49 protein-coding genes and 1 pseudogene (1 of these 50 running past the window's edge) are annotated in these 57,671 nt (G+C 35.5%); 10 read left to right on the plus strand and 40 right to left on the minus strand.

Features of this window, described 5'->3' with window-relative positions:
* The 8 genes from moeA to fdhF form a co-directional block, all read right to left on the minus strand.
* Positions 1–896, minus strand: the 5' portion of a protein-coding gene (moeA, locus tag BGI23_RS16990) for a molybdopterin molybdotransferase MoeA (RefSeq protein ID WP_048550204.1). It extends 412 nt beyond the left edge of the window; 896 of the gene's 1,308 nt are visible here — the first part of the coding sequence; it begins with the start codon at positions 894–896; the stop codon falls past the left edge of the window.
* Positions 897–914: 18 nt separating this feature from the next.
* Complete coding sequence (locus tag BGI23_RS16995; RefSeq protein WP_000840942.1) at positions 915–1,931, minus strand: molybdopterin-synthase adenylyltransferase MoeB; 1,017 nt, start codon at positions 1,929–1,931, stop codon at positions 915–917.
* Positions 1,932–1,955: 24 nt separating this feature from the next.
* Complete coding sequence (locus BGI23_RS17000) at positions 1,956–2,735, minus strand: formate channel (RefSeq protein WP_000864003.1); 780 nt, start codon at positions 2,733–2,735, stop codon at positions 1,956–1,958.
* A gap of 189 nt (positions 2,736–2,924) precedes the next feature.
* A complete protein-coding gene (gene moaA, locus BGI23_RS17005; protein WP_070806652.1) occupies positions 2,925–3,941 on the minus strand; it encodes a GTP 3',8-cyclase MoaA in 1,017 nt (338 codons plus the stop codon).
* A 20-nt stretch (positions 3,942–3,961) separates the two neighbouring features.
* Complete coding sequence (fdhD, locus tag BGI23_RS17010; RefSeq protein ID WP_070806653.1) at positions 3,962–4,759, minus strand: formate dehydrogenase accessory sulfurtransferase FdhD; 798 nt, start codon at positions 4,757–4,759, stop codon at positions 3,962–3,964.
* Between the two features lie 16 nt (positions 4,760–4,775).
* Positions 4,776–5,120, minus strand: coding sequence for a Na-translocating system protein MpsC family protein (locus BGI23_RS17015; protein ID WP_000039582.1), 345 nt, complete (start codon positions 5,118–5,120; stop codon positions 4,776–4,778).
* A 116-nt stretch (positions 5,121–5,236) separates the two neighbouring features.
* The gene (locus tag BGI23_RS17020) at positions 5,237–5,719 is read right to left on the minus strand and encodes a helical membrane plugin domain-containing protein (protein ID WP_070806654.1); all 483 of its coding nucleotides are present in this window, start codon (positions 5,717–5,719) and stop codon (positions 5,237–5,239) included.
* A gap of 12 nt (positions 5,720–5,731) precedes the next feature.
* Positions 5,732–8,671, minus strand: a complete 2,940-nt coding sequence (gene fdhF / locus BGI23_RS17025) for a formate dehydrogenase subunit alpha (protein WP_070806655.1) — start codon at positions 8,669–8,671, stop codon at positions 5,732–5,734.
* 332 nt (positions 8,672–9,003) lie between these two features.
* Here fdhF and BGI23_RS17035 point away from each other — a divergent pair, with 332 nt between their 5' ends.
* The 3 genes from BGI23_RS17035 to gerSC are packed head-to-tail and all read left to right on the plus strand — an operon-like array spanning position 9,004 to position 12,773.
* Entirely contained in the window at positions 9,004–10,542 is a 1,539-nt protein-coding gene (locus BGI23_RS17035; protein ID WP_070806656.1) for a spore germination protein, read from the plus strand.
* Complete coding sequence (locus BGI23_RS17040) at positions 10,539–11,636, plus strand: endospore germination permease (RefSeq protein WP_070806657.1); 1,098 nt, start codon at positions 10,539–10,541, stop codon at positions 11,634–11,636. Before BGI23_RS17035 ends, BGI23_RS17040 begins: the two co-directional genes overlap by 4 nt.
* A complete protein-coding gene (gerSC, locus tag BGI23_RS17045) occupies positions 11,637–12,773 on the plus strand; it encodes a spore germination protein GerSC (RefSeq protein WP_070806658.1) in 1,137 nt (378 codons plus the stop codon).
* A 78-nt stretch (positions 12,774–12,851) separates the two neighbouring features.
* Here the strand turns inward: gerSC and BGI23_RS17050 are convergent, their stop codons facing one another.
* The 5 genes from BGI23_RS17050 to BGI23_RS17070 form a co-directional block, all read right to left on the minus strand.
* A complete protein-coding gene (locus BGI23_RS17050) occupies positions 12,852–12,986 on the minus strand; it encodes a hypothetical protein (protein ID WP_001116175.1) in 135 nt (44 codons plus the stop codon).
* Positions 12,987–13,043: 57 nt separating this feature from the next.
* Positions 13,044–16,406 (minus strand): tubulin-like doman-containing protein, encoded by a 3,363-nt coding sequence (locus BGI23_RS17055; RefSeq protein ID WP_048550190.1) that lies wholly within the window; start codon positions 16,404–16,406, stop codon positions 13,044–13,046.
* Between the two features lie 73 nt (positions 16,407–16,479).
* Complete coding sequence (locus tag BGI23_RS17060) at positions 16,480–18,579, minus strand: vWA domain-containing protein (protein ID WP_070806659.1); 2,100 nt, start codon at positions 18,577–18,579, stop codon at positions 16,480–16,482.
* Positions 18,580–18,836: 257 nt separating this feature from the next.
* Complete coding sequence (locus BGI23_RS17065; protein WP_070806660.1) at positions 18,837–19,175, minus strand: VOC family protein; 339 nt, start codon at positions 19,173–19,175, stop codon at positions 18,837–18,839.
* 70 nt (positions 19,176–19,245) lie between these two features.
* Positions 19,246–19,581: a hypothetical protein gene (locus tag BGI23_RS17070; RefSeq protein ID WP_000842903.1), complete on the minus strand. Its 336-nt coding sequence runs from the start codon at positions 19,579–19,581 to the stop codon at positions 19,246–19,248.
* 134 nt (positions 19,582–19,715) lie between these two features.
* Here BGI23_RS17070 and BGI23_RS17075 point away from each other — a divergent pair, with 134 nt between their 5' ends.
* The gene (locus tag BGI23_RS17075) at positions 19,716–20,102 is read left to right on the plus strand and encodes a hypothetical protein (protein WP_070806661.1); all 387 of its coding nucleotides are present in this window, start codon (positions 19,716–19,718) and stop codon (positions 20,100–20,102) included.
* 41 nt (positions 20,103–20,143) lie between these two features.
* Here the strand turns inward: BGI23_RS17075 and BGI23_RS17080 are convergent, their stop codons facing one another.
* From BGI23_RS17080 to BGI23_RS17130, 10 genes are all read right to left on the minus strand, one after another.
* Entirely contained in the window at positions 20,144–20,863 is a 720-nt protein-coding gene (locus BGI23_RS17080) for a class I SAM-dependent methyltransferase (protein ID WP_070806662.1), read from the minus strand.
* A gap of 112 nt (positions 20,864–20,975) precedes the next feature.
* Entirely contained in the window at positions 20,976–22,682 is a 1,707-nt protein-coding gene (locus BGI23_RS17085; RefSeq protein WP_070806663.1) for a peptide ABC transporter substrate-binding protein, read from the minus strand.
* Between the two features lie 303 nt (positions 22,683–22,985).
* Positions 22,986–24,692 (minus strand): peptide ABC transporter substrate-binding protein, encoded by a 1,707-nt coding sequence (locus BGI23_RS17090; protein WP_070806664.1) that lies wholly within the window; start codon positions 24,690–24,692, stop codon positions 22,986–22,988.
* A gap of 307 nt (positions 24,693–24,999) precedes the next feature.
* Entirely contained in the window at positions 25,000–26,703 is a 1,704-nt protein-coding gene (locus BGI23_RS17095; RefSeq protein WP_000727510.1) for a peptide ABC transporter substrate-binding protein, read from the minus strand.
* Between the two features lie 347 nt (positions 26,704–27,050).
* Positions 27,051–28,313: a dicarboxylate/amino acid:cation symporter gene (locus tag BGI23_RS17100; protein ID WP_070806665.1), complete on the minus strand. Its 1,263-nt coding sequence runs from the start codon at positions 28,311–28,313 to the stop codon at positions 27,051–27,053.
* Positions 28,314–28,518: 205 nt separating this feature from the next.
* Positions 28,519–29,556, minus strand: coding sequence for an LCP family protein (locus tag BGI23_RS17105; protein WP_070806666.1), 1,038 nt, complete (start codon positions 29,554–29,556; stop codon positions 28,519–28,521).
* Between the two features lie 17 nt (positions 29,557–29,573).
* Positions 29,574–30,572 carry an anti-sigma factor gene (locus tag BGI23_RS17110; protein WP_070806667.1) on the minus strand — a complete coding sequence of 333 codons (999 nt, stop codon included), beginning with the start codon at positions 30,570–30,572 and terminating at the stop codon, positions 29,574–29,576.
* A 12-nt stretch (positions 30,573–30,584) separates the two neighbouring features.
* Positions 30,585–31,118: a sigma-70 family RNA polymerase sigma factor gene (locus BGI23_RS17115; protein WP_044793395.1), complete on the minus strand. Its 534-nt coding sequence runs from the start codon at positions 31,116–31,118 to the stop codon at positions 30,585–30,587.
* A gap of 292 nt (positions 31,119–31,410) precedes the next feature.
* Positions 31,411–32,217 carry an ABC transporter permease subunit gene (locus BGI23_RS17125; protein WP_070806668.1) on the minus strand — a complete coding sequence of 269 codons (807 nt, stop codon included), beginning with the start codon at positions 32,215–32,217 and terminating at the stop codon, positions 31,411–31,413.
* Positions 32,210–33,103: an ABC transporter ATP-binding protein gene (locus tag BGI23_RS17130; RefSeq protein ID WP_070806669.1), complete on the minus strand. Its 894-nt coding sequence runs from the start codon at positions 33,101–33,103 to the stop codon at positions 32,210–32,212. Before BGI23_RS17130 ends, BGI23_RS17125 begins: the two co-directional genes overlap by 8 nt.
* 155 nt (positions 33,104–33,258) lie before the next feature.
* Between BGI23_RS17130 and BGI23_RS17135 the strand changes: the two genes are divergently transcribed.
* Positions 33,259–33,861 carry a TetR/AcrR family transcriptional regulator gene (locus BGI23_RS17135; RefSeq protein ID WP_157441041.1) on the plus strand — a complete coding sequence of 201 codons (603 nt, stop codon included), beginning with the start codon at positions 33,259–33,261 and terminating at the stop codon, positions 33,859–33,861.
* A gap of 25 nt (positions 33,862–33,886) precedes the next feature.
* On the opposite strand, the gene BGI23_RS17140 is transcribed toward BGI23_RS17135, so the two are convergent.
* The 9 genes from BGI23_RS17140 to BGI23_RS17185 form a co-directional block, all read right to left on the minus strand.
* Complete coding sequence (locus BGI23_RS17140) at positions 33,887–34,918, minus strand: oxidoreductase (RefSeq protein WP_070806671.1); 1,032 nt, start codon at positions 34,916–34,918, stop codon at positions 33,887–33,889.
* A 244-nt stretch (positions 34,919–35,162) separates the two neighbouring features.
* Positions 35,163–36,710 carry an IS200/IS605 family accessory protein TnpB-related protein gene (locus tag BGI23_RS17145; protein ID WP_070806672.1) on the minus strand — a complete coding sequence of 516 codons (1,548 nt, stop codon included), beginning with the start codon at positions 36,708–36,710 and terminating at the stop codon, positions 35,163–35,165.
* Between the two features lie 264 nt (positions 36,711–36,974).
* A complete protein-coding gene (parC, locus tag BGI23_RS17150) occupies positions 36,975–39,398 on the minus strand; it encodes a DNA topoisomerase IV subunit A (RefSeq protein ID WP_001147475.1) in 2,424 nt (807 codons plus the stop codon).
* Position 39,399: 1 nt separating this feature from the next.
* Positions 39,400–41,364, minus strand: a complete 1,965-nt coding sequence (parE, locus tag BGI23_RS17155) for a DNA topoisomerase IV subunit B (protein WP_001062205.1) — start codon at positions 41,362–41,364, stop codon at positions 39,400–39,402.
* A 375-nt stretch (positions 41,365–41,739) separates the two neighbouring features.
* Entirely contained in the window at positions 41,740–42,153 is a 414-nt protein-coding gene (locus BGI23_RS17165) for a CoA-binding protein (RefSeq protein WP_000151390.1), read from the minus strand.
* A gap of 79 nt (positions 42,154–42,232) precedes the next feature.
* Positions 42,233–43,474 carry a S1C family serine protease gene (locus tag BGI23_RS17170; RefSeq protein WP_070806673.1) on the minus strand — a complete coding sequence of 414 codons (1,242 nt, stop codon included), beginning with the start codon at positions 43,472–43,474 and terminating at the stop codon, positions 42,233–42,235.
* Between the two features lie 202 nt (positions 43,475–43,676).
* Complete coding sequence (locus BGI23_RS17175) at positions 43,677–44,354, minus strand: response regulator transcription factor (RefSeq protein WP_001044683.1); 678 nt, start codon at positions 44,352–44,354, stop codon at positions 43,677–43,679.
* 19 nt (positions 44,355–44,373) lie between these two features.
* The gene (gene nrdG, locus BGI23_RS17180) at positions 44,374–44,826 is read right to left on the minus strand and encodes an anaerobic ribonucleoside-triphosphate reductase activating protein (protein ID WP_070806674.1); all 453 of its coding nucleotides are present in this window, start codon (positions 44,824–44,826) and stop codon (positions 44,374–44,376) included.
* The gene (locus BGI23_RS17185) at positions 44,823–46,679 is read right to left on the minus strand and encodes an anaerobic ribonucleoside triphosphate reductase (RefSeq protein WP_070806675.1); all 1,857 of its coding nucleotides are present in this window, start codon (positions 46,677–46,679) and stop codon (positions 44,823–44,825) included. Before BGI23_RS17185 ends, nrdG begins: the two co-directional genes overlap by 4 nt.
* 225 nt (positions 46,680–46,904) lie before the next feature.
* Here BGI23_RS17185 and plsY point away from each other — a divergent pair, with 225 nt between their 5' ends.
* Both plsY and BGI23_RS17195 read left to right on the plus strand, forming a co-directional pair.
* A complete protein-coding gene (gene plsY, locus BGI23_RS17190; RefSeq protein WP_070806676.1) occupies positions 46,905–47,501 on the plus strand; it encodes a glycerol-3-phosphate 1-O-acyltransferase PlsY in 597 nt (198 codons plus the stop codon).
* Positions 47,502–47,609: 108 nt separating this feature from the next.
* Positions 47,610–47,900: a HesB/YadR/YfhF family protein gene (locus tag BGI23_RS17195; RefSeq protein WP_070806677.1), complete on the plus strand. Its 291-nt coding sequence runs from the start codon at positions 47,610–47,612 to the stop codon at positions 47,898–47,900.
* A gap of 26 nt (positions 47,901–47,926) precedes the next feature.
* Here BGI23_RS17195 and BGI23_RS17200 read toward each other — a convergent pair whose 3' ends face one another.
* Positions 47,927–48,346, minus strand: coding sequence for an acyl-CoA thioesterase (locus tag BGI23_RS17200; RefSeq protein WP_000495810.1), 420 nt, complete (start codon positions 48,344–48,346; stop codon positions 47,927–47,929).
* 108 nt (positions 48,347–48,454) lie between these two features.
* On the opposite strand from BGI23_RS17200, the gene BGI23_RS17205 reads away from it, so the two are divergent.
* Positions 48,455–49,747 (plus strand): glycoside hydrolase family 18 protein, encoded by a 1,293-nt coding sequence (locus BGI23_RS17205; protein WP_070806678.1) that lies wholly within the window; start codon positions 48,455–48,457, stop codon positions 49,745–49,747.
* A gap of 28 nt (positions 49,748–49,775) precedes the next feature.
* On the opposite strand, the gene tlp is transcribed toward BGI23_RS17205, so the two are convergent.
* From tlp to BGI23_RS17230, 5 genes are all read right to left on the minus strand, one after another.
* A complete protein-coding gene (tlp, locus tag BGI23_RS17210) occupies positions 49,776–49,973 on the minus strand; it encodes a small acid-soluble spore protein Tlp (RefSeq protein ID WP_001133509.1) in 198 nt (65 codons plus the stop codon).
* Between the two features lie 99 nt (positions 49,974–50,072).
* A complete protein-coding gene (gene sspN, locus BGI23_RS17215; RefSeq protein ID WP_000070190.1) occupies positions 50,073–50,207 on the minus strand; it encodes an acid-soluble spore protein SspN in 135 nt (44 codons plus the stop codon).
* 43 nt (positions 50,208–50,250) lie between these two features.
* Entirely contained in the window at positions 50,251–50,394 is a 144-nt protein-coding gene (locus BGI23_RS17220) for an FbpB family small basic protein (RefSeq protein ID WP_001254697.1), read from the minus strand.
* A 141-nt stretch (positions 50,395–50,535) separates the two neighbouring features.
* A complete protein-coding gene (locus tag BGI23_RS17225; protein WP_070806679.1) occupies positions 50,536–51,483 on the minus strand; it encodes a 3'-5' exonuclease in 948 nt (315 codons plus the stop codon).
* A gap of 117 nt (positions 51,484–51,600) precedes the next feature.
* Positions 51,601–52,176, minus strand: coding sequence for a TlpA family protein disulfide reductase (locus BGI23_RS17230; protein ID WP_070806680.1), 576 nt, complete (start codon positions 52,174–52,176; stop codon positions 51,601–51,603).
* Between the two features lie 248 nt (positions 52,177–52,424).
* Here BGI23_RS17230 and BGI23_RS17235 point away from each other — a divergent pair, with 248 nt between their 5' ends.
* Positions 52,425–52,682: a hypothetical protein gene (locus BGI23_RS17235; RefSeq protein WP_001083869.1), complete on the plus strand. Its 258-nt coding sequence runs from the start codon at positions 52,425–52,427 to the stop codon at positions 52,680–52,682.
* 23 nt (positions 52,683–52,705) lie between these two features.
* Here the strand turns inward: BGI23_RS17235 and BGI23_RS17240 are convergent.
* Positions 52,706–54,354: pseudogene (locus BGI23_RS17240) on the minus strand (ABC transporter ATP-binding protein).
* Positions 54,355–54,470: 116 nt separating this feature from the next.
* On the minus strand, positions 54,471–57,194 hold the full coding sequence (acnA, locus tag BGI23_RS17245) for an aconitate hydratase AcnA (protein ID WP_000238570.1): 2,724 nt from the start codon (positions 57,192–57,194) through the stop codon (positions 54,471–54,473).
* A 291-nt stretch (positions 57,195–57,485) separates the two neighbouring features.
* On the opposite strand from acnA, the gene sspO reads away from it, so the two are divergent.
* A complete protein-coding gene (gene sspO / locus BGI23_RS17250) occupies positions 57,486–57,635 on the plus strand; it encodes an acid-soluble spore protein SspO (RefSeq protein ID WP_000518052.1) in 150 nt (49 codons plus the stop codon).
* The last annotated feature ends 36 nt before the right edge of the window (positions 57,636–57,671 follow it).

The raw sequence follows: 57,671 nt of genomic DNA on the forward strand, positions 1-57,671 counted from the left end.
CCATTTAATTGCGCTACAGTCGTAACACTTCCTGGCCTCATTGCAACTTTATTGAAAAGAACTGATGCACCTAATTTTTCATATATAGCTGGCAAATAATCGTAATCCCCTACTGATACACCACCTGTTGTAATGAGCATATCCACTTGGCTTAATGCTTCTTTTACAGCCGTAAAACACGTATAAAAATCATCGCTAAACTTCCCAAAATATTTTACTCTTCCGCCTGCTCTTCGGATTTGAGACAATATCATATACGTATTACTATTTCGGATTTTCCCTGGCTGTAATGAATCGTTTACATCCAGTAATTCACTGCCAGTCGCTAATAGTCCAACTACAGGCTTTCTCGCAACTGGCACCTCGCTATACCCGAACGTAGCAAGAAGAGCTGAAATACCTGGATTAATGTATGTTCCTTTCTTTGCAAGAACCGTTCCTTTACGAGCATCTTCACCTTGAAAAGAAATATTATCGCCCGTTTTGAATGACCGTTTCAATTCCATATACTTACTGCCAGCCTCCTCATATTGACGAGTCAGCTCTAGCATAACAACTGCATCACATCCACTCGGAATCTGTGCTCCCGTCATAATTCGAACTGCTTGAAACGGACCTACTTTCTCATCGAATAGCGATCCTGCACCAATTTCACCCACTACTTCAAATACAATTGGCGTTTCATAACTTGCTAAATTCGTATCTTCTGCTCTAATAGCAAACCCGTCATACGGTGAACGATTAAATGACGGCACATCATGGTCAGCTACTAAATCCTCTGCTAATATACGTCCGTAAGCTAATTCAATAGGTAGTAGCTCCTTTAAGCCGTTATGAGCAAATCCCATCACTTTACGAACAGCCTCTTCAACTGTGATTGGTACTCTTCTTTCCATTGTTGACAACCCTTTCTATTAGCCGAATACGCGATAATATAGTTGTTTCGCTTTCGAAATATCATTTGTGCCATGAATAAAAACACGACCATCCCGAAAAACAACGATGCGGTACTCATCTAATTGGCAAGATAGTAAATACGGATTCCGATCTACTTCCCCCACTTTTTTTAATACTTTTTCTATATCATCAAAATTGTATTTTCTATTGTCTACTGGTCTAATTTGAACTGTATTTCTTCCGCATAAAGCAGCTACCTTCGTTTGATTTTCGTATAATAAATAAGGATAAATGCGATTCAAACCGCATGAAGAGCAATTGTCTGTCTTGATTTTCCCTAGTTTTATAAAATGGTTTTGATTACTCCATATATCAAATATGAAAAATGTTTTTCTAATTGCTGCAAAATCTTCTACTAAAATTTTGAGTGCTTCCGCCACTTGATATGCTGCGACGATTTGTACAGTCGGGCTAATAATTCCAGCTGTATCACACGTCACACCTGTAACTGGAACGTTCTTCAGCACACAATGTAAACAAGGTGTCTCTTGCGGAATAATTGTACAACTCATACCGTACGAGCCAACGCAAGAACCATATACCCACGGGATATTATGTTTTTGTGATAAGTCATTTATTATAAATCGGATATCGAAATTATCTGTTGCATCAATGATTACATCGACATTTTCTAATAGCCCTTCCAAGTTTTCTACACACGCATCCATTACGAAAGCATGTATTTGTACTTCCGAATTAAGTTTTTCTAGCCGATTTTTAGCAGCGATTGCTTTTGGCAATTTCTCTCTTGCATCTTGTTCAGAGTACAATTGTTGCCTTTGTAAATTACTCCATTCAACGTAATCACGATCTATGATCGTCAACTTGCCAATACCTGCACGTACGAAACTTTCGGCACTTGCACTTCCTAATGCGCCTACTCCTACAATTAACACATGTTTATTTCGAATTTTTTCTTGCCCTCTACTCCCAATTGGTTTAAACAAATGTTGTCGTGAATACCGCTCAGCCATTACATACCCTTCCTCTCACGAACTCTATTTCATATTAGAATGTTGTTTTTGATAACAAGCAAAGTACGCAAATCCAACAAAACCAGCTCCGCCAATTACATTTCCGATAAAGACAGGAACAAAATTTTTAGCAAGATCCATCCATGTGAGATGACCTGCAAAAATAACTGCTGAGATGACAAACATATTTGCTACCACTTGCTGAAATCCAATCACTACAAATGCCATTATTGGAATCCAAATTCCGATTATTTTTCCGACAAAATCACTCGTCCCATAAGCGAGCCAAAGCGCCAAACAAACGAGCCAATTACACCCAATTGCTAAAATTAAAGTTCTCCCAAATGATTCGTGTAACTTGCCTTCCGCTATCGCTACTGTTTTATTTAAATAATCCCCTTCTGTTAATCCGCCAAGATGACCGAAACAATACGCTACGAAAATAGCTCCTACAAAATTCATGAAAGTAATCCAAATCCAGTTATTTAGCACACTAACCAATGTAATTTTCTTTGCATATAGCGCCATAGACAGTGACATCATATTTCCGGTAATTAATTCTCCTCCCGCTAATACAACGAGCATGAGTCCAACAGGAAAAACCGCTCCTCCTAAAACATTTACTAAACTCCCCCAGCGCTCAGGCAAATTACCTAAAACGCGAATGTTAAGTAAAAAACCGAGCGAAATAAACGCTCCTCCTAAAAAACCGAGAATAAGCATTGCTGGCAAGGTCTGACTTACTTTTTGAACACCGGCCTCAATGACAAGCTCAGCAATTTGTTCCGGTTTATGAAATGCCATTACTAATTCCTCCATTTTCTCCAAATAAAAAAGCAGCTTCAAAAAACCTCCTCAAAATAAAGGTTTTTGAATGCTGCTTAATTTCTCTGCACATCTTTTACAGAGATATCAATCACCACTTTTACTATAAAATAGAAAATCTACAATTCTTGTACACCTTCCATTTTTCACTTTTATGTCAACTTTATATTAACCACCGATATGTGACATTTCAATTTTAGGCATAGCTTTTTTATTACTATTACTTAACCGTTCATCTGAATAACGATCTTCTCGGTTGTTCCATATGTCGCGTACGACATCTGTTATTTCCTCGTCAGTGTAGTCAGATCGAAGCAGTTCTCTCAAGTCATTTCCTTTAGAAGCGAATAAACAAGTATATAATTTTCCTTCTGCAGAAATACGAGCTCTCGTACATGAAGAGCAGAAAGAATCTGTTACTGATGAAATAATACCTATTTCTTCATCACTTCCAATATAACGATAGCGAGTCGCAACCTCTCCTGCATAATTCGCTTCTATTCGTTCTAATGGCATAACTTGATGAATCGTATCTACTATTTCCTGTTTAGAGACAACCTCTTTTAAATCCCAACCGTTATAATTTCCAACGTCCATATACTCAATAAAACGAAGAATATGCTTGTTTTCCTTAAAGTATTGTGCCATCTGCAAGATGTCCTGTTCGTTTTTTCCCTTTTGAACGACCATGTTTATTTTAATTTTCATACCGACTTCAGCTGCAGCTTGTATTCCTTCCAGAACCCTTTGTACTTTGCTTCTATTACCATTTAAATAGAAAAACCGCTCTTCTTCTAAAGAATCTAAACTAACTGTCACACGTGATAAACCCGCCTTATATAAATCAGGAGCAAACTTTTTAAGTAACGATCCATTAGTTGTTAAACCGATATCCTCCACACCATCTATTTTATTCAGGCGCTCGATAAGCTGCGGAAGACCTCTTCGAAGTAACGGTTCTCCGCCTGTAATCCGTAATTTTCTAACACCTAAAGAAACGAAAATACGCGTTATCCTTTCAATTTCATCAAAAGATAAAATTTTATCATTAGACAAAAACGAGTAATCAGGACCAAATATTTCTTCTGGCATACAATATCGACAGCGAAAATTACAGCGATCAGTAACTGAAATACGTAAATCCTTTAACGGACGTTGTAGTTTGTCTAATGTGACAGATTTCATATTTATTGCCTCGCTTTTACTTATTTTATATTTAAAACACGCTCCGGATGCGTATATACATTTAAGGATTCATTCCGAATAAACCCTATCGTAGTAATGCCTAATTCTTCTGCTAGCTGCAAAGCTAACTCAGTTGGAGCTGATTTTGACAATATAATTTCACAACCAATTTTTGCAACCTTCAATAGTATTTCCGAAGAAATACGACCACTAAAAACAATGATTTTATCTCTTATAGAAATATTATTTTTTAAGCAATAACCGTAAATTTTATCTAACGCATTATGTCTACCGATATCCATTCGACTTAAAATAATACCATTCACATTGCACAAAGATGCATTATGAACGCCGCCTGTATGATGAAATGTCTCTGCAGATTGTTGCATTTCTTTCATTAATCGAAAACAGTCTTCTGCAGCAACCTGTACATGAACGCCATTCATTTTCTTTGCGCTTAATGCATCATTTGCAAAAACAAACCCTTGTCTACTCATGCCACAGCATGAAGTAATATAGCGTTTATTTTGCATTTGTTCGTAATACGGATTTACTTTTGTCGTCGTGACATGTACAAATCCTTCTTTCTCTTGTACCCATATGTCATCAATATCTTCATACTTCCGAATAATTCCTTCAGATGCTAGGAAGCCTATTACCATATCTTCTATATATTCTGGAGTACTAACCATTGTAACAAACTCCTGTCCGTTCATTTTAATCGTGACTGGAAACTCTGTTACAATGCTGTCCTCTATATGCTTAAACGCCCCTTGTTCATAACGAAAGATTTCTCTTTCTATCTGTATCGGTTTCACGATCAGTATCCTTCTCTCACGTTATATTTTTATCAAAAACAAATACCGAAACTGCAATATCTTCTTCTACTTTCATATCTGAAAACAAATTCACTAATTTCGCTCCAACAAGTTCCTCCAAATGTTCACGGGAATTCGCAGCATACACTTCTTGAATCATTTTCGTTCTAGCCATATGAACCATCTCCGCACCGTCCATCGTACTTGAAATGAATTTTTCAGTAGGTGTTAAGTTTCCGTAAAGAGTCGCAATCGCCATATTTTCAGCAAAAACAGTATGAATTCGTTCTGGCCCTTTTCCGAAAAGTTCCTTTCGAAGTTTTCGAATCATATCATTAAATTCATGTACTTTTTTTGACATACAATTATACCTCCCAAAAAACCTCATTTTACTTTATTATATATTTTACCAAAATGAGCCTTCCGCCCAAACTATTTCGTACAAACATTTGGGCGAAAAGGTTCACTTCATGAAGTTTATTCTTCTTTTAATCCTTTTCCCATACCTTTTAAGAAATGAAGCCCAAACCCGATAGCACGGTTAATATCTGGGTCTTTCAAGACTTTCATAAGATCAAATACCCCTACTTTTTTATTACTCTCTAGATGTTCATTACCTCTTTCTAGCCCTACTAATAAGCTACCTATAAGCTTTTTCGTAAGCTCCGGATCAAGTTCTGTTAAAGCACCCGCAGCCCCCATCATATTATTAATTAAATTTGTAACAGGCTCACGAGTCACTTGGCCAAGAACAATTTTTGCGATTGGTTCTTTCGCCTTTAGCACAGAATTAGCTGCTTCTAACATGCCAATATCATTCAATTCCCCTACTATGTTAAACATTTGATTTAGAGCGTCTTCATTATTAGCTAGAAGTTCTTTTAAATCGTCTAATTTTTTCTGTTTTATTTCCTCCTCAGTTAATTCTTGTTTTTGAATCATTTTTATAGGTGCAGCCATATTTTTCTCCTCCTACTTATCCGTTAAATGCACATACCCTGGACGTGCCCACTTACGATGTACCTCAATACCAGATTGAGGATGACGTTTTTTATTACGCGGATTCGCTTTTGGCATCGGATTTTCACCCTCAACTTCCAGCACTTCCATACGCACTTTCGTCTGTTTATAAGCAGGTGTGTTCGTACGCGTATCAACGGCAGGACCTGTTAAGAAATTAATTGCTGTTTCATTATCTGTAGAGTTCATCGGTAAATATAACTCATTCGCTTTTACACGGTCTGTTACAAGTGCACGTAATTTTAACGCTCCAAACGGAGAGACAAGACGAACTAATGAACCTGTTTTCACTCCACGTTCTTTTGCAAGTGCTGGAGAAACTTCAACGAAAACGCCAGGCACTTTCGTTTGAATACCTGTTGATTTATTTGTCATATTCCCTTCATGGAAGTGCTCAAGCATACGACCATTGTTAATATGAAGGTCGAACTCAGCTGGGAATTCAGCTGGGCGCACCCAGTCAGCAATCGCAAAACGAGCTTTTTTATCTGGGAAGTTAAATCCATCTTGGAAAAGAAGCGGTGTATTCGTGCCGTCAAAACTTCCCCAATGGAAACTATTCCATCCTTCAAGCACTTCATAGTTTGCTTGTGAGAATAGTGGTGATAAACTTGCCATTTCAGCAAAGATTTCACTTGGATGGCTATAATTCCAGTTTGCACCTAATTTATTCGCAACTTCCTGCACAATCCACCAGTCTGGCTTCGCATCTCCAAGCGTAGGAAGAACTTGATATAGTCTTTGAACACGACGCTCTGTATTTGTGAACGTACCTTCTTTTTCAAGAGATGGCGCTGCTGGTAATACAACATCTGCATATTGAGCCGTTTTAGATAAGAAAACATCTTGCACAACGAAGAAATCAAGGCTTGATAATACTTCATGTACATGATTCGCATTCGAGTCTACAAGAGCCATGTCTTCTCCGACAAGATACATAGCTTTCATTTTCCCTTCGTCAATCGCGTGAAGCATTTCAATATTATTCAGACCTGGTTCACTATTAATTTTCACTCCGTAAGCCATTTCAAATTTCGCACGTTCCATATCGTTCGTAACGTGCTGATATCCAGGAAGCCATCCTGGTAAAGTACCCATATCACAAGCACCTTGTACGTTATTATGACCTCGAAGCGGATATGCACCAGCACCTGGACGACGATAATTACCTGTAGCAAGAAGTAAGTTTGAAATCGCAGCGGAAGTATCAGATCCACCTGTATTTTGCGTTACACCCATTCCCCAAAGGATACATGTACCATCTGCATCACGAATCATTTCAGCCATTTGAATCATTGTTTCTTTTGAAATACCAGTCATTTTTTCTGCATATTCAAGTGTATATTCTGCAAGGCTCTCTTTGAAATCTTCAAAGAAATTTACATTCTCATCAATAAATCGTTGATTGTGCCAGTCTTGATCAATCATATATTTCGTAACAGCCATTAACCATACTTGATCTGTTCCTTGTTTTGGACTAATAAAGACATCTGAACGCTCTGCCATTTCTGTTTTACGAAGATCAGCTACAATTAATTTTTGTCCGTGTAATTTATGTGCACGTTTAATACGTGTAGCTAAAACAGGATGACCTTCTGTCGGATTACAACCTACAATAATAACAAGACCAGATTGTGCAATATCTTTAATCGTTCCAGCATCTCCGCCCATACCAATTGTACGGAATAATCCGTCTGTCGCTGGTGATTGACAATAACGTGAGCAGTTATCAATATTATTCGTTTCAAATACTTGTCGAGCTAATTTTTGAATCACATAATTATCTTCATTCGTAATTTTAGATGAAGAAATAAAACCGATAGCATCTTTACCGTACTCTTCTTTAATCGATCCTAATTTACTTGCAACTACATTCAACGCTTCTTCCCATGTTGATTCAACAAACGTTCCATTTTTACGAATTAAAGGTTTCGTAATTCGTTCTTTAGAATTTACGAAATCCCAACCAAATTTTCCTTTTACACAAGTAGAAATTGCGTTAACTGGTGCATCAGAAGAAGGTTGTACTTTAAGAATTTTACGCCCTTTCGTCCACACTTCAAATGAACAACCTACACCACAAAATGTACATACTGTTTTCGTTTTCTTCGTACGAGTATCACGCATGGCCGCTTCCACTTCTGATACCGCAAAAATACCGCTATATCCAGGCTCTACTTCTTTAATTAAATCTACCATCGGTTCAAGAATATCTGGCTTTAGTCCCGTCATAAATCCAGCTTCACCGAGCATCGTTTTCTCCATTAAAGCGTTACAAGGACAAATGGTTACACATTGACCACAACTAACGCATGAAGAATCATTAATATTTACTCCTTCATCCCAAATCACTCGTGGGCGTTCCGCTTCCCAGTCTATCGATAATGTTTCATTTACTTGTAAGTTTTGACACACCTCTACACATTGACCACATGCAATACATTGATTCGGGTCATAACGATAAAACGGATGCGTCATATCAACTTCACTTACATCTACTTTCGGTTCATAAGGATATTTTTGATGTTCAATTTCCATTAATTCTGCTGTATTATGCAGTTTACAGTTCCCATTGTTGTTGTCACATACTGTACAGTATAATAAATGATTTTCTAATAACCGATCCATCGCCTCTGTTTGTGCTTCTTTCGCACGAGTAGAGTTACGTTCAATGTTCATACCTTCTGTCGCTACTGTCGAACAAGAGCGCATTAACTTTCCGTCAACTTCTACAATACAAGTGTCACATGTTTGAATAGGATCTACTTCTGGCACATAACAAATTTGCGGATGTTCAATCCCGTTCTCATTTATAACACCCAATATCGTTGAACCGGGCTCCGCTGTATACTTTTTTCCGTCAATTGTAATATGAACCATGTTGTTATTCATGGTCTTTCCCCCTTTTTGAGAATAAAAAAACTCCACCACGAAAATATACGCACCACATTTCGGCACGTTATTATCATGGTGGAGTAGTTTATTAGCACATCTTGCTAAAATACCAATCCATTTATTCATAAATAAAACGATAGAGTCATAACAGGTCATATCACGATTCCATCTTTAACACTATAATTATAGCGTTAAAGTTAAAAATATACAATATAAAATTTAAACTACGCATATGTCCGTATGGAACTATCCATAATAACCCATATAAAGTGAAACTTTAATCAGCCCTCACCAATCGGGATAAAACATAACAAGGAGTAAGCAAACAAATGGGGTCTTTTAATAAATGGATTCGTGGTGAAAAATCTTTTTCTACCCAAGAGCAAGCTGATCACACATTAAATAAATCTATTTCTTCTTCCCTTTCCCTTAATTTAAAGCACTTGTCCAAACTGTTTAGCGGTATTCCAGAATTAATAACACGCAATTTTCCATTAAAAAACGGACAGGAAGCTGCACTTATATATATGGAAGGACTTGTAGACAAAACTGTTATTAACGTAAACATCCTTCGTCCTCTCTTATTTAAAGAGTGGAATGAAGACGATTTTTGGGAAGCCTCTGTTTCTATCGGAAATATTAAAAAGATTGAGCAGTGGACAGACATTGAACAATCTCTTTTACACGGCAAAAGTATTTTATTTATAAACGGACAATTATCCGCTTTAAAGCTTGATACGCAAGCGGCACCAAAAAGGAGCATTGAAGAGCCTACAACAGAGAGCTCCATAAAAAGCTCACACGAAGGATTTAATGAAGTAGCGAGCGACAGCCTTGCACTTATTCGTCGATATATTCCAAATCGCGAGTTGAAAGTGAAGGAATTCACTGTTGGTGAACGAGCTACTTCAAAGGTTTTTTTGCTTTATCTAGCAGATGTTGCGGACGAAGATGTCGTAAAAGAAATGGCATCCCGTATCGAATCAGTAAAAGTGGATGCGATTCTTACTACTGGTGAATTAGAGGGGTTTGTTGAAGATAATTCCTTTACTCTCTTTCCGCAATTATCAATAACTGAACGCCCTGACACAACAGCACATCATATTCTAGATGGGCGAATTGCTGTTGTTGTAGATCGTTCACCAGGCGTATTAATAGGACCAATGACTTTTTCAGCTTTTTTTCAGACGATAGATGATTACAGCTTCAGGCCAATGATTCCATCTTTTATACGATTACTTCGTTTCACTGGATTATTTATTGCAATTTTTGCTCCTGCTCTTTATATTGCTATGATTTCCTTTCATTATGAAGTGATTCCACTTAAATTATTGTTAACGATTGGAGAATCTCGAGCTAAAATTCCTTTTCCTCCTATATTAGAAGCACTTTTGATGGAATTAGTACTTGAAATGCTCCGCGAAGCTGCAGTTCGGCTTCCTGGTCCCGTTGGACAAACCATTGGCGTCGTAGGAGGGATTGTTATCGGACAAGCTGCAGTTCAAGCAGGAATAGTAAGTAATGTCATGGTTATCGTCGTATCTATTACTGCAGTCGCTTCTTTCATCATCCCTAATCTAGAAATGTCTGCAGGAATTCGACTTCTTCGCTTCCCAATGATGATAATTGCCTCTTTATTTGGTGTCATTGGTATTATGGTTGGGATGGCAATCATTATTATTCATATACTTTCTATGGAATCTCTCGGTGTTCCTTATGGTAGTCCTTTTTCTCCGTTATTTGCTTCGGATTTAAAAGATATTCTTATACGTTTACCATGGAAAATAATGAAGAAGCGCCCACTATCCCTTAACTTAAAACAAGAGAATCGACAACGCGATATAGAAGGAACGGAGGAAGAGAAGTGACAAAGCGTGCAAAGAGGGAGATTAGTTTATTTCAATACATTTTAACGATTAGTGGTGTTCAAGTAGGATTCGGTGTCCTTACACTTCCTCGTGAAGTTGCACAAGGGGCGAATACAGATGGATGGATTTCTATTATTATTGGATGCGCTATCACTACTTTAGTCAGTTTATGTATTGTGAAAATCATGGAAAAGCACCCTGGGTATACTTTACTCGACGTGCTAACTCGTTATCTTGGGAAGTGGCTAGGAAGAGCAGGAATGATTTTTTGGATTTTATATGCTGTCCTTGCAGCTATTTCTTTAATTTTTTCCCTCTTATACGTTATTCACATTTGGATTTTACCTAGAACTCCAATGTTTTTAATTATGATTTTACTATCTATTCCCATGCTTATGCTCGCATGTAAAGGTGTTCTTATTATAAGTCGCTACGCTGTTTTCACTGTATTTTTCACACTGTGGATGCCTTTTCTATTGTTTATTCCGCTTAAAGATGGGCATTGGATTTATCTTCTTCCTCTTCTTAAAGAAGGCTGGATACCAGTTTTAAACACCGTAAAATCAACTATCATTGCGTTTCTTGGATTTGAGTTTGCATTTGTCCTTTACCCTTATTTGAATAACAAATCTTCTGCCAAAAAAGGGATTGTTATCGCAAATTTAATTACACTATTTCTTTATCTTCAAGTCACGTTCGTTTCTTTCATTTATTTTAGTCCAGACGGAATAACAAAGTTTTTATGGCCCACTCTTTCTCTTGTTACACCATTTCACTTTTCATTTCTTGAACGGTTTGAAATTATTTTTTTATCTTTTTATCTCTTCATTATTTTTGATTCTTGCATTCCTTACATTTTTACTGCTTCAGATGGAATCAATCAATTACTTAACAAAAAAGGGAGTTCCTTACCTATTTGTTTTTTATTATTCGGATGTATTGTTGTCTTATTCTTTTATATCCCTTCCTCTTACCAAATAAGTGCTTTGCGAGACTTTTGGGGAACTGCCAGTTATTTTATCGTTTTTCTGTTTCCAGTCGTATTTCTCTTATACATGACACTTTATCAGCATTGGAAAAGGAGAAGAGTTTAAATGAGGCGCTTTATTCATTTCACTATACTTTGCTTTCTCATAACCTTATTAACAGGCTGTGGAGATCGGCTAGACTTAGAAAAACAATCCATTTCATTAATTTACGGTTTTGATGCGAAAGCAAAAGGAAAATTAATTGTGTACCACGTAAACCCTATTTTTAATGAAGACGTAGAAAAAAAGTACGAAACACATGAAGCGAAAGTACGTACACCTCGAGAAGCAAAAGCAACGTTTAATAGTTCAAGTGGTGGTTTAGTATCTACAGAAAAGTTACAGCTCATTTTATTTAGCACAAATTTTTTAAAACAAGAAGGGGCTATGCCTTACCTTGATGTTTGGTATCGTGACCCTAAAAACACTGGAAACATGCGTATGGTTGCAGTAGACGGTCCAATTTCTTCCGTTATATATAATAACTTTAAAGATAAGCCTGCCCTTCCCGAGTATTTAACAGATTTAATTAATACAAACAAACTGTACAATCGGACCGTTTTTACGACATTCCATGAATTTCATAGGCAAACTTTTAATAAAGGTATAACACCTGCTATTTCAGAAATAAAAAAAGGTAAAAAAGATGTTATCGTTACCGGTTCCGCGCTATTAACTTCTCGCGGAATTTATAAAATGTCATTAAATCGTTATGAAAGCGCCCTTCTTCTTTTGTTACAAAAGAAAGCGAATACACCGGTTTCGCTTACATTGAAAATCCCTTCTACTTCAGTTGAAAGTAATAGTGATTTAAAAGATACCGATGGGGGTGATTTCGTAACAATAAATGTTCTTAGCATGAATCGTGATATCCATACAGACTATAGCGATAACCACTTCAAATTTAATGTTAAAATGGATTTAAAAATTGCTGTATCTGAACTTACATTCAATATGGATATAGACAAAGATAGAAAGAAATTAACTTCTCTTATTACAAAACAACTAAACAAAGATTTGAACGATTTAATCCACAACATTCAAAAACAGCAGCTTGATCCATTCGGATTTGGTGATTATGCGAGAGCGTTTCAATATGAAGAATGGAAAAAAGTTGCCGACGATTGGCCGAGTGCCTTTTCAAAAGCTAACGTAAAAGTAGCACCTACGATTAAAATTTTAGAAAATGGGATTATTAAATAGCAAAACACGCTACTTGTTCTTATACGTTTAAAGAACAAGTAGCGTGTTATCATTTTTATTTTGAAAATTCCTGTATAGTTACGCTTCTGTTTCCGGTTCTTCGTTTTCCACTTCTTCCAATCTTTGCTGCTCCGCAAGCTCAGCTGAAATCATTCCATAATAAATTTCTGGATACAATCCAAATATTTGATATACACTTCCTAAAAACGGCATCGGAATCCCTCTTTTCTAAAGTTGTATTGCCACTTTTAAGGATTCCCTTTTCATTCATTATACATTCGTTTTTGGCGTTTCTTCTTCATCATGAACGCTTAATAAATTTTGCCATTTTTTATAAGGCGCACTATTTGGATCTACGTATCCTTTCGCGTACGAACGATCCCACAATTGTTTAATAAACATTTCTTTCTCTTTCTTGGCAACCATATCGGCACCTGTACCGTAATAGTTTTGGAAATATAACTCAATTTCATCAAGGAATAACCTTAATAATTCATCAGAAGTTTCTTCTAAAGTTGGATCATATTTCGCTTCACGGTCATACATTAAAATCATATCTAAAATATTATGGACATGCTCTTTACGTAGCCATCTAATATCTTGAGCACCTAATACAAATGGATGTGTATATAAATGTCCACCTTGTATCATCGCCTTTTCTTGTTCTTCTTCAAATCTGGATAAGATGTTTTCATAAATGAACGGATTATGAAGTAATGCTCTGTGCAATTTATAACTTTCGCTTGAAATATTTTTCCCCATCGACTGAATTAAGAAACTACGTCCAACGCCGTTATATTGATACACGAATTGACCATCAACAGCAACTAAACTAATCCAGCGATATATATACGCGTATAGAAGAGCTCGATTACATTTATCATAATCTAACTTCGTTTGCGTTGCATTTAAGTCTGGCATGAATGCTGGTAAATGCCAATACTTATCTAAATGCGGTGTTAAACTAGATTTTTTACTATTCAACTTGTTTACACGGCGATAGTACGACTGAAAATAATCACCTTTATCATTCATAAATCCATTTGCAATATGTCCAGACGAAAGCTTAGGAAAGTCTTGTAGTGATAAACCATAATGTGCACGATAACAAATGACTTCAAATGGCGAGAAAGCTTCATTTACTGTATCTTTTTCTTTAAACATTTCTTGCATTAATTCCTCTTGCAGTTCTTTCTTTAAAGATGGATGTATGCCCCAATATTGTAATTCCCTATGATGAGAAACTTTCGGCACGAATGGACTTGCTAAATGGAACAAGTCTTCAATTTTTTCACGAACATATTCATCACGATCACGATTTTTATAATCCGCTTCTTTTCGTAATGCTTCAACGATGTTCAGCTCTAATTTATCGCGATAGCGTATTTGTAATTCATCGTAACAATAGTTTAGTATGTGCTCACGATAAAAGTCTTCTACCTTTTTCGATTGAATTTCTTCTGTTTTCGCATCCCGGCAATATTCCCCGTATAAGCTCATATAAATTTCTGCTGATATATCTTTCGGTAATACACCTAAATTTAAATGTTGTTGCATATCTTGCCATATCTTTTCTTGTAACTTCTCTTCCGCTAATACGTATACATTCGTTGGGTTTGTTTTTCCTTCAAATTCTTTGCTTCGTTTTTGAATTTCGAACAATAAATTTTCACGTGTTTCATGTAAATTATCAAAAAACCTTTCCCAATATTGAATCATTTTATTAACTGCTTGATATAGCGATTGATACACGAGTTCTAATAGCATTTCTTTACGGTATTCGTTTAATTTGTGTACGTACTGCGTTACAATATCTTCAAATTCTTTTTTAAATAAACGCTGCTGGTTATTAATCATTTTTCCAAACCAGCCTTGTTGTTGCGCAATTTCTACTCGACGTACAGCTGTTACCGTTCCATCAATGTTACTCACATTAAATTTCTTATCGTAATTTTGAATTAAATTACGCTTTTGTTCATTATTTTCATGTAGTCGATTCATTTTTTCCACTAACTGCTTTCGAATTTCATACAACATAAAACGAGCTGCTACTGGATGAACTGGATCTGTTTTCTTTAAAAACCATGTATTTAATTGATATGACTGGCCTTCAGAACCACTCGGTGAAAAACGGTCTGATTCAATCATGTCATATAAAAGTGTCGTTACATGTTCATGTACACGGCTCGGAATCGCATACGCATATAAACGAACCGCATGATCGACCCTTGCTACTTCACCTTTCATTTGTTCCGTCATTTTTAGCTTCGCAGCCGAAATTTTACACTCATGCTGCAGACGATTTAATTCCTCGTCTTTTTGTACCGTACGCTGTACATAACTCTCTACAGCTTCTAAAAACAGTTTAGATTTCGCAACACCAACCTTGCCGCCTTCTGCTCCTTCACGCGTTTCATTGTACATTTGTCTATAGAAAATATGAGCCTGCTCTGGACGAGTAGCAAGATGTTCTAAATCTTCTAAATAACTTTTCCCGCGCTCTGGCTTTTCACGCTGCATACCACGTTTTACATCTTGGTCATATCTATGCTTCTTCTCTTGAAACAATTGATCTAAATGAAGCCACGATTCATCTAAACCTTGCACGGCCCATTTTAAAGCACAATATTTTAACACATGCTCATATGGATAAATAATCTTTGCCGTTCCGGCCCCGCAATATCGCCCTTTCCCGCTTGATTCTGCTAATTGCTGAATTTGATTATCTTCCTGTGCAAAATGATTTGCAGACATCGGACTAAATAATTGTAAATAAATCGTATTTGCCATTTGCTCCATATAATCTGATAAATTATGCAGATGGTGTCCATGTAAATTTTCGTAATCGTATAAAAAACAATAATTGTACGGTAAATGGTGTTGTTTAATCGTGTGATTTGTTCTCCCATCCTCATCTACTTGATCCGGTCGATACTCTAATTCAATCGTAACCCCGCCGCGTTTGGATAGTTCTCCTGTAGAACCGAGCGTAATGGCATGTAATTCTTTTAACGAGGCATAGCCGTTTGCTTGCACCGTTTCAAACTCTTTCGCACTAACTGTTCTCGTCTTCACTAACACATCCGGCATTAGAAACGCACCACGTATTAAAATGTTGTGATGTTGCAGTTTTTTTCGAAGCATTTCACGTAAATATAATGCAATTTGTAGAAACATTCCTGAACCTGTTCCGCCCGCTAGTGATGTTACGATAATGACACGTACTCCATATTCTGTTTGATCGCTTGTAACTGGAAAAATCTTCTCGATTTCTTGCCAAAAGGACGTTAATTTATCTTCTTTCATCGCAGCACGTAACGCTAAACGGGAAATGACGCGTAACTGTCCTGCTCCTTCTGTTAATGGTTTATCAAGTATAGTTGGATCCATCGGAAACCACTCTGGAATCGTCGGATCTCCCGCAATATACTCCCTAGGTGTTTTACTAGAGCTCGTTTGCGTCTTAAACTTTCGAATATGATCGAATTTACTCAATGTATTCACATCTGTATCAAATACGTGCATTGCTACCTTTTTTCGACGCTCCTCAGGTAGTCTTTCATATATTTGATGTGTCACAGTACTACCGATTCCACCTAAACCAATTAATATTGTTGGAACTTGTAACGTCATGTGAACCACCTTCCTATTCTTGCTTGTTTGAAAAAAGGAGGGAAAAATAATACTCTCCTCTTTTCCCCATCTACTATTCACACTCGTATTTGTAAATCTCCTTACCATATCCTCTATCAATTACTAAAAGTTCATTTGGATATAGTGTCTTATGTTCCATTCCAACCTCATCCTCTGTTATAAACATCCCATCAATAATCATTCCTACTACTTGTGACTCTTTCGCTACAAATATCGATTTCGATCCTTTCTTTGCTATAAACGTAACGGATTGCACAGTCTTTCTTTCTGCTCTATACGGAATACCAAAATAATGTTTCCACCATTTATTTTTGAGTAACTCTGGCTCAGATTGATATAACCAATCTTTCGCTACCTCTTGATCCCATTCGTAATACAATAATGCTTTCCGGTGAAATCTTGGACGGACAATCCATCCTAAAACGATTATTCCTACTATTAACAGTAATAAAGTGATAGGAATAACAAACTTAAAAATAAGCGCATACTTTTCATAAAACGGCGCATTTTGAATATGGAGTGTTATATCTTTCTTTACTTTTGGTAATTTTGAATCCTGCACTACGATGGTAGCTTCTACGGTGCCAGTATCTGTAAAATTGAATGTGTCGGAGTAATGCGGTCGAGGATAAATGTAAATTTGATTACCATGCTGTTTTATTTCATAGTTGATTGATTGTTTAGATGTGACACCAGTAGATTTTAATAGTTTTTTTACAGCCTCTTCTGTCATCGGCTTATCATCTAACTGTGGTTGTATAATAAATGGTTTACTATTCTCTAAACTTGTTACTTTTTCTTCATAATCTTTCGTGACAGTTTGAAGTGATAATTTAGGCTTTTTCGTTGTTTCGATTTTAAATTCTTTCGTCTGTCTGTAAAACCCCTTTATGTTCATATGAACTTTCCCGCGTACTAAACCTTTATCAATCTTCATTTCGTAGTAAAACACATGTTTTTTATCGTCCCACTTCATCGGGTACTGTTTTCCGTCTATTTCTATTTCTGCCTGAAAATATGAAGATTGAATTGGTAATTCCGTAGGCTTCGCTTCGATAACAGCAGTAACACCTTCATACATTTTTTCCACATTCTTTTGACTACGATCATCTTTGTCATAAGTAGAAACCGTATAGTTAAGCGCCGGTTCAACTAGCACTTGTAATCCTTCTTTCTCAATATCCTGGTCCACCTCTATCGTATACGTTCCTGGTTTAATAACTTCCTCATTTTCCGTACTGATATGAACTATATTTCCGAATAATTTCGCTTCTCCTGGTGCATGTATGGAATAAGAAGATTGTAATTGTAACGGTTTAGAAATTTGTGTGACCTGATAATTAGATAAAGAAGGCGATTGTCGTACAAGCGTCATACGTTTTAACGGAAATGGTGTTGTAATCTCTACTTTTTTTCCTACTACTTTCGTTTTTACAATCGATTCAACTGAAGAGAACGGATCACGATTTGCAACTAATGCTGCCACTTGATTGACGCTTTTTACAATACCATCCTCTCCACTAGATGGCATCGTAACTCCATTTATCTCTTTCTTCCATATTTCTTTAAACGTATTTAGTTGTGCCTTTTCTTGCTGTCCTAAATCCTCTTCCATCGTAATTAAAATTGGATGTAACGATATCTTTTTTGCATCCATATTCTTCTTAAACTGCGCTAGCTTCTGCAAAATTTGTTCTTTTCCGCCAACCTTATCTTTCTCTAAATCATTAAATGCCCCGTCAGTTAACACAATAAGCCAAAATTCACGTTTCCCATCTATATCGGCTTCCTTTTTTATAGATTGCATCGCCGTTTCTACTGCGCTAAACGGAGTATTTAAATACGTTTTCCATGCTCCAATTCCCTCAATTTCCGTTTGTCTCTTATCCTTCGTTAACGAAATGTTTAATGGATCATTTGGCTTGCTCATTGGAACGTAAGAAAATGTATCTTTTTCATCTAATAGCGCAACTAAACTTTGCAAAGCGTAATTGGCATATTTCCAGCGATCGTTATTTCTCATGCTGCCCGAATCATCATATACAAGTGAAACGACCCTTTCCTTTGCCTCCTCTCCTTTTGCAAAAGTCCAAAAAGGATGTAACCATATTAATAGAAACAACATGAATGTGGCACAAATTCGAATTTTCATGATGAGGCTTCGCCACCTTTGTAGACAAATTCCTATGTTTAAATTTATGAGAGGATACAAGATATATGACTTGTATTTTAGGACAACGAACATAGCATAACTTTATTATGTAAACAGTTATAAAAACTGAATATGATTCCTTCTAGCGTTTTCTATCCGGTAATGTAAGTAAAAAAGCCTGTTTAAGCTTTACACTTAAAACAGACTTTTCCTACTTTTTATTTTAAAAACACATAACAAAAAGTTTGATTTTTGACTTAACACATCACTTCTATTGTAAATCCACCAGGTGCTTCCACATAAAACGTATACGCATGTGCACGTTTAGGAGCCTCAACCAAAAATCCATCTTCCTTCAACCTTTGATTTATCTTATCTACTTGTTCTTCACTTTCTTGTGGAAATCCTACATGAAATGTTTTTGGATAATGTACGTCTTTCCCTTTCATTAACGTTAATATAAATCCATCATTATCACGCATAACTGCAAAGCCATTTCCCCTTGTTCCGCTACAAGTTAAATGAAAATATTTTTCTAAAAACTCTCTAGTAGCTGCTACATCTGAAACTGTTAAATTAAGATGTTTAATTTTCAAAGCATCACCTTCTTTCTTAATTTTCTAACATTTTATCATATAAATAAAAAACACGCCTTCACAGCGTGTTTTATTGCTTCACATACACTTCAACAATCGGATTATCTTTATGATCCGCATGCAAGCGTATATTCTCTTCACTTGTACGATAAATGCTAGCTAATAACATAATCGTTAACACGTTAGGAGTTTTGGCATCGCTCCCATATTTCCTTTCCAGCGCTTCCTTATATTCAAAATCCAAATCTCCTTGCACATATGTATACACTTCAAAACCATCTTCTAAATTGCAAACTACTGTATCAATAATATCTGCCCCTACTTGCTTCTTCATTTCCTCTCGCAATGCTTCAATAAATTCTTCCCACGGTACTTCGTATGTCTGAAACTGATCTGTAGATTTCATGCCTTTTCCTCCTTATATATCCTCTTCCTATATTTCCCCTTTCCTATAACAATTATGATAGTTAGGGCATTCGTACAAGCCGCACTTGTCCCCCTTACATATCGTATTACTGTAATGGGGAAGGAGGAATGAATATGCATAGACAAAAATGTTATGATACGTGCCGACGTTACTTCGGAAAAGTTGTTCGGATTGAAGACCGTGATGGCCGTATACATTTAGGTAAAATAATCGATGTGACACAAAGCTCTGTATGGATTGAACCGGTGCAACAGCGCTCATCTTTTGATTCAGGATTCGGATACTATGACGCTTATGCAAATGGTGGTTGCGACCTTTGCGGCGGCCTTAGCAGATGTGATAGTTGTGGATTTGGATGCGGTGGTGGATTCAGCGGCTGTGGTCGTGGTTGTAGTAATTGTGGTTGCGGTGGCTGGGGCGGCGGCGGTTGTGGCTGGGGTGTTGAACTCGGATTTGGTTTTATCTTTGGAATTACATTAGCTGCATTATTTTTCATTTAACATAAGTAAAGAGTTGACTATCTTTAGCCAACTCTTTTTCTTTATTTTTCACATATAAAAATACGATGACCTAAAATATGTTGGTACATAAGTCGTACATTTTCATGCTGTACCCATGCCTCATATAACTCATTGGGAATAAATTGTGATACATTCCATTCCGGCTCTTCTATATAGCTAGAGATTGTTTCTGCAATTGTACCACCGCCAGCAATAGTAACCCGCCGAAAATTTGCTTTCTGAAATAATTGTACCCACTCGCTCTCAGTTAATAGTTCTTTCATCCCGTATAATTGAGCGATTTTTTCTTCCTCTCCCTTATCAATGTGCCTATCAATAATCATTTCGATGACAACAAGCTTACCGTCTTTCTGTAATACACGATAGCACTCTGAAATAACCTTTTCTTTTTCTGTAAAAGCGAGTATCGATTCTCCGAGTACGAATTCAAATGAGTCATGCAAACAAGGTAATTGCTCTGCCTTTCCTTCAATTAATTGAATGTCTATTCCTTCAAACAACCATCTATCTTTCGCCTTTTGAATCATAATCTCATTCTGTTCAACCGCCGTTACTTTATAACCATATTCTTTTGTCATATACGCTGCTGTTTTCCCCGTACCGCAGCCTATCTCAAGGACGTTAGCTCCATATCTAAAAGGCAGTTGTGCTAACAATTGTTTTGTTAACGTAAAACCGCCAGGATGAGCACTCCCTATTCCGTAATACGCTAAGAAATCGATGTATGTGTTTCGTTTCATGGGATTCTCCTTTAAATTTTCTATAATACATATATTCACCCATCAAAAAATCGTGCACGTAAAAAAGCATTTCCAAGTGCTATACAGCAACTTGAAAATGCTCTTCTCTTTTTTATTTCTCTTCTACATACGCCCATTTAAAGCTATATTCCGGACTAATATTATGTTTCACAATTCCCTTTATATTTGGTTTCATTACATATGATCTAGCATTTTGATATAAAGGTACAAGCGCTACATCATCTTCAAGCAATATTTTTTCAGCCTTGCCTAACTCTGTCCAACGTTTTTTTGCGTCAGCCATCCATTCTGTCTTACTTTTATTAATAATGTCATCATATTTTGAATTTGAGTAGCTCATCTGGTTTTGCGAATTTTTTGTTTCAAACATATCAAGATATGTCATTGGATCCGCATAATCTGGATTCCAGCCACCATATGAAAAATCATAATCTTGGTCTGATTCTAATTTTAGTTTTTGCTTAAATGGTTGCAACTTAATATTTACTGTCACACCTTTTAAATTCTTTTCAACTTGATCTTTTACATACTCCCCAACTTTTTTCGCATTACCAGTATCATAATTTAATAACTCTATTGTCACTTGATCTTTTCCAAGTTCTTTTTTCGCTTCTTCCCATGCTGCTGCTGCCTTTTTGGAGTCTTGTTTTAAACCATTCTTAAACGTTTCTGCGAAATCTTTACCGTCTGGTCCACTTGCTAAACCTTTTGGTACTAAGTAATCCACTGGTTTTGAACCATCATTTAAAATAACATTCGTTAAAGCTTTCTTATCAATTGATAACGCAATTGCTTCACGTAATTTTTTACTCTTTAGAGGTGTATCTTGACCACCACGTTTTTGATTTAGACGTAAGTAAAACGTACTTGTTTCCGAATAGGCCCCAAACTCTTCTTTATTGTTTCTATACTTATCCACGAATTCACCTGATAATAGCGCGAAATCAATTGCACCTGTATCATATAAATTTACTCTAGTAGCTGGTTCTTTTACTACACTATAGTTGATTTCCTCTAGTTTTACAGTCTTTTTATCCCAATACTGATCATTTTTCTTTAATTTCCAGCCTTGCTCATGCTTCCAATCAGTAAGCACAAATGGACCATTATAAAGTGTTGTATCAGACTCTAAACCAAATTTATTCCCTTTTTCTTTCACGAACTTTTCATTTAATGGATAGTATGACGCAAATGCCATTAAGTTCAAGAAATATGGTACTGGTCTTTCTAGTTCTACTTCAAGCGTATAATCATCTACCGCTTTTACACCTAATGTAGAAACTTCTGCTTTCCCTTGATTAATCGCTTCTGCATTTTTAAGATAGTAAGCAATAAATGCATACTCAGCAGCTGTTTTTGGATCTACTAGCCGTTGCCATGCAAATACGAAATCTTTCGCTGTTACAGGATCACCATTTGACCATTTTGCATCTTTCCGTAATTTAAATGTATATTTTTTGCCATCCTCGCTTTTTGTGCTAGATTCCGCTACAGCTGGGATTGGCTTATTATCTTTATCCAAGCGATATAAACCTTCCATTGTATTTCCTAAAATTTGTGATCCAAGTGTATCTGTATTTTTGGAAGTATCCATCGTCGGAATTTCATTCGTTTCTGTACGATTTAGCACTTGCTTTGCCGCATATTTAATATCAGATTTCTTCTCTTCCCCACCATTATTAGACGTTGTAGTCGGTTTCTTCTCCCCACCAGATCCAGAAGAACATGCTGTTAAAGCCATACTCATTGCTAAAACTGGTGCTACAACTGCTGTGAACTTTTTCATCTTTTTCTTCATTTTTGTACCCTCCCCAATTATATGTACGAAACTAACTTCGAGAGACTTTCTTTCATTTATTTTTAGAAAATTCTTACTAATTATCATTCTACTAATTTATCCTGATTTGTAAAGTGTTTTATGAATATTCCGAATAATTAATCTAACAACCATAATAACTATTACTATACGAATTCTCCCACATCTACTATATGTAAGTACCACTTTTCTTATTCTTCTCTATTTATTTAAATTTAATTGAATAGTAAAAGAGCGTCTAAAAAAATAAATAATATATTTTTTAAACGCTCATTTTTCTTTTTATTATTTACCTTCCGTTACATAAGCCCACTTAAAGCTATACTCTGGACTAATGTTATGTTTCACAATACCTTTTACATTCGGTTTCATTACATATGCTCTACCTGTTTGATATAAAGGTACCATCCCTGCATCTTCTTCAAGTAATAATTTTTCTGCTTTACCTAACGTTTCCCAACGTTTCTTCGCATCAGACATTAACTCATTACCTGCTTTTTTCACCATTTCATCATATTTCGGATTCGAATAACTCATTTGGTTATATGGGCTCTTCGATTCGAACATATCAATAAATGTCATTGGATCCGAATAATCTGGGCTCCAACCAGCAAATGAAATTTCATAATCTTGTGCTGATTCTAATTTTAATTTTTGTTTGAACGGCTGAATTTTCGTATTAACCGTTACACCTTTTAAGTTTTTCTCAATTTGATCTTTAAAATAGTCAGCAATTTTTTTCGCTGTTCCATCATCATAGCTTAGTAATTCAATTGTCACTTGATCTTTTCCAAGTTCTTTTTTAGCTGCTTCCCAAGCTGCTGCACCTTTTTTCGGATCATATTTCAGACCATTTTTAAAGGTATCTTGGTAATCTTTACCGTCTGGTCCTGTCGCAAGCCCTTTTGGTACTAATTGATCTGTTGCTTTTGAACCGTTATTTAAAATAACGTTTGCTAAACCTTTTTTATCAATTGATAATGCGATTGCTTCACGTAGTTTTTTACTCTTTAACGGTGTATCTTGTCCATTACGTTTTTGATTTAAACGTAAGAAGAATGTACTTGCTTCTGAATATTCACCATACTCTTCTTTATTCGATTTATATTTATCAACGAACTCCCCTGATAATAGCGTGAAATCAATTGATCCTGTATCATATAAGTTTACTTTCGTCGCAACTTCTTTTACTACACTATAGTTAATTTCTTCTAATTTCACAGTTTTATTATCCCAGTACTTATCATTTTTCTTTAGCTGCCATCCTTGTTCATGTTTCCATGAAGCCATAACGAACGGTCCGTTATACAACGTTGTATCTGCTTCTAAACCGAACTTATCTCCTTTTTCTTTTACGAACTTTTCATTTAAAGGATAGTACGATGGGAATGCCATTAAATTCAAGAAATACGGCACTGGTTTTTCTAATTCTACTTCTAGCGTATAATCATCTACCGCTTTTGCCCCTAAATCTGTTAGTGGCTTTTCACCTTTATTAATTGCCTCTGCGTTTTTAATATAGTAAGCGATAAACGCATATTCTGCCGCTGTATTTTTATCAAGTAAGCGCTGCCATGCGTATACGAAATCTTTCGCTGTTACTGGATCACCGTTTGACCATTTGGCATCTTTACGTAGTTTAAATGTATATTTTTTGCCATCCTCGCTTTTCGTACTAGATTCTGCTGCAGCTGGGATCGGCTTATTATCTTTATCTAATCGATATAAACCTTCCATCGTGTTCCCTAAAATTTGAGAACCTAATGTATCGGTAGATTTTGAAACATCCATCGTCGGAATCTCTTGATTCTCTGTACGATTTAACACTTGTTTTGCTGCGTATTTAATTTCAGACTTTTTCTCTTCCCCACCACCACTAGACGTCGTAGTTGATTTCTTCTCCCCACCAGATCCAGAACAAGCTGTCAACGCCACACTCATCGCTAAAACTGGCGCTACAACTGCCGTGAACTTCTTCATCTTTTTCTTCATTTTTGTACCCTCCCCAATTATATGTACGAAACTCATTTTGAGAGATTTTCTAATAACTAGTTATCAGAAAATTCTTATTAATTAATATTCTACTAATTTTTCTAGTTTTGTAAAGTTATTTTTAAAATATTTAGAAAATTTATTTTACTTAGCGATAGTAACATTCTATTTTCTATGACCATACTACACGTATCCTCCATCTACTACATTTCATTTCTTCTCTACTCTTTCATTTTCACGTTCAATTGTACAACAAAAAAAGTACTTCAAGGCATGTAGACTGCTTTGAAGTACTTTTTCAACTCTATTATTTTTCAGTAACATATGCCCACTTATAGCTGTATTCTGGGCTAATATTATGCTTAACAACACCTTTTACATGTGGTTTCATAACATAAGATCTAGCACTTTGATATAAAGGTACAAGGGCTACATCTTCTTCAAGAAGTAATTTCTCTGCTTTCCCTAGTTCCTCCCAGCGTTTCTTCGCATCACTCATTAATTCCCCACCAGCTTTTTTAATTATTTCATCATATTTCTGATCAGAGAAACTCATTTGGTTATGAGAGTGCTTACTTTCAAACATATCTAAATATGTCATTGGATCCGCATAATCTGGGCTCCATCCACCATATGAAATATCATAATCTTGATCTGATTCTAATTTAAGTTTTTGTTTAAACGGTTGCAGTTTAATATTTACTGTTACACCTTTTAAATTTTTCTCAATTTGATCTTTTACATATTCCCCAACTTTTTTCGCATTACCAGTATCATAGTTTAAAAACTCAATTGTAACTTGATCTTTTCCAAGTTCTTTTTTCGCTTCTTCCCATGCAGCAGCTGCTTTTTTCGCATCTGGTTTAACACCGTTTTTAAATGTTTCTTGGAAGTCTTTCCCATCAGGTCCAGCTGCTAATCCTTTCGGCACTAAATAATCTGCAGGTTTTGACCCATCATTTAAAATAACATTTGTTAAATTCTTTTTATCAATTGATAGCGCAATTGCTTCACGTAATTTTTTACTCTTTAATGGTGTATCTTGTCCACCACGTTTTTGGTTTAAACGTATAAAGAACGTACTTGGTTCGTTATACACCCCATATTCCTCTTTATTATTTCTATATTTGTCAACAAATTCACCTGTTAATAAGGAGAAATCAATTTGACCACTATCATATAAATTCACATTAGTTGCTGGCTCTTTTACAACACTATAGTTAATTTCATCTAATTTTACAGTCTTTTTATCCCAATATTGATCATTCTTCTTCAGTTTCCAGCCTTGCTCATGCTTCCAATCAGTAAGAACGAACGGTCCGTTATATACAGTTGTATCAGATTCTAAACCGTATTTATCCCCTTTTTCTTTTACGAATTTCTCATTTAATGGATAGTATGATGGGAATGCTACTAAGTTTAAGAAGTATGGTACTGCTTGTTCTAATTCAACTTCTAAAGTAAGGTCATCTACTGCTTTAACTCCTAGCTCTGTTACAGGTTTTTCCCCTTTATTAACAGCTTCTGCATTTTTAATTGGGAATGCAATGAATGCATACTCAGCAGCTGTTTTTGGATCTAACAAACGTTGCCATGCAAATACGAAATCTTTCGCTGTTACAGGATCACCATTTGACCATTTTGCATCTTTACGTAATTTAAATGTATATTTTTTACCATCCTCACTCTTCGTGCTTGATTCTGCCGCAGCTGGGATTGGTTTATTCTCTTTATCTAAACGGTATAAGCCTTCCATTGTGTTCCCTAAAATTTGAGAGCCCAAAGTATCTGTACTCTTCGACGTATCCATTGTTGGAATTTCCTGATTTTCTGTTTTATTGAACACTTGTTTCGCTGCTAATTTTTCTTCTGATTTGCTATCTCCGCCAGAGCTAGAATTTGTGCTTGTCTTCTTATCTCCACCTGATGTAGAACATGCTGTTAATGCCATACTCATTGCTAAAACTGGTGCTACAACTGCTGTTAGTTTTTTCATTTTTTTCTTTTTCACTTTCTGTACCCTCCCTAATTCTTAACGCTCTCATTTAAGAATTTTCTGATAATTCTGTTTTTCTTTATATATTTATCAGAAGATTCTTATTAACTATTATTCTACTAATTTTTTGAGTTTTGTAAAGTGTTATTATTGAAAATTTTTAAAAAATTATTTTTTTACAGTAATATTTATAAAAATCCTATAATCTTTCGAAACACTATACCTCATTGAATCTTAAGTATTGATTTAATAGTCTTTATATCCCTCCACTATAAATCACCTGTAAATTATTGTTAATAAATAATGTATATCATAACAAACCTCTTTTCTACAAAAATAAAAAAGTCAGCAAAGCTGACTTTTTATCCGGCCATTTTCTCTTTTTTCATTTCCTCTATTACTCTCGTATACTTCTCTTCATCAAATTCATTTTCACTTTTTGCAACAACTACAGTCGCAATACCGTTACCAATTAAATTAACGATAGCACGTGCTTCTGACATGAAACGATCTACACCAAGTAATAGCGCTAACCCTTCTAATGGAATAACATTCATCGCAGATAAAGTAGACGCTAGTACAATAAAGCCTCCACCTGTTACTGCGGCTGCTCCTTTAGATGTAACTAACAAAATAGCTATTATCGTTAATTGTTGACCTAGTGAAAGATCGACGTGAAAGACTTGTGCTAAAAATATAGTGGCCATCGATAAATAAATTGTTGTTCCATCTAAATTAAAAGAGTACCCCGTCGGAATGACTAAACCTACTACCGGCTTCGAACATCCGAAGTCTTCCATCTTTGTCATCATTCGCGGTAATACTGATTCTGATGATGATGTCCCAAGAACAATAAGTAATTCTTCTTTAATATGCGCTAAATATTTCCACAAACTAAATTTATAAAATTTACAAATGAAATTTAAAACAATAAAAACAAATAATGCCATTGTTGCATATACACAAATCATTAATTTACCAAGTGGAATAAGTGTACTTAAACCATATTTTCCAATTGTAAATGCCATTCCACCGAATGCTCCAACCGGTGCTAATTTCATTACAATTGATAAAATGTTAAAAAATACTTTCGATAATCTTTCAAAAAAGTCGATTACCGGCTGTCCATTTTTCCCTAACATCGTTAACCCTGCGCCAAATAAAACAGAGAAAAATAACACTTGTAAAATATCACCTTTTGCAAATGCTTCAAACATGTTAGACGGCACAATATGTAAAAAGAAATCCACCCACTTCATTTCTTGCCCGCTTTGTACATATTGTGAAACATCTCCGCCCTTTAGCTTTGAGGGATCTAATCCATCTCCGGGACGTACAACATTCGCTACGATGATACCAATAATTAAAGCCGCAGTTGTAACAATTTCAAAATATAATAATGCCTTCCCACCAACACGACCTACCTTTTTCATACTTCCCATACTTGCAATACCAAGCACAATTGTTAAAAAGATAATCGGTGCAATAACCATTTTAATCATATTGATGAACGTTTCACCAATTGGCTTCATCTCTTGTCCAACACTCGGCCAAATTGCCCCTACTGCAATACCACAAATAATGGCCACAATAACTTGAAATGTTAAATTCTTTATGATTCTCATTTTTGATACTCCCCTGTTTCTTTCATTTCTCCCATACTATTTCAATAATTGCTAATGATATATTCTATGTAATAGCCCCCCTGTTATTTCACTTAAACCACAATTTTATGTTACACTATTATCTTAAATTTGAAAATAGTATATAACATTTATATATAAACGACATACTATTTAACATAATAAAAAAGCAGACATTACGTCTGCTTTAATTCTCCTCAATCTGTTTTTCACTTAATCCTAAATGTGTTCTAAGCATATTACTCAAACTCTGCAAATCTTTTTTATTAGGATTATAATAATATACACGTTGCCCATTTGGACCATTAGGTAAGTATAAATCATCACCTGCTAATTGAATTTTTTCAATCGAACAATTTAAACCGTATTTATAAAAAGATAAAATATCATCCATTGCTAAATTTGTTTTAAAATCACCTTCAACCGCCTCGACTATTTTTTCTAGCTTCGTAATCGATCCTACACTTTTTAATTTACTTAAAACCGCTTCCATAACAAGTTGTTGGCGCTGCCCTCTCATTGCATCACTATCAATATGACGCGTTCTTGCTAAGGCAAGTGCTTCTTCCCCTGTTAATTTTTGTAGTCCTTTTTTCAAATGAATCGCCTCAGGTTCATCTTTACTATTTTGCTCCGTAAATTCAACTGGGACATCTACTTCAATCCCATCTAACCCATCAACAATTTTAGTAAATGAATTAAAATTAAACTTTACAAAATAATCAACAGGCACTTGTAATAACTTTTCTACCGCTTCCACTGAAGCTTGCGGTCCTCCATCTTTACCATTTTTAACGAAACCACTTCCATATGCATGCGTTATTTTATCTTTTTTCTTTTCAACCGGAACATATGTGTATGTATCACGTGGTATACTCGTTAATTTCACAGTCTTATCATCTTTATTAAAAGTAGCTAACAGTAGTGCATCTGTATGAAATGCACCATTATACTCCTTTTGTCGTTCTTGATTTTCATCAATTCCCATAATTAAAAGTGAAACATTATTCGTAATCGGTTTTACAGTTTCCTCACGTAAATTCGATTTTTCACCACGTGCTAAATTCAAACTAGATTTTTGTACGAGATTAGAAGTTTTCATATATATATAAGTACCATATCCAACTCCGCCAAATAGTAATACTACTAACAGTACACTGATTATCATTGTCTTCTTATATTTTCGTTTATTTTTCTTCTCTCTTGAAGAAGAGGTATTCTCCATATCGTTCCCTCCGTTTTCTATTCATCTAATATATTTTTCAATTTTTCATACTTAGCGCTATCCTTTTGAAATGTATTCTCTTTCAATCCTTTGTTTATTTGTATCCATTCTGTTGTAATCGAATATTGAATCATACCTTCGTGGAAACTAAGGAATTTTAGCATAATCCCTGTATTTTTCTCTACAACCATTTCAAACTTCCCTCTTAAATCTTCAGATGTACTTACAGGCATTTCTATATTTATTGTCCCTTCTATTTTGTAGCAATCAAGCCCAAGATACTTCGTTTCTTTATAATTCCAATCTTTATATCGAATTAATAGATCAGCAAATTCGGATTGAATACTATACTTCGCGAATCCCACATATTCATCATCATATCTTTTTTTCTCACCTGATTTTCTCAATAACCTTCCCGTAGGATTTAATTTTAATAGTTCATAGTTTCTTTCTTTCGGGCTCCATTTTGTTTCTTTGTACGTATACTTCTCATCATCAAATTCTTTTTTCTTGCCCTCGTTATATATAATGGTTCGTTTTTTCGTTAGCTTGTCTTCTTTTGAAGAGATTCCTCTTTGTTGCTCCGTATCAATCGCATATTTGTATGTTGTAGCAATTCTTGACGAACTAGAATATTCCTCAAATTGTCCTGAAATATTATTAAAATGATCAATGGAATCTAGCATCTTTTCATGAATCTTTTCCTTATCTGGATAATTTACATTTGATTTTATTTCCTCTTCATTTTCATAATCAGAAAATGCCTTTTTCTTTACATATTCAAACACTCCGCCGTTTTGAGCAAAAATTTGATCAGAAAACTCCGACATAGACACAATTGAGAGCACTAGGACAGCAGCACTTATAACCATCATATAAACTCTGTAACCTTTCTTTTTTACCGGAAGATTATGTAGTGTACGATTAATCTTTTCATTTAACTCTGGCGGCACTATTACATTCTCTTCGTTTATTCTCTTTTTTAATTTCTCATCAAATAATTTTTCATCATCCATCCTTTGCACCCCCTATTCCATCTTTAATCGTTTCTGTAGTTGTTCCCTCGCACGTGCCAATCTCGATTTCACTGTTCCTTTTGGTACTTCTAAAAGCTTTGCTATACTCTCTTGATTCATATCTTCATAATAATAAAGCACCGTAACAGCTCTTAACTCTTCATGTAACGATTGAATCGCATTACACAAATCTATATCTTCATACTGATCGCACGCACTCATATTGTAATCATTCTCTTCTGTCACAATTATCTTTTTATACGTTCTAATAATGTTATTACATTCATTCATTAAAATTCGAATTAACCAAGTTTGAAAAAACTCTTCTTTCTTTAATTTTTTTATATTTTCATAGGCTTTTAAAATTGTTGTTTGTATCGCATCCTCTATATTTGTCTCATCACGTAACATAGCCTTTGCAATGCGATACATCTTCATTTTTTCCGTATGTATAAGCGCCATAAACGCTTCATGATCACCTTTTTTCGCTAAAGAAACATCGGTTTCTTCTTTTACAATCATTTTATATAAAGGGATTACTTTCACAATTGCTCCTCCTGTTTCATCCTCACTTCAAATTTAACTTTACATGTATTAGACGGATGAGCCTAGAAAAAGGTTCGTTTTTTTGAATATTTCCATAAAAAAAGGTAAACATTTTTCATGTTTACCTTTTTTTATACGTAACTCTGAGGAGATATCCATTTGGATCGACAACTTTAAAGCAATTATTTTCTTATAAAACAATAATGACTTTTCTACATCATTTACATATAGCTGCAACTCATTCGTTTCCTCCTCATCAAAAAAAGTCCACTCATATAGTGGACTTTCTACTCTACAACGGTAAATCCCTCTTCTTAAACAATACAATCGCTACTATAAAAATACAAAGCGCTCCCGCAGCTAAACCTATACTTACCGGCCATATATTATACGTTCCTTCCGCAATTTCTTTTGGACGAAACAGTGTAAATAACGATAGACTTTTCATCCACTCTAACTTATCACTTAATTTACCTACCATATTTAGTACAAAAAATAAAATAGTTAAACTTGCTGAATAGCTAAGTGCTTTTCTTTCATCATTACATATACAAGAAAAGAAAAATGAATAAGCACTAACGACTAGAAATATGAGCCCTCCTACTATATTTATCTTTAGGAATAATTCTTTATTTAAGTTATTATCACTTAAAAACCATTCTGCACCTAATAAACCAGCTACATACGTAACAACTACAATGATCAGTAGTCCCAATATGAGAACAGCAGCTTGCGTGATTGCAATTCGTACTCTAGATACAGGCGTTGCCAGCAAGTATGCCATTGCTCCTTTATCTACATGACGAGCAATTAAATGTGTTGCAACTGTTACACAAAAAATCGTTAAAATAATAATAAACAATAGACTATAATATTCGCCAGCTAAAAAATCCATTACGTTTTGAATCGGACTTTCCATGCCAACAATTTTTTTCACACTATCAGGCATAGCACTTATTAATTCATTTAACCCTTTCGCTGATACCATGGAAGGAAATATCCAAATTAACAACCATAAATATAGAGCTGCACCAGTTGCGTAACTCAAAATACTTTTTTGCGTCTCTTTCAAACTAGCTAAAAACAATTCCTTATTCATGCTTTACCCCTTCTTTCTTATCGTAATAATGCATAAATAAATGTTCTAAATCCATTGCTCGCGTTTGAAGCGCCGTTACATTATAGTTTGAAAGTATTTGTAAAACAGTTTGATAGTTTCCTTGTACAATAATCGATGCCTCTCTACCTTTCACCGCTTCAAATTGTAAATTACATTGCGTAAGAGATTTAATCTCTTCCTCTGATGATACGGTTACATCTATCACTTGTCGTCTCATACTTTGTAAATCATGAATATTTTCAACCGTTACAAGGCGCCCATCTTTAATAATCGCTACTCGGTCACATGTACGCTCAATTTCAGTGAAAATATGTGAAGACATAAGAATCGTTTTTCCCCTTTGCTTTTCCTCTACTATTAAATCTATAAACACTTGCTGCATAAGTGGATCAAGTCCTGATGTTGGTTCATCTAAAATTAACACTTCTGGCTCATGCATAAATGCAGCGACAATTCCTACTTTTTGTTTCATTCCTTTAGACATTTTTCGAATCGGTGTTTTCACATCGAATTGTAGACGTTCTATTAATTCATCTCGTCTTTTCGTATCCTTTAGCCCACGCATTCCTTGCATTAACTTTAAAAATTCTAATCCATTCATTCCTTCAATAAAAGAAATTTCGCCTGGTAAATAGCCAACTTCTCTTTGAATTTTCGCTGCTTCATCCCAGCAATCTAATCCAAAAATTGTCGCTTTACCATCTGTCGGTTTTATAAATCCCATTAAATTACGAATCGTTGTGGATTTCCCTGCACCATTTGGTCCTAAGTAACCGAATACTTCTCCTTCTTTTACATCAAATGTAATATGAAACAAACCTTTTCCATTTGAAAACTGTTTTGTAACATTTTGAACTGAAATCATAATTCCACCTCATTTTTTGAAATATTTAATATGTGATATTTCAAAATTATTGTACTCCTCATCTTTCATATTCGCAACAACTTTTTGAAATATTTATATGTCCATATTTCAAAAATATTGTTTTCTATTATTTTTTCTTGTATATTTTAATTGAGGTGATTGCATTGAACGGCTTTGAAAAAGTGAAAGAAAAGAAAAAACGTGCCATTAAAGAGGCCGCCTTCTTATTATTTTCAGAACGTGGATTTAATGAAGTGAAAATAGAACATATTGCAAAAGAAGCAAATGTTTCTCAAGTTACCATTTATAATCATTTCGGAAGTAAAGATGCGTTATTTCGAGAGCTTATACAAGAATTTATTATATCTGAATTTCAATATTATAAAGATCTTGCAGCGGAAAAATTACCTTTTCATGATATGATGCAAAAAATGATTGTCAGAAAAATGAATACTGGTGGGTTATTTCAGCCAGATATGTTACTACAAATGATGCAAAGAGATGAGGAGCTCCGAGAGTTTATTTATAGTTATCAAAATGAAAAAATACTGCCTTGGTATTTAGAAATATTAGAACGAGCGCAGCGCAATAACGAAATTAATCCTCATCTTACTAAAGAAATGATGTTACTTTACATTCAAATGTTTACTAAATTAGGTGATGATTTCGGAGCACAGCTTCTTGAAGGAGACCGCGAAAAACATATACAAGATATCGTTACGATGTTCTTTTATGGACTTTCTGTTCCAGAAAAGTAAAAAAGACACGAAACTCGTGTCTTTTTTACTTTACAGTGATAACTCTACCCGTTTCACTACTTTCAACCGCTAATTGAATCAGCTTGATTACTTCTAAACCTTCTTGCGCTGTTACAGGTGGTTTCTCACCATTTATAATGCTATCTCTTACACCGTTATAGTACATGTCATAACAGCCGACTTCTGTTGGAATACGTACTGACTCTTCTTCTGTTTCTAGAGTAACAAAATTCTCTTCAGCGTCTACTCCATAACTGTTATCGCCTGGCTTCATTCCATTTTTTAATTGTTCTTCCTGTGAATCCATACCGTATTTCACGATAGAACCTTTATCTCCATGCAGTGTAAAGTGTGGACCGGCTTTTTTCACATAACTGCTACTACGTAAAATGACACGTTTAACTCCGTAATGAAGTACTATGTGGAAATAATCATCAATTTCTGCACCTGGTCGTTGTTTGATTACATCTGCACTGATTGCATTTGGTTTCCCAAATAATGATAATGCTTGGTCAATTAAATGCGAGCCTAAGTCATATAATATACCTGATCCTGGTAAGTTCTTTTCTCTCCATCGATCACGTACATGTGGACGGAAACGATCGAAATGCGCCTCATATGCGTATACATTCCCTATTCTATCCTCTTCTAATAATTTCTTTATCGTTAAGAAATCATTATCAAAACGGCGGTTATGATATACACTTAATACGACATTATGCTGCTCTGCTAATGAAATAAGCTCTTCTCCTTCTTCAATTGAAACAACAAATGGTTTCTCTACAACAACATGCTTACCGTTTAATATTGCTTCTTTTACATATGGAAAATGAGTTGTATTTGGTGAAGTAATAACAACTAAGTCAATATCAGCTCGCTTCACCAATTCATCAATTGTACTCACGACATTAGCATTCGGTAATGTTTCTTTTACTACCTCTTCTTTTGAAGATAATACGGCACGAATATCGTATTCTTCTATCGTTTGTAATAATGGGATGTGAAATGTTGTACTAGAAAATCCAAACCCTACAATCCCTACACCTATTTTTTTCATGTTGCCCCTGGTTTAAAATTCTTATAAAAATCTATAAATCGTTGGCGAACCAAGTCAAATGCCAACTACCGAAAAGGAATCTCACCTTTTTCCTGTCCGTAAGGGTTGTGACCTTTTCATCCACCTAGTATGAAAGAATGACGGCAGGTTCCTGTTAGGAACGATCTGTCCTTGCATACTACCATTCATCCAAGTCAGTAGTATGCAAGAGGTTATAAGAAATAAACCAGTACCCCCTTCTCATTTAAATTTTAAATACGAATTGTTGATTGCTCATATAAACAGTTTTGTGAAGAATGCTCCACAATTTCCAATTGTGATATTCTTTCCACGTTTGAATTGTTTGTAACCATTTTTTATATACTTTTTTCGTATTCTTTTTACTTTCTTCCATGGAAGCAACAAGAATACGCAGTTTTGTTGTAATTTGGTTTTTTAATAATAATATAATCTCTTTTGGTAATTGTTCTTGCAATTCTAATCCACGTCTTGCGATCGTGAATGCGGCTGCTTCATGAACGCTAATACCGAAATTTTTACTGTATTTTAATTTTCCGATCACACTTGTATAAGCGGGGTTTACTGTTTTAACAGAAAATCCGTTACGAAGAGCCATACGAATTAAACTGTTCAACATCTTTTTATACGTAAATTGATGGAAATTACGATTACTGTATGTATCAGTATCATGAGATTGTTGAAACTTTAAATCTTCTAAAACAATTCCACCTACATTGTTTTCCAACAACCATGTTTTAATTTGTTGTACGATTTGTCCAATTATCGTTGCCCGTTTGTTTGTTGAAAACGCATTCAGATTGTGTAGATAAAAAATTTTTGAACCTTTAAAATTACCTTGTTTTGTACATAAACTAACTGCAATACGGTCCGGATTTACATCAATTCCTGCAATTACATCTGATTGTGGTGTTTCCTTGAAATCTAGTACATGACCTATTTCTGTTTCATTAAACGTAATATTTACATAAAATTCATTTTGTTTACGAATGATTTCTACACTATATTTTTGATGCTCTATAATCGGTTTTCCTTTTGGATTTACACCGATTTGCTTTCCCATAACGACATTTGTGATTTGATGATAAAAACGATATGGAATGATAATCGGAACTTTGATTCGTGGGCTTTTTGTTTTTCCATTTGTTCGTCCTAATGGATTTGCAATTTCTAACCATCCTTGCCCACAGTCATCAACTGTAATGCGCATGTTCAAATTCCCTTTTTTGCTTTTATCTCCACGAGAATATAATTGTCGTGTCCGTAAATCTTTCCATTCTTGATTGGATATCTTGTTTTTCATTCTTTCATAGAAATTTTTCCGCCCACCAAAAATAATAGGAGGTAATGTTTTATTTTTAATATGTTTTGCATACGTTTCAATTTTTTGTTCTAATTTTTGTTTTCGTTTTCTTAAACCAATTAAACAAGTTTCTAATGCAACTTGTTTAGGTCTTTTTTTGCCGCGTTCATAATCAGCTATTTTTTGTAACGTCTTTTCTAACTTTTTTTGATTGTTTTCTAGGTAAACAGGAAGAAGTTCTTTTTGAGAGAAAAGGATTGTTTGCGCTTGTAAAATCACATCTTCACAAAAACGTTTATTTAACAAATATTTAGGTTGTAGTTTTTTTATCAATTCTTTCTCGTTTTCGCCCTCAATCAAACGCTTAAAACTATATCGTTTTGCACTTTCGAACGTACGAATCAAAGTAATTAAATCTTCCGTTTGTTCTTTTGTAATAGAATTGATTTTACAAGTACGTGTTGTTTTCATCCTTTTCCCCCTTTTCATCACCTGAAAATATTATAGGTTGAATTCTGTAAAATATAAAACCTGTAATTGTAAATTTTTATAGTTTTTTATAGATTCTTATTTACTGTTATTACCTCCATTTGTCCCGCTATTTGTGGGCAACAAGACCCCCACTGATTAAACTTTCACTATATGAGAACGATTTCATTCAGTTATTATAACAAGATTCATACTAAATTGCCTAGAAAAAAGCATCTTGCCATTATTCATGGCAAGATGCTTTTTTTATTCCGGTCTTTTTTTCGTCCACGTTTCAATAACTTCACCAGTATCGTTAACATCTAGCACTAAACTACCGTTACTATACCGGTCTTTATTTCGATACGCTTTCGGATCAATTTCTTCTACGATATGTTTCTCTGTCTTCATATAAACTAGTTCATCGTCTCGAACGATTTCAATACCGACAATGCGGTATGGATTACGTTTTAACTCTTTGAAAATAACAAGACCTCGCTTCGCCCTCGTTGATTTCTCAATTTCTGATGCTTTTAGGCGTTTTACAGCACCGCGCTGCGTTACGAGAATAAGTTGATCTTTATCAGCATTTAATGGTTTACCAGAAGCGACATAGTCATCTTCTTTTAAATTAATTGCTTTCACACCAGCGGCTCTTACACCGACTGGACTTACTTCATCTTCATGGAAAATAAGTGCATATGCACCATGTGTAGCAAGAACGATATCACTCGTTCCATCTGTCGCAAATATATCAACAACTTCATCATCTTTTTTCAAGTTTACAGCAACGAATGCTCTAGAGTAACGCTGTACTTTATATTGGTTTAATTCTGTCTTCTTAATCATACCGTTCTTCGTTACAAATACGATAAATCGCTTTTCTTCCTCAAAGTTCGGTACGACAGTTGCCCAAATAATCGTTTCATCCCGATCAAGTGAAACGATATTAGCAACGTGCTGTCCTAAATCTTTCCAACGAATATCTGGCATTTCGTATACTGGCAGATATATATAGTTTCCTTTATTCGTAAATAAGAGGACTGTCTCTGTCGTATTCGTATCGAATCGTTCAAGTAAGATGTCACCCTCTTTCATACCGAAGTCTTTGCCATTTGAGGCATTATGTGAGCGCCATCCAGTACGTTTCACATATCCTTCTTTCGTTACAGTAACGATGACATCTTCTTGTGGGATCATCACTTCTACATCGATTTTAATTTCCTCGATTTGATCTTCAATAATCGCGCGTCGATCATCACTATATGTTTTCTTAACTCTCTTTAAATCTGTTTTAATAACTTGAAGTAATCTTTTTTCACTTTGTAAAATTGCCTGTAGCTCAATAATTTTCTTATTAAGCTCATCAGCCTCTTGTTGTAGCGCTGTAATATCTGTATTCGTTAAACGATATAATTGCAAGGATACAATTGCTTCCGCTTGCGCTTCTGTAAAACCAAATTTCGCACTTAAATTATCTTTTGCATTACGCTTATCTTTTGAAGCACGAATCGTTTCAATAACTTGGTCTAAAATCGATAATGCTTTCTTTAAACCTTCTACAATATGTTGACGATTTTCTGCCTTTCGTAATTCATATTGTGAACGTCTCGTAACAACTTCTTTTTGATGGCCAATATATGCATCTAAAATTTTCGGTAATGTCATAAGCGTTGGACGACGATTATTAATCGCTACCATATTAAAGTTATATGGAATTTGTAAATCTGTATTTTTATATAAATAATTTAAAATACCTTCAGAATTTGCTTCTTTTTTTAATTCTACGACAATGCGAAGACCTGTACGATCTGTCTCATCACGTACTTCAGCAATGCCATCTAATTTTTTATCTAGACGTAACTCATCCATTTTCTTAACAAGGTTTGCTTTATTTACTTCGTATGGAATTTCAGTAATTACGATTTGCTGTTTCCCGCCACGAACCGTTTCAACCTCTGCTTTCCCGCGAATAATAATTTTACCTTTACCTGTTTCATACGCCTTTTTAATACCATCAATCCCTTGAATAATACCACCTGTTGGGAAATCTGGTCCTTTCATAACTGTTAATAAATCATCAACAGTACTATTCGGTTTATCAATACGCATCATTGTAGCGTCAATAACTTCTCCAAGATGATGCGGAGGAATTTCTGTTGCATAACCTGCGGAAATTCCTGTAGATCCGTTCACTAATAAGTTCGGGAACGCTGCTGGTAAAACAACTGGTTCTTCACTCGTATCATCAAAGTTGGATACGAATTCTACTGTTTCTTTATCAAGATCACGTAATAACTCAGATGCAATTGGTGATAATCGGGCTTCCGTATAACGCATTGCTGCTGCCGGATCCCCGTCAACACTGCCGTTATTACCGTGCATTTCAACTAAAACATTACGTACTTTCCATGTTTGGCTTAAACGTACCATCGCCTCATATACAGAGGAATCACCATGCGGATGATAATTACCAATAACGTTACCAACTGTTTTAGCTGACTTACGGAACGCTTTATCGTGTACGTTTCCTTCTACATACATAGAATATAAAATACGTCTTTGTACTGGTTTTAAGCCGTCACGCGCATCTGGAAGTGCGCGATCTTGAATAATATATTTACTATAACGTGCAAAGCGATCACCTAACACGTCTTCAAGCGGGAGGTCATGAAACTTCTCTGCTTGCATGTTATTCCACCTCCGTCTCCATAATCATTTCATTTTCTAAAATATTTCCTTCTTCTTGCATACCGAACTGTACATTACGCTCAATCCATTTACGGCGCGGTTCTACTTTATCGCCCATTAATGTTGTTACGCGGCGCTCTGCTCTTGCTGCATCATCAATTTTCACGCGAATTAGTGTACGTGTTTCAGGATTCATCGTTGTTTCCCATAATTGATCTGCATTCATTTCGCCAAGTCCTTTGTAACGCTGTAACATGTAACCTTTTCCAACTTTTTTCGTCACTTCATCTAATTCATCATCTGACCATGCGTATTCAATTACTTCACTTTTTCCTTTTCCTTTACTTACTTTGTATAAAGGAGGAAGTGCGATAAACACTTTACCAGCTTCGATAAGTGGTTTCATATATCTGTAGAAGAATGTTAATAACAATACTTGAATATGCGCCCCGTCTGTATCGGCATCGGTCATAATGACAACTTTATCGTAGTTAATGTCTTCCACATCGAATTCATTGCCTACACCGCCGCCAATCGCATAAATAATTGTATTAATCTCTTCATTTTTAAAGATATCAGCAAGCTTTGCTTTTTCTGTATTAATTACTTTACCACGTAACGGTAATACCGCTTGGAAACGTCGATCTCGCCCTTGTTTTGCAGAACCACCGGCAGAGTCACCCTCTACTAGGTACAGTTCATTTTTCTGCGGGTTACGTGATTGTGCAGGTGTTAACTTCCCACTTAATGTACCTTCTGATTTCTTTTTCTTTTTACCAGTACGCGCTTCCTCTCTCGCTTTACGAGCAGCTTCACGTGCTTGCGCTGCTTTAATTGCTTTTCTCACAAGAAGTGTAGCTACGTCCGGATTTTCTTCTAAAAAGTAAGCTAAATGCTCTGATACAATGGCATCAATTGAAGAACGAGCTTCACTTGTACCCAGTTTCCCCTTCGTTTGTCCTTCAAACTGAAGTACTTCCTCTGGTACACGTACAGAAACGATAGCTGCTACACCTTCACGAATATCTGTACCTTCTAAGTTTTTATCTTTTTCTTTTAATAGTGAAACTTTGCGAGCATACTCATTGAACACACGCGTCATCGCTGTCTTAAATCCAGCTTCATGTGTTCCACCATCTTTTGTACGTACATTATTTACAAACGAAAGAATATTTTCTGAGTAGCCATCGTTAAATTGAAATGCTAGTTCTGCTTCAATCCCATTTTGTTCACCAGTGAAGTATACAACTGGGTGAATTGAATCTTTTTCTTCGTTTAAATAGGAAACGAAAGCTTCAATTCCTGTTTCATAATGAAAGACATCTTCTAAATCATTTCTTTCATCTTTTATTGAGATTTTCATCCCTTTTAATAAAAATGCAGATTCACGTAATCTCTCACATAATGTTTCATAATTGTAATTTGTTGTGCTGAAAATCGTTGTATCTGGTTTGAAATGCATTGTCGTACCAGATTCTTTCGTCTTTCCGATTTTCTCAAGCGTCGTTACAGGAACACCGCCATTTTCAAAGCGTTGTTCATAAATATTTCCGTCACGCTTAATCGTTACGACTAACCATTCAGATAAGGCGTTTACAACTGATGCCCCAACACCGTGTAAACCACCACTCGTTTTGTAACCACCTTGACCAAACTTACCACCGGCATGAAGTACAGTTAAAATAACTTCTGGTGTAGGTTTTCCAAGCTTATGCATTCCCGTAGGCATTCCTCGCCCTTTATCTATAACGCTAATACTATTATCTTTATGTATTACGACAGAAATTTCGTCGCCAAATCCCGCTAACGCTTCGTCAACGGAGTTATCTACTATTTCGTATACTAAATGATGCAATCCACGGCTGTCCGTGCTCCCGATATACATACCCGGGCGTTTTCGAACGGCTTCAAGTCCTTCTAACACTTGAATCGCATCTTCATTATATTGGAACTGATGCTTCGCCAAACTCCTTGCCCCTTTCCTAATCCAAAATCAGAACATATGTTTCTATTATAGAATAACGCCTCGACTATAGTTTTGGCAAGTTATCTTATCTCTTTTATATACCATTTTCAATAGAAAAATCCTTGTTTTTTCACAAGGATTCCTCTAGGCTACTATTTCAGAAAAATAATCGTTTGTCAACGAGAAATGGATATGTATTCCAAGATTACACATTCCAAACCTTTATTATGATCCAAATGATCAAGATCCAAAACGGGATTACAAGTAACAATCCCCAAAAACAGCCTTTAAAAAATCTCATGATGAACACCTCGTTCATCGGCCCTACTTATTATCATGAGGGCTGAAGCAATCTTCCTACCTTTACAATCTATACTATTTTGTCATCGCATGTTCTACTTTTATACAACGATCCATTATTACAGTATAGTCTTTTTCTTTTAAAAGTTTGTATGTATCTTCATCTTGTACTCCTAATTGTGCCCAAAAAACATCTGCATCAATCTCTACAAATTCTTTTGCAACATCCATTAAAAACTCTGAGCGACGAAATACATTTACAATGTCAACGTGTTCCTTAATATCCTTTAGTGAAGAAACTGCCTTTTCTCCAAGCACCTCATCTACTGTTGGGTTAACTGGAATAATGCGATACCCAGCATCTTGCATTGCTTTTGAAACCATATACGATGTACGTTCTGGCTTATCTGATAATCCAACAACCGCAATTGTTTTGCTTTTCTTTAACACTTCACCAATTTCCGTACGAGTTGGGTTTTCAATTGTCATAATTAATCCCTCCTATTCCTTTAGTATAGCCGATAAAGAAAGTCTCTTTCAATATGAAAGAGACTTTCTTTTATTTCGATTATTGATTCTTTGTAGCTGAGTTATCTGCTAAAGTAGCCGATTTCGTCATTTTTTGACCGTTACGGTAGAATGTAACTTCTACTTTCTCGCCTACTTTTTTCTTTTCATATAAATATTTACGGAATTGAAGGGCATTCTCTACTTTTTGATTATCTAATGCTACTACAATATCATATTGCTCTAAACCTGCTTTTTCAGCCGGTGATATTGGGTAAATTTTACCTAATACAACACCATTAGTTACTTCTTTCGGTACTTTCAATTGATTGACTGCATAAGCTTGCACATCTTCTAATGAAACAACACCTACTCCAAGCGCTGGACGTTTTACTACTCCATCTTTTTCAAGAGATTCAATAACTGGTTTTGCGATATTAATTGGAATAGCAAACCCAATTCCTTCAACTTCTTGTTGTGCAATTTTACTTGAATTAATTCCAATTATTTCACCGTTTTGGTTAAATAGCGCACCACCACTATTACCAGGGTTAATCGCTGCATCTGTTTGAATAACTTGTGCTTGCCAATCTGGTCGTTTATCGCCATCAATATCAACCGGAATTTCGCGTTCTTTACTACTGATTATACCTTCCGTTACACTTCCATCAAATCCTAGTGGGTTACCAATTGCAATAGCTTTTTCACCCGCACGAAGTTTACTTGAATCACCTAAAGTAGCCACTTTATTTACATTAGATCCATCAATTTCAACAACAGCTAAGTCTAACCAAGGGTCCTTACCAACTAATTTCGCATCAACTTGCTTTCCATCGCTCAGTTTCACAGCAAGTTTATTTGCTCCATCAACTACATGGTTGTTTGTTACAATATATGCTTTATTCCCTGCTTTTTTATAAATAACACCTGATCCTGAACCAGCTTGTTGTTCTTGACCCGTCGGTTGCATTGCAAATGGATCAATGCTTTGTTGCATATTAATAACACCAACAACAACATCTTTCGCGCCTTCAATCATACCAGGTAAATCCGTTTCATTTTTTGCTTTATTGACAACAGGAACTACAGTACCTTCAACTTTTGAATCTGAACTAAAAGATGATACAGCCGCTCCATTATTTTGAGCCCATGGCATATATGGTGCCGCAAAACTAATTGAAACAGCCCCAACTACAGCTCCGACTAAACCTGTGAAAAAATAGCCTTTTTTACTGCCCGATTTTCTCACTTCTCTCGTTTCACTATGCTCTTCATTTAAATTTGGTCCGTCGTAATATCCCATGTTTACTTCCCCTCTCTGGTGAATTCGTATTTTTAGTATAGTCACGTTTTGTGTCCTTCTTGTGAACTCATCGTGAAATCCAATTAAAAAAATACACTTATTTAACATTGTAGACAAAAAAAGCATTTTTTGTACATTCCACCTGCAAAAGAGGATATAAAATTGTTATTTTCCTAGACTGAAGCACACAATACGTTCCGAGTTATTCTTCAAATTTATAACCAACACGAATAACAGTACCGATATGCTTCGCTTTATCTCCTAGCTTATTTCGTAGTTTTTTAATATGAGTATCAACCGTTCGGTCATCACCGTAATAGTCATATCCCCATAACTGATCTAATAAATGTTGACGTGACAACACAATTCCTTTGTTCTCCATTAAATAAACGAGAAGTTCAAATTCTTTATGTGTTAATATAATTTCTTCTCCATCTACTAAAACAGTTCTAGATAGACGATTCACTTCTATTCCAGCTAAAGACATAGCATTTTCTTCTGCTACCCCTACCACGCCATCCGCACGTTTTAATAACGTCTTCGCGCGAGCTACTAACACTTTCGGGCTGAAAGGTTTCGTTACATACTCATCTGCACCTAATTCGAACCCTAGTAATGTATCATCCTCATCCGAACGTGCTGTTAGCATAATAATTGGTACTGCAGATTCTTTTCTAATTCGTCTACAAACAGACCATCCATCTATTTCTGGTAACATAATATCTAACATAATTAAATCAATTTCATGCTCTGCAAATAATTCTAGCGCTTTTTTTCCGTCTTCTGCTTCGATTACTTCAAAGCCTTCATTACGAAAATAATCGCTAACAATTTCACGTAATCTTCTTTCATCTTCAACAAGTAATACTGTTTTATTCATAATAATCTATCCCGCCTTTTTACTCTTTCAATCGAATAATACGTTGATTGGAGCTTCCGCGAAATGGAAGTGTTAAATCTTTTTTCTCGATTTCAAATCTTCCATCGACTAAAACATCCCCATAATGTAACAACTCTATCATATCATTATTTTGAGAACTCTGTATCTCTTCTAACGTATAACCTGTATACATCCATAAATTTTTTTTCAAATCTTTCACAGATTTTGCTACTTTTTTCACTTCAGCAGCTTGGAAAAATGGATCTCCACCTGAAAATGTTACATCAGTTAATGGATTACTTGCAATCTCTTTCACAATTTCTTCTACTGTCATTTCAGTTCCATTACAAATATTCCACGATTTCGGATTATGGCAACCGAAACAACGATGCGGACAGCCCGCAAAAAACACGACTGTCCGCAACCCTTCTCCATCTACTACACTATCATGAATAATGTTCATCACTTTCATTTATGTTTCACCCGATCCATCTCTTCACTACGTTTCGCACTATTCCACTTCGACATATCTCCTACAAGGTAACCTGTTATACGGCGAATTCTTTCTATATTAGCCTCATCTTCATTTCCGCAGCTCGGACATTCATTTCCAATAACTCCGTGATAACTACAGCACTTACAACGGTCAACAGGATGATTAATTGAACCGTATCCAACGCCATGTTCTGCCATCGCTTGCACAATTTGTTTTAATGCCTTTTTGTTATGCATTGCCGCTCCATCTAGTTCAATATACGTAATATGTCCCCCGTTACATAGAGCGTGGAACGGGCCTTCTAAACGAATTTTATTTATCGCTTGCATGTTATAATAAACTGGAATATGGAATGAATTCGTATAGTAATTATGATTTGTTATACCGCTAATCACGCCAAATTCTTCTCTATCTTTTTTCACAAACTTCCCTGATAATCCTTCTGCTGGAGTTGCAATGACTGAGAAATTCAGTTCATGTTCTTCTGTCGCTTTATCCATTCTATCTCTCATAAAGGAAATAATTTCATACCCGAGTTTCCATGATTCTTCATCTTCTCCGTGATGCTTTCCTGTTAAAGCTACTAAACACTCCGCAAGACCGATAAAACCAAGACTTAATGTCCCTTGCTTTAAAATGGATGCTACAGAATCTTCAGGCTGTAACTTTTCTCCACCGCGCCATACACCTTGTGAATATAAAAATCGGAAATCTCTTGCTCGCTTCGTACATTGATACTCAAATCGCTCTAATAATTGCTTAATTCCTAAATCTAAATAATAATTTAACGCTTCAAAAAACGCTTCTTTTGAACCACTAATTAACGCTAATTTCACTAAATTAATAGATGTAAATGATAAATTCCCTCTTCCAATCGCCGTTTCTTCTCCATGTATGTTCGACATAACACGAGTACGACATCCCATGTAACATACTTCACTTTCCGGTCTTCCATCATAATGCACAGCATTAAATGGCGCATCTAAAAATGAAAAGTTAGGGAATAATCGTTCAGCCGTTGTCTCTAACGCTAATTCAAATAAATCATAGTTCGGATCACTTTCTTCAAAGTTCACACCTTTTTTCATTTTAAAAATTTGAATAGGAAAAATTGGTGTTTCTCCTTTACCAAGACCAGCTTGTGTCGCTTTTAAAAGCTTTCTAACTAATAACCGTCCTTCTTTTGATGTGTCTGTTCCATAATTAATAGAAATAAACGGGACTTGCCCGCCGCCCCTACTATGCATACTATTTGAATTATGAATGAAAGCCTCACAAGCCTGATACGTATCATTTTCTGTTTCTTTCCACGCAAATTCTTCTATTTGTTCTTTCGTAAGCGGATATGACTGTAATCGTTTCTTATGTCTCTCTACTGTTTTTCTCACATATGGAGCTAAATCAACATCAAAGAGTGCAAACGATTGACCACCGTGCTGCATATTTTGATTCGCTTGAAAAATAATAGATGAAAGAGCTAATGCACTTTTAATGTCTTGCGGTTGTCTCATATGTCCATGTCCGGTATGAAAACCGTTCGCAAGCATTTGCGCTAACGGAATTTGTGAACAAGTCGTCGTTCCTGTCGCATAAAAATCTAAATCATGTGGATATAATATATTTTCATTTATCGCTTTTTTCACTTGATCTGACAATAAATTTTCAACAGCATAATATTTTGCACTCTCAGATGCGAACGTTCCCATTACTCCCATTGGAGAGCGGCCGTCTACATTTGCATTTTCTTGCATTAAATCTTGTTCATTGCCGTGGACAATCGTCTCAAACACTCTCATTAATTCTTCTCCACGTGTATTTTTTTGTAACATTTATAACCCTCCACCAATATGTTGTTGTCTTTTGATTAAAATGTTACTACATATAGTCTTATTGTTTCTGTGAGAAATGTAACATTCCTGTGAAATTTTTTGCACGAAATAATGAATTTTTCATTTACAAAAAAGAAATGTGCTCTTTACAAATGTATGGTACAATATACGGGAAAAACTCTTTTTACCCTTTATCAACACATTTGAATAAAGGAGACTGAACTTATGGTTACTACATATCTTTTATTTATCGTTGCCTACTTACTTGGCTCGATTCCATTTGCACTAGTCGTTGGAAAGATTGGTTATGGAATTGACATTCGTGAGCACGGAAGCGGTAATTTAGGCGGAACAAATACATTCCGCACATTAGGGAAAAAAGCAGGTTTTATCGTTACAATTGCTGACATTTTAAAAGGTACATTAGCAACGAGTCTACCAATTATTTTCGCGTTAGATGTTCATCCACTATGGTTCGGACTAGCAGCTGTTCTTGGACATGTGTATCCGATTTTCGCAAAATTCCGTGGTGGTAAAGCAGTTGCAACTTCTGCTGGCGTGCTATTATGCTACTCACCAGTTGTTTTTGCAATATTAGCTGTTGTCTTTTTCAGCCTTTTATTTACAACAAGATACGTATCACTTTCTTCTATGGTAACAGCTGTCGTTGCCGTTATCGCATCAATTGTTAGCGGGGATAAAATCTTCATTATTGCGATGTGTTTATTAGCAGGTATCGTTATTTATAAACACCGTGCAAATATTGGACGAATTATAAATAAAACTGAGCCGAAAGCAAACTTTTCAAAAAAGCAAAAATAAGATCGTAACCCACATAACGCAAAAAGAAAACGTGAAGCATATTAATAGCGTCTTTTTGCGTTATTTTTTATACTAAAGAAAAAGCAACATAATTTGGAGGAACTATACATGAATCTTTCCGTAACAAAAGAAGCAGCACAATGGTATAAAAACGAATTAAACTTACAATCAGGTGAAACACTACGCTTTTTCGTACAATACGGTGGTTGCAGTACTGTGCAAAAAGGACTTTCTTTAGGTATTCGTAAAGATGATCCTGTACATCCTGCTGTGCAAATTCAAGAAGAAGATATTAACTTCTTTATTGAAAGCGATGATGAGTGGTTCTTCGATGGACATAATTTAGTTGTTACATTTAACGACGGTGATGATTTCCCGCAATTTAATTATGAAAAATAAAAAAACGTGGCTTCCGCCACGTTTTTTTATTTTTTCTTAATTTCCTCATATTTCGCATACCACTCAGGATAGAACTTTTTAAATGATACAGGCCTGAACCCTTCTTTTTTCGCACAAATATTTGTCGTACTTGCAGTAATACAAAGTTCGCCATCACCATTATAAATTTCATATCCATATACAACGCGAAGCGGGCTCACTGTATCAACCCACGTTTTTACAATTGCTTTTTCCCCGTAGCGCATCGCTTTACGATAAGAAATTTGCAAATCTAAAACAGGAGAAATAATTCCTTCCTTCTCCATTTCAACATATGAAAACCCTAAATCTTGTATAAGTTTCGTGCGACCTAATTCAAGCCACACCAAATAGTTTGAATGGTAAACAACACCCATTTGATCTGTTTCCGCATAACGGATTTCAACTTCATGTTCTGCTACAAACATATGTATTCCCTTCTTTCACTTCTGCTGCCTTGCATACATTTAATCATAATACAGCGGAAGCAAAAATAAAATAAAAACAGTGAATCTTTTACCGAAAGGAGCAAGCATATGATTCAAATTGTAACGGTTCGTAGCGGGGATAGCGTATATAGCTTGGCATCAAAATACGGATCCACACCTGACGAAATAGTAAAGGACAATGGACTAAATCCAGCTGAAACACTCGTTGTTGGTCAGGCACTAATTGTGAATACGAAAGGAAATAATTATTATGTACAGCCTGGCGATAGCTTATATCGAATCTCTCAAACATATAACGTTCCTCTCGCTAGTTTAGCTAAAGTGAATAATTTATCTTTAAAATCCATTCTCCATGTTGGCCAGCAATTATATATTCCAAAAGGGACGAAACGAGCAGTAGAATCCATCGCTTATTTACAACCTTCAACTATCCCCATTAAAGAAAGTTTAGTTAATGCTACACGTGCTATTAATCCATTTTTAACATACTTAGCCTACTTCAGTTTCGAGGCAAAAAGAGATGGTACGTTAAAAGAACCAACTGAAACAGCTAAAATTGCTAATATTGCAACGCAAGGAAACACCATTCCTATGCTCGTTATTACAAATATTGAAAATGGAAACTTTAGTGCCGATCTAACATCCGTTATTTTACGTGATGCAACGATTCAAAATAAATTTATTACAAACATTTTGCAAACTGCTGAGAAGTACGGTATGCGAGACATTCATTTTGATTTCGAGAGTGTAGCTCCTGAAGACCGAGAGGCGTATAATCGCTTTTTACGTAATGTGAAAACCCGTTTACCTAACGGATACACATTGAGTACAACGCTAGTACCGAAAACAAGTTCAAACCAAAAAGGAAAATTTTTTGAAGCTCACGATTATAAAGCACAAGGACAAATTGTTGATTTCGTCGTTATTATGACATACGACTGGGGTTGGCAAGGCGGACCACCGATGGCAATTTCTCCTATCGGTCCTGTAAAAGAAGTACTTCAATACGCAAAATCTCAAATGCCGCCACAAAAAATTATGATGGGACAAAATTTATACGGATTCGATTGGAAACTTCCGTTCAAACAAGGAAATCCACCTGCAAAAGCAGTTAGTTCTGTCGCAGCTGTTGCATTAGCTCGTAAATACAATGTTCCTATCCGCTATGATTTCACAGCTCAAGCTCCTCATTTCAATTACTTTGACGAAAACGGCGTACAACACGAAGTTTGGTTTGAAGATGCGAGATCTATTCAAAGTAAATTCAACTTAATGAAAGAACAAGACATTGGCGGTATTAGTTATTGGAAGATCGGTTTACCATTCCCACAAAATTGGCGTTTACTCGTTGAAAACTTTACAATTACGAAAAAGGGCTGACAAAAGTCAGCCCTTTTTGTACATTCTGTTAAGATTCATCTTTGATTTCACTTTTTAATGAGTCAATACTTTCTAAACGTCTTTGATTTTTTGCTTCAATAGCAGAACGGTCTTTTTCATTAGAAAGCTCCGCTGTTTCTTTTGCTTCATTAAAGTTATCAATTGTATTTTGCACCATTTCTTGTAACTTTTCAGCGTTATCACTTCGATTATCTGGATTTGGCATGTACTTTCCTCCTAATATTGTATATACACACCATCTTAAATTACCTATCTTCCCTCAAATTTATACATAAAAAAGGAGAATACAATATTCTCCTTTTCTTTAACCGTTATCAACAATCGGTTGTTTACCCGTTTGGTCTTGCATTTGCTTCCCTTTATTGCCACCAGCTTTTTTTGATTGTGTTCCAATATGATTCGGTGCAAAATCTTTTGAATTCTTTTTCGGATTACTCATTACTATCGCCTCCTTAACAGTAGTATCGTACTAGTGTTAAGAATTATTCAGCTTGCTTAAAAAGTTTCATTTCATAACGTTTTTCAATACGCTCTTCAATGCGATCGATTGCATCGCGATCGCTTAATAATTGTTGTTTATTTTCTTTCACAAGCTCGTCAAATGATTTGCGACGACTTCTTCTCATGCTGTTCACCCTCTCTCCTTCTCATTCTTACTATACATAGTATGAGCAAAGGAAAAACTCTTTAATCAGATTTGCAAGAAAATTTTATGTTTTAATACTCCTAAAAAAACTCCGTGTACAATAAAACGTACACGGAGTTTTTTATACCATAATATTTAAATACTCTTTTAACTTTTCATCTGCATTCATTTCACTTTGTTTATAATCATGCAGCGCTTGCAGTACGAAATCATACTGTTCTAAAATATAACTTTCTAATTTCAAGACATCCTCTAAGCTATTCAGCATAATTCTCGTATTACCAACTTCACTTTTTAATGCCGGTTCACATGCTAAACTCGTACATATTTCTTTCACATCATCTTCTAATATGTCTGTTAATACGTATTTCTTTCGCCCTTTTACCTTTAATCTCATAACTGGATAAAAAGCTTTTATATCTAAATAGCTCCCTACATTCATGCAACGAATCCATTCGATATCACGTTTATTTCGTACAAGTATCTCTTTTACCGCTTCATATACTGCTGTCTCATCAAGTACTTCTGTATTCGATTTCCTTTTCGCCTCTTCTTCAATAGAGGCACATTTTTGATAAACTGCTGCACAAGTAATACAATCATCAAATGCATTATGAGAACTTAAACGAATTCCAAGCATTCGCTTTAACGTTTCAAGTTTATGATTAGGAGCGTGCTTCATATATTTCTTCGCTAAAAATACAGTATCAATCACTTTATTTTGAGGTTCCGGTAACCCAAGCATATTAACATTGCTTTTCAAAAAGCGCATATCAAAAGAAGCATTATGAGCGACAATTACATTTGTATGTAAAAATGCTAAAAATAAAGGTAACACTTCTTCAATCGTCGGTGCATCTGAAACACGATAATTTGTAATACCTGTTAAACTCGTTATTCGGTCCGGGATTGGACGCTCCGGATTCACATAGGAAACAAATTGATCTACTAGTTCATGATTACGATATTTCACTGCTGCCACTTGAATGATTTTATCATTATAAGGGTTAAATCCTGTTGTTTCAAAGTCAATTACAACATAATCTAACGGTAAGGATATATTCCCCACTCCAAATACACTCCTTTATCTCTCAACGTTTATATTTCTTTTATCATATCATGAAGCTTTCACAACGTGAAAAAGAAAAGGCAGAAATGATTATATTCCATCTCTACCTTTTCACTGTTATTTTAATTTAGCAATCCGTTTCTCCATCTCTTTTTGCGTCATCGGCCCAATAAACTTATCTTGAATGACACCTTTCGTATCTATAAAATACGAAGTTGGGATCGTAATGACTTTATAGGCTGTTGTTACATCAATGTTCTTGTCCAATAAGATAGGAAATGTAATTCCTTTTTCCTTCGCAAAATTACTTACCTTTTCTACTCCTCCACCTTTTTCGGAAGGCGTATAATTTATTGCTAAAATTTCTACGTTATCTTTATGTTTTTTATAGAAAGCTTCCATATCCGGCATTTCTTGCTGGCAAGGTCCACACCACGTTGCCCAAAAGTTTAAAATCACCTTTTTTCCTTTCAAATCCGATAACTTTATATTCGTTCCATCTAACTTCGTTAATTCAAAGTCTGGCGCACTCTTTCCTATTTCAATACCGTTACTTGCAATCATCTCTTTCATAGCAGCTTCACTTTTTGCTTGCTTTCCTTGTACCGCCTGATCGTTTTTGCCAAACTGTTCATAAGCTGCATATCCCGCTAAACAAAGTAACACTACAATAATCGTAAGCTTCCGCCACATTTTATATCACCCTAACGTGTTTGTCTTCTAACATATTCACCAAAATGCTATATACCTTATTTTAGCTTATACGGACAAGCTTGGAAATATTCACAGTCGAAATAATTAGAATATTCTTATTTAAAGTGCATTTTTTTCCTTTTTATCATATAATTAGAAAAACAAATGAAGTATTACCTATCTTCTTCTAGACCCATTCACCTTTTATTTTCATGGTTATATAACCTTCAACAAAAGGGGGATTGTTTATGAATTCATTCGAAAAAATAACATTATATATTCTTAGTTTTCTTTTATATCCAATCGGTATTATTACATGGATCATTTCACTCTTTAGTAAAGATATTGAAAAAAAGAAAGTAGGGCGTATTTGTCTATACATCTCTCTAGTCTCATTCGTCCTTTTCATAATCCTCGGAATTACAACTTTCCTTATGACTGCTACTTTTAATGTTGATTTGAATCATTCCGAATCTATCGAGTATCAAATAAATGACGCTGAATAAAGATAAGAACAATGCTCTTATCTTTATTCACGTCTCTTAAAAAATGAATGACTATTTATTAATTTTTCAGGACTTCCACATGCTACAATACTTCCTTCTTTCATGATGACAACGCGATCTGCTAGTATTACTTTCTCTACATCATGCGTTGCCACAATTCTCGTTACATCGCTTCCTAGTCCTTCTATCATATTCCAAACAAATTCTTGATTGCTTGGATCTAATCCCGCAGTCGGTTCATCTAAAATAATAAAATTCGGATTTGAACCAATTGCTCGCAATAATGCAAGCCGTTTTCTTTCTCCTCCCGAAAACTCTTCTCCACTTTTATGTAGTACAGTTTGAATCCCCTTAGGTAAATCTCTAATTATCGGCTTCACATTTATAAGTTCAATATTTTTTTTAAATCATTTTCTAAATACTCCTCCCCGAAATACATATTCTCTTTTACTGTCGTCCGAAAAAAATGAGGTTCTTGCCACACTGTAGTCATACGAGCCTTCTGACCATAATAAACAACGCTACCGTTAGATGGTTTATACAACCCTGTCATTAATTTTAAAAGCGTTGTTTTTCCTGCACCACTTTCTCCGACAATCATAACGAGTTCGCCAGGATTAATTTGCAAATCAATATTATGAATTCTGCATTTCTCTTCACCATTCTCCTGAAATGAAACATTTGTCATTGTCATCCCTATCGCTCTTTCTACATTACTATTTGCAACTCGTTTATCTAAAAAGGAAAACACTCTACTTGCCGAAGCAGCTGCAACTTGTGTCATTATTAATAAATCTCCCACATAACGGACAGGGAAAAAGAGCATCTCTATTGTAGCTAACACTGCAACAAGTGAACCAACTTCCATTCCCCCTTTCATTATTTTTTGTGCGCCTACAATGAGAACAACGATATATGCTCCTGTTTCAATCACTGTTCCAACTACTCCAATGCAATGTTGCATCATCGTCTTCTTTACTTCTGTTTTATAAGATTGTGCTGTTACTCCTTTAAATAAGCGAACGGCCCACTTTTCTTTTTACAAACTACGTAAATCTTGTACGCCTTTTACAAACTGCGACACCATCTCTACAACACTTGATTGATTGTTTTGAGCAATGCTTGCAATATGCCTTACCTTTTTCCCCATTAACACCGGAACCATTGCACTTAAAAATAAAAATGGAGTTACCCACAATATAAACTGTATATCTATATGTTGTAGTGCTATGATCGCACCGATAAATTGCGCAATGGCGTGTATATATTCTATTAATATAGAACCATATAACCTGACCCAGTTCGGAATATCAGATACGACTAACGTTTCTAGCTCTCCTTGTTTGATTTTCTCACTCTCTTCAAACGGTAATAGGAAAAAATGGCGCAATACATCTATACGCTTCTCTCGTAATATTCGCTGGCTCGCTTTTGAGCTTACATAATCAAATGAAAGATTGTTCACCCACATCAATAAGCGGGTAACTGTAAACAAAGTAATGTAAAAATACGCTCCCTTCAGCTCTCGTTGAATTAGGTTATCTACAATTAGTCCCATGAATAGTGGACGGGATAGATTTAAAATAGCTGCAAAAATCCCACTGCATACAGCTGCTATTACTAATATTTTTTCTTTCTGTAACGGTAACAAAATTCTTTTATATTCTTTCATAGTATTCCCTCCATTTTTATAGTAAAAAGAAAGGGATGAAACCATTTGGTTTCATCCCTTTCCATAAAATAAGGAAGCTAACAGTTGTTAGCTTCCTTATCATTCATTTCAATTGTTTAGTTCGACACTTTAGACTCTTCAATTTTCTCACGAAGAACCATTTGCAGGATACCACCGTGACGGTAGTAGTCAATTTCAACTTCACTATCGAAACGAGCTACTACTTCAAATTGTTTTTCATTGCCATCTGCATCAGTTGCAACTACTTTTACAAGATCACGCGGTCTAACTGTTTTGTCGATTTGAATTTCAAATGACTCGTTACCAACAAGACCTAACGTTTCAGCGCTTTCGCCATCTTTAAATTGAAGCGGTAATACGCCCATTAACACTAAGTTACTGCGGTGAATACGCTCGAAGCTTTCTGCGATTACTGCTTTAATACCTAATAAGTTTGTACCTTTTGCAGCCCAGTCACGAGAACTTCCCATACCGTAATCTTTACCTGCAATAACTAGAAGGCCTGTGCCATCTTCTTTATACTTCATAGCAGCATCATAGATAGATGTTACTTCACCAGTTGGCCAGTATGTTGTATATCCGCCTTCTGTTCCTGGTGCGATTTGGTTTTTAATACGGATGTTCGCGAATGTACCACGCATCATAACTTCATGGTTACCACGACGAGAACCGTAAGAGTTAAAGTCAACTGGTTGTACGCCGTTTTCTAATAAATAGCGTCCAGCTGGTGTATGCTTACCGATTGAACCTGCTGGTGAAATGTGGTCTGTCGTTACAGAGTCACCAAATTTACCAACTACGCGTAAGCCTGATAACGTTTCAACTTCACCTGGCTCTTTAGATAAACCTTCAAAGAATGGTGGGTTTTGAATGTATGTTGAATCATTATCCCAAGTATATAAAGCTTCGTTTGAAGTTTGGATTTCATTCCAACGCTCATTGCTGTTAAATACTTGTGCATATTCTTTCTTGAACAGTTCAGATGTAACAACACTTTGGACTACATCTTCAATTTCTTTAGCTGATGGCCAAATGTCATTGAAGTAAACAGCATTGCCATTTGCATCTTTACCGATTTCATCATTTTTCAGGTCAATATCGACAGTACCTGCAAGTGCATAAGCCACAACAAGTGGTGGTGATGCTAAGTAGTTCGCTTTTACAAGCGGGTGAATACGACCTTCGAAGTTACGGTTACCAGATAAAACAGATGTTACTAATAAATCGTTTGCCGCGATTGCTTCTTCTAATTCCGGTGCTAATGGACCAGAGTTACCGATACAAGTCGTACAGCCGTAACCAACTGTTTGGAAACCTAATTGGTCTAAATACGTTGTTAAACCTGATTTATCTAAGTATTCAGTAACAACTTTAGATCCTGGTGCTAATGATGTTTTTACGTACTCAGGTACTTTAAGTCCTTTTTCAATTGCTTTCTTCGCAACTAAACCTGCCCCAATTAATACGTATGGGTTTGATGTATTTGTACAGCTTGTAATTGCAGCGATTGCGATTGCACCTGTTTTCATCGTTACTTCTTTATCTTCTAATGTAACCTTCACTTCTTTATCGAACTCTTGCTCATTAAATCCAAGTCCTTGTGTTCCAACTGGTGCTACAACAGCTTTGTGGAACGCATCTTTCATATCTGAAAGTGGAATTAAATCTTGTGGGCGTTTCGGTCCAGAAAGGTTAGATTCGATTGTATTTAAATCAATTTCAACAAGATCAGTGTAAATTGGATCTTTGCTGTCTGCTGTATAGAATAGGCCGTTCGCTTTACAGTATTCTTCAACAACGCGAATTTGCTCTTCATCTCTACCTGTTAAACGCAAGTATTCTAATGAAATTTCGTCGATTGGGAAGAATCCACAAGTTGCACCGTATTCTGGTGCCATATTTGAAATTGTCGCACGATCAGCTAAAGGCATGCTCTTTAAGCCATTACCGAAGAACTCAACGAACTTACCAACTACACCTTTTTGACGTAATACTTGTGTTACTTTTAATGCAACGTCAGTTGCTGTAGTACCACTTGGAAGTGTACCAGTTAATTTCACACCGATTACTTCAGGTACTGGGAAGTATGAAGGCTGTCCAAGCATTCCTGCTTCTGCTTCAATACCACCAACGCCCCATCCAAGAACGCCGATACCGTTAATCATTGTTGTATGTGAGTCTGTTCCAACTAATGAATCTGGGTATGCAACTAAGTCACCTTCAGCATTTTTTACCGCGTGAACAACTGGTGCTAAATATTCAAGGTTTACTTGGTGTACAATACCTGTAGCTGGCGGAACTGCACGATAGTTATCAAATGATTTTTGTGCCCAGCTTAAAAATTTATAACGTTCTTCATTACGTTTAAACTCTAAGTCCATGTTGAATGCAAGCGCGTCTGCTGTACCCGCTCTATCAACCTGTACAGAGTGATCAATTACAAGGTCTACAGTAATTTCCGGATTAATTTTATCAGGATCCCCACCCATGTCTGCCATTGCTTTACGAAGCGAAGCCAAATCAACAACAGCTGGAACACCAGTGAAATCTTGTAAAATTACACGAGATGGTTTAAATGGAACATCGATATCTTGCACATCTTTCGTTCCCCATTTCGCTAAATTTGTAACATGCTCTTCTGTAATTACACGTCCGTCTACTTGACGAAGTACTGATTCAAGTAAAACTTTCACGGAATATGGTAATTGAGATACGTTGCCAACCCCTGCATTTTCAAGCGCTTTCAAATCATAATAATGATACGTTTTTCCATCTACTTCAAAAGTTGCACGTGATTGAAATGGATTATGTTTGACCATTATGTTTCCCCCCTGTTAAACGTGACTAAGTTGTCTGAATATAAAATGTAGACAAACTTTTCAATACCTTACGATAATATCTTATTACAACTTTCTAAATAAGTAAATAATAAGAAACTTATAGATTATCATAAGTTTTCTTTATGTTTCTAAATTTGAATAGTGTTCATGTTCCTTATGAATACTATTACCATAAAGTAAAGTGCTCTATTAGCGCTTTCTTTACAGTTCATACATACTATGAACTGCTCATCATGCAACTTACAAAAAAAGTTATAGAGGTGAAATAAAATGGGTAAAAGAAAAGCAAATCATACTATTTCAGGAATGAATGCAGCATCTGCACAAGGACAAGGTGCTGGTTATAACGAAGAGTTTGCAAATGAAAACTTAACTCCTGCAGAACGACAAAATAATAAGAAACGCAAAAAGAACCAGTAACGAAAAATCCCAAAAGGAGCATTCACCTTTTGGGAT

The sequence above is a fragment of the Bacillus sp. ABP14 genome, assembly GCF_001831375.1.
In the GTDB taxonomy this organism is placed as follows: domain Bacteria; phylum Bacillota; class Bacilli; order Bacillales; family Bacillaceae_G; genus Bacillus_A; species Bacillus_A paranthracis.

Coding starts and splice junctions, on each gene's coding strand:
- BGI23_RS16995 (WP_000840942.1), bottom strand. CDS start 1,931: ATGGCTGAGCGGTATTCACGACAACATTTGTTTAAACCAATTGGGAGT.
- BGI23_RS17000 (WP_000864003.1), bottom strand. CDS start 2,735: ATGGCATTTCATAAACCGGAACAAATTGCTGAGCTTGTCATTGAGGCC.
- moaA (WP_070806652.1), bottom strand. CDS start 3,941: ATGAAATCTGTCACATTAGACAAACTACAACGTCCGTTAAAGGATTTA.
- BGI23_RS17015 (WP_000039582.1), bottom strand. CDS start 5,120: ATGTCAAAAAAAGTACATGAATTTAATGATATGATTCGAAAACTTCGA.
- BGI23_RS17020 (WP_070806654.1), bottom strand. CDS start 5,719: ATGGCTGCACCTATAAAAATGATTCAAAAACAAGAATTAACTGAGGAG.
- fdhF (WP_070806655.1), bottom strand. CDS start 8,671: ATGAATAACAACATGGTTCATATTACAATTGACGGAAAAAAGTATACA.
- BGI23_RS17035 (WP_070806656.1), top strand. CDS start 9,004: ATGGGGTCTTTTAATAAATGGATTCGTGGTGAAAAATCTTTTTCTACC.
- gerSC (WP_070806658.1), top strand. CDS start 11,637: ATGAGGCGCTTTATTCATTTCACTATACTTTGCTTTCTCATAACCTTA.
- BGI23_RS17050 (WP_001116175.1), bottom strand. CDS start 12,986: ATGCCGTTTTTAGGAAGTGTATATCAAATATTTGGATTGTATCCAGAA.
- BGI23_RS17055 (WP_048550190.1), bottom strand. CDS start 16,406: ATGACGTTACAAGTTCCAACAATATTAATTGGTTTAGGTGGAATCGGT.
- BGI23_RS17060 (WP_070806659.1), bottom strand. CDS start 18,579: ATGAAAATTCGAATTTGTGCCACATTCATGTTGTTTCTATTAATATGG.
- BGI23_RS17070 (WP_000842903.1), bottom strand. CDS start 19,581: ATGAAATCTACAGATCAGTTTCAGACATACGAAGTACCGTGGGAAGAA.
- BGI23_RS17075 (WP_070806661.1), top strand. CDS start 19,716: ATGCATAGACAAAAATGTTATGATACGTGCCGACGTTACTTCGGAAAA.
- BGI23_RS17080 (WP_070806662.1), bottom strand. CDS start 20,863: ATGAAACGAAACACATACATCGATTTCTTAGCGTATTACGGAATAGGG.
- BGI23_RS17085 (WP_070806663.1), bottom strand. CDS start 22,682: ATGAAGAAAAAGATGAAAAAGTTCACAGCAGTTGTAGCACCAGTTTTA.
- BGI23_RS17090 (WP_070806664.1), bottom strand. CDS start 24,692: ATGAAGAAAAAGATGAAGAAGTTCACGGCAGTTGTAGCGCCAGTTTTA.
- BGI23_RS17100 (WP_070806665.1), bottom strand. CDS start 28,313: ATGAGAATCATAAAGAATTTAACATTTCAAGTTATTGTGGCCATTATT.
- BGI23_RS17105 (WP_070806666.1), bottom strand. CDS start 29,556: ATGGAGAATACCTCTTCTTCAAGAGAGAAGAAAAATAAACGAAAATAT.
- BGI23_RS17110 (WP_070806667.1), bottom strand. CDS start 30,572: ATGGATGATGAAAAATTATTTGATGAGAAATTAAAAAAGAGAATAAAC.
- BGI23_RS17125 (WP_070806668.1), bottom strand. CDS start 32,217: ATGAATAAGGAATTGTTTTTAGCTAGTTTGAAAGAGACGCAAAAAAGT.
- BGI23_RS17130 (WP_070806669.1), bottom strand. CDS start 33,103: ATGATTTCAGTTCAAAATGTTACAAAACAGTTTTCAAATGGAAAAGGT.
- BGI23_RS17140 (WP_070806671.1), bottom strand. CDS start 34,918: ATGAAAAAAATAGGTGTAGGGATTGTAGGGTTTGGATTTTCTAGTACA.
- BGI23_RS17145 (WP_070806672.1), bottom strand. CDS start 36,710: ATGAAAACAACACGTACTTGTAAAATCAATTCTATTACAAAAGAACAA.
- parC (WP_001147475.1), bottom strand. CDS start 39,398: ATGCAAGCAGAGAAGTTTCATGACCTCCCGCTTGAAGACGTGTTAGGT.
- BGI23_RS17165 (WP_000151390.1), bottom strand. CDS start 42,153: ATGACAATTGAAAACCCAACTCGTACGGAAATTGGTGAAGTGTTAAAG.
- BGI23_RS17170 (WP_070806673.1), bottom strand. CDS start 43,474: ATGGGATATTACGACGGACCAAATTTAAATGAAGAGCATAGTGAAACG.
- BGI23_RS17175 (WP_001044683.1), bottom strand. CDS start 44,354: ATGAATAAAACAGTATTACTTGTTGAAGATGAAAGAAGATTACGTGAA.
- nrdG (WP_070806674.1), bottom strand. CDS start 44,826: ATGAAAGTGATGAACATTATTCATGATAGTGTAGTAGATGGAGAAGGG.
- BGI23_RS17185 (WP_070806675.1), bottom strand. CDS start 46,679: ATGTTACAAAAAAATACACGTGGAGAAGAATTAATGAGAGTGTTTGAG.
- plsY (WP_070806676.1), top strand. CDS start 46,905: ATGGTTACTACATATCTTTTATTTATCGTTGCCTACTTACTTGGCTCG.
- BGI23_RS17195 (WP_070806677.1), top strand. CDS start 47,610: ATGAATCTTTCCGTAACAAAAGAAGCAGCACAATGGTATAAAAACGAA.
- BGI23_RS17200 (WP_000495810.1), bottom strand. CDS start 48,346: ATGTTTGTAGCAGAACATGAAGTTGAAATCCGTTATGCGGAAACAGAT.
- BGI23_RS17205 (WP_070806678.1), top strand. CDS start 48,455: ATGATTCAAATTGTAACGGTTCGTAGCGGGGATAGCGTATATAGCTTG.
- tlp (WP_001133509.1), bottom strand. CDS start 49,973: ATGCCAAATCCAGATAATCGAAGTGATAACGCTGAAAAGTTACAAGAA.
- sspN (WP_000070190.1), bottom strand. CDS start 50,207: ATGAGTAATCCGAAAAAGAATTCAAAAGATTTTGCACCGAATCATATT.
- BGI23_RS17220 (WP_001254697.1), bottom strand. CDS start 50,394: ATGAGAAGAAGTCGTCGCAAATCATTTGACGAGCTTGTGAAAGAAAAT.
- BGI23_RS17230 (WP_070806680.1), bottom strand. CDS start 52,176: ATGTGGCGGAAGCTTACGATTATTGTAGTGTTACTTTGTTTAGCGGGA.
- BGI23_RS17235 (WP_001083869.1), top strand. CDS start 52,425: ATGAATTCATTCGAAAAAATAACATTATATATTCTTAGTTTTCTTTTA.
- acnA (WP_000238570.1), bottom strand. CDS start 57,194: ATGGTCAAACATAATCCATTTCAATCACGTGCAACTTTTGAAGTAGAT.
- sspO (WP_000518052.1), top strand. CDS start 57,486: ATGGGTAAAAGAAAAGCAAATCATACTATTTCAGGAATGAATGCAGCA.